Source organism: Curtobacterium sp. MCJR17_020 (genome assembly GCF_003234365.2).
In the GTDB taxonomy this organism is placed as follows: Bacteria; Actinomycetota; Actinomycetes; order Actinomycetales; family Microbacteriaceae; genus Curtobacterium.
This window is the reverse complement of record NZ_CP126260.1, coordinates 1-56,895: the sequence shown is the minus strand read 5'-3', so window position 1 is coordinate 56,895 and position 56,895 is coordinate 1. Positions and strand designations below refer to the sequence as shown.

The 56,895-nt window shown below is 69.7% G+C and carries 48 protein-coding genes and 3 tRNA genes (1 of these 51 only partly in view); 21 read left to right on the top strand and 30 right to left on the bottom strand.

What is annotated here, in order from left to right; all coding sequences use genetic code 11:
* The 8 genes from DEJ14_RS00255 to DEJ14_RS00220 form a co-directional block, all read right to left on the bottom strand.
* Window positions 1-269: the beginning of a S9 family peptidase gene (locus DEJ14_RS00255; protein ID WP_111083722.1), read on the bottom strand. The gene continues 1,666 nt to the left of window position 1, outside the view; 269 of the gene's 1,935 nt are visible here — the first part of the coding sequence; its start codon is at window positions 267-269; the stop codon falls past the left edge of the window.
* The gene (locus DEJ14_RS00250) at window positions 269-2,077 is read right to left on the bottom strand and encodes an N-acetylglutaminylglutamine amidotransferase (protein WP_111083721.1); all 1,809 of its coding nucleotides are present in this window, start codon (window positions 2,075-2,077) and stop codon (window positions 269-271) included. Before DEJ14_RS00250 ends, DEJ14_RS00255 begins: the two co-directional genes overlap by 1 nt.
* Window positions 2,077-4,644, bottom strand: coding sequence for a carboxylate--amine ligase/circularly permuted type 2 ATP-grasp protein (locus DEJ14_RS00245; RefSeq protein ID WP_111083720.1), 2,568 nt, complete (start codon window positions 4,642-4,644; stop codon window positions 2,077-2,079). The genes DEJ14_RS00250 and DEJ14_RS00245 overlap by 1 nt, the downstream gene beginning before the upstream one ends.
* Window positions 4,645-5,322: 678 nt before the next feature.
* Entirely contained in the window at window positions 5,323-6,192 is an 870-nt protein-coding gene (locus DEJ14_RS00240) for an ABC transporter permease (RefSeq protein WP_111083719.1), read from the bottom strand.
* Window positions 6,189-7,124, bottom strand: coding sequence for an ABC transporter permease (locus tag DEJ14_RS00235; RefSeq protein WP_111083718.1), 936 nt, complete (start codon window positions 7,122-7,124; stop codon window positions 6,189-6,191). Before DEJ14_RS00235 ends, DEJ14_RS00240 begins: the two co-directional genes overlap by 4 nt.
* Entirely contained in the window at window positions 7,121-8,341 is a 1,221-nt protein-coding gene (locus DEJ14_RS00230; protein WP_220036373.1) for an ABC transporter substrate-binding protein, read from the bottom strand. Before DEJ14_RS00230 ends, DEJ14_RS00235 begins: the two co-directional genes overlap by 4 nt.
* Window positions 8,338-9,525 carry an ABC transporter ATP-binding protein gene (locus DEJ14_RS00225; RefSeq protein ID WP_111083717.1) on the bottom strand — a complete coding sequence of 396 codons (1,188 nt, stop codon included), beginning with the start codon at window positions 9,523-9,525 and terminating at the stop codon, window positions 8,338-8,340. The genes DEJ14_RS00230 and DEJ14_RS00225 overlap by 4 nt, the downstream gene beginning before the upstream one ends.
* Window positions 9,526-9,556: 31 nt before the next feature.
* Window positions 9,557-11,011, bottom strand: coding sequence for a gamma-aminobutyraldehyde dehydrogenase (locus DEJ14_RS00220; RefSeq protein WP_111083716.1), 1,455 nt, complete (start codon window positions 11,009-11,011; stop codon window positions 9,557-9,559).
* A gap of 112 nt (window positions 11,012-11,123) precedes the next feature.
* Here DEJ14_RS00220 and DEJ14_RS00215 point away from each other — a divergent pair, with 112 nt between their 5' ends.
* The 4 genes from DEJ14_RS00215 (at window position 11,124) to DEJ14_RS00200 (ending at window position 15,761) form a co-directional block, all read left to right on the top strand.
* A complete protein-coding gene (locus DEJ14_RS00215; protein ID WP_035809531.1) occupies window positions 11,124-11,606 on the top strand; it encodes an Lrp/AsnC family transcriptional regulator in 483 nt (160 codons plus the stop codon).
* A 119-nt stretch (window positions 11,607-11,725) separates the two neighbouring features.
* Window positions 11,726-13,057 carry an aspartate aminotransferase family protein gene (locus DEJ14_RS00210; RefSeq protein WP_248704888.1) on the top strand — a complete coding sequence of 444 codons (1,332 nt, stop codon included), beginning with the start codon at window positions 11,726-11,728 and terminating at the stop codon, window positions 13,055-13,057.
* Window positions 13,058-13,059: 2 nt separating this feature from the next.
* The gene (locus tag DEJ14_RS00205) at window positions 13,060-14,424 is read left to right on the top strand and encodes an NAD(P)/FAD-dependent oxidoreductase (RefSeq protein ID WP_111083714.1); all 1,365 of its coding nucleotides are present in this window, start codon (window positions 13,060-13,062) and stop codon (window positions 14,422-14,424) included.
* Complete coding sequence (locus DEJ14_RS00200) at window positions 14,424-15,761, top strand: flavin monoamine oxidase family protein (protein WP_111083713.1); 1,338 nt, start codon at window positions 14,424-14,426, stop codon at window positions 15,759-15,761. The genes DEJ14_RS00205 and DEJ14_RS00200 overlap by 1 nt, the downstream gene beginning before the upstream one ends.
* Before the next feature lie 5 nt (window positions 15,762-15,766).
* Here the strand turns inward: DEJ14_RS00200 and DEJ14_RS00195 are convergent, their stop codons facing one another.
* Window positions 15,767-16,219 carry a hypothetical protein gene (locus tag DEJ14_RS00195; RefSeq protein ID WP_111083712.1) on the bottom strand — a complete coding sequence of 151 codons (453 nt, stop codon included), beginning with the start codon at window positions 16,217-16,219 and terminating at the stop codon, window positions 15,767-15,769.
* 703 nt (window positions 16,220-16,922) lie between these two features.
* Here DEJ14_RS00195 and DEJ14_RS00190 point away from each other — a divergent pair.
* A complete protein-coding gene (locus tag DEJ14_RS00190) occupies window positions 16,923-17,576 on the top strand; it encodes a DUF1345 domain-containing protein (RefSeq protein WP_111083711.1) in 654 nt (217 codons plus the stop codon).
* A 6-nt stretch (window positions 17,577-17,582) separates the two neighbouring features.
* Here the strand turns inward: DEJ14_RS00190 and DEJ14_RS00185 are convergent, their stop codons facing one another.
* Window positions 17,583-18,401 (bottom strand): SDR family oxidoreductase, encoded by an 819-nt coding sequence (locus DEJ14_RS00185; RefSeq protein WP_111083710.1) that lies wholly within the window; start codon window positions 18,399-18,401, stop codon window positions 17,583-17,585.
* Between the two features lie 105 nt (window positions 18,402-18,506).
* The gene (locus DEJ14_RS00180; protein WP_111083709.1) at window positions 18,507-18,947 is read right to left on the bottom strand and encodes a VOC family protein; all 441 of its coding nucleotides are present in this window, start codon (window positions 18,945-18,947) and stop codon (window positions 18,507-18,509) included.
* 60 nt (window positions 18,948-19,007) lie between these two features.
* On the opposite strand from DEJ14_RS00180, the gene DEJ14_RS00175 reads away from it, so the two are divergent.
* The 4 genes from DEJ14_RS00175 to DEJ14_RS00160 all read left to right on the top strand — a co-directional run bounded on the left by DEJ14_RS00175 (window position 19,008) and on the right by DEJ14_RS00160 (window position 24,054).
* Window positions 19,008-20,042, top strand: coding sequence for a nitrilase-related carbon-nitrogen hydrolase (locus DEJ14_RS00175; protein WP_111083708.1), 1,035 nt, complete (start codon window positions 19,008-19,010; stop codon window positions 20,040-20,042).
* Complete coding sequence (locus tag DEJ14_RS00170; RefSeq protein ID WP_111083707.1) at window positions 20,039-21,088, top strand: agmatine deiminase family protein; 1,050 nt, start codon at window positions 20,039-20,041, stop codon at window positions 21,086-21,088. Before DEJ14_RS00175 ends, DEJ14_RS00170 begins: the two co-directional genes overlap by 4 nt.
* 160 nt (window positions 21,089-21,248) lie before the next feature.
* Window positions 21,249-22,670 carry an APC family permease gene (locus DEJ14_RS00165; RefSeq protein ID WP_111083706.1) on the top strand — a complete coding sequence of 474 codons (1,422 nt, stop codon included), beginning with the start codon at window positions 21,249-21,251 and terminating at the stop codon, window positions 22,668-22,670.
* A gap of 19 nt (window positions 22,671-22,689) precedes the next feature.
* A complete protein-coding gene (locus DEJ14_RS00160) occupies window positions 22,690-24,054 on the top strand; it encodes an NAD-dependent succinate-semialdehyde dehydrogenase (protein ID WP_111083705.1) in 1,365 nt (454 codons plus the stop codon).
* Window positions 24,055-24,138: 84 nt separating this feature from the next.
* Here the strand turns inward: DEJ14_RS00160 and DEJ14_RS00155 are convergent, their stop codons facing one another.
* From DEJ14_RS00155 to gabT, 4 genes are read right to left on the bottom strand one after another with little or no spacing between them, the layout of a single operon-like run.
* Entirely contained in the window at window positions 24,139-24,300 is a 162-nt protein-coding gene (locus DEJ14_RS00155; protein WP_181437371.1) for a hypothetical protein, read from the bottom strand.
* Window positions 24,301-24,336: 36 nt separating this feature from the next.
* Window positions 24,337-25,725: a flavin monoamine oxidase family protein gene (locus tag DEJ14_RS00150; protein ID WP_111083704.1), complete on the bottom strand. Its 1,389-nt coding sequence runs from the start codon at window positions 25,723-25,725 to the stop codon at window positions 24,337-24,339.
* Entirely contained in the window at window positions 25,722-27,254 is a 1,533-nt protein-coding gene (locus DEJ14_RS00145; protein ID WP_111083703.1) for an NAD-dependent succinate-semialdehyde dehydrogenase, read from the bottom strand. Before DEJ14_RS00145 ends, DEJ14_RS00150 begins: the two co-directional genes overlap by 4 nt.
* Window positions 27,251-28,612: a 4-aminobutyrate--2-oxoglutarate transaminase gene (gabT, locus tag DEJ14_RS00140; protein WP_111083840.1), complete on the bottom strand. Its 1,362-nt coding sequence runs from the start codon at window positions 28,610-28,612 to the stop codon at window positions 27,251-27,253. The genes DEJ14_RS00145 and gabT overlap by 4 nt, the downstream gene beginning before the upstream one ends.
* Before the next feature lie 92 nt (window positions 28,613-28,704).
* Here gabT and DEJ14_RS00135 point away from each other — a divergent pair, with 92 nt between their 5' ends.
* Together DEJ14_RS00135 and DEJ14_RS00130 are read left to right on the top strand one after the other, a co-directional pair.
* Window positions 28,705-30,240 (top strand): PucR family transcriptional regulator, encoded by a 1,536-nt coding sequence (locus DEJ14_RS00135; RefSeq protein ID WP_111083702.1) that lies wholly within the window; start codon window positions 28,705-28,707, stop codon window positions 30,238-30,240.
* Window positions 30,241-30,260: 20 nt separating this feature from the next.
* Complete coding sequence (locus DEJ14_RS00130; RefSeq protein WP_111083701.1) at window positions 30,261-30,878, top strand: TetR family transcriptional regulator; 618 nt, start codon at window positions 30,261-30,263, stop codon at window positions 30,876-30,878.
* Here the strand turns inward: DEJ14_RS00130 and DEJ14_RS00125 are convergent.
* Window positions 30,861-31,562, bottom strand: coding sequence for an NUDIX domain-containing protein (locus DEJ14_RS00125; RefSeq protein WP_111083700.1), 702 nt, complete (start codon window positions 31,560-31,562; stop codon window positions 30,861-30,863). The genes DEJ14_RS00130 and DEJ14_RS00125 overlap by 18 nt on opposite strands.
* A 57-nt stretch (window positions 31,563-31,619) precedes the next feature.
* Between DEJ14_RS00125 and DEJ14_RS00120 the strand changes: the two genes are divergently transcribed.
* Window positions 31,620-32,099: a hypothetical protein gene (locus DEJ14_RS00120; protein WP_111083699.1), complete on the top strand. Its 480-nt coding sequence runs from the start codon at window positions 31,620-31,622 to the stop codon at window positions 32,097-32,099.
* Window positions 32,100-32,184: 85 nt separating this feature from the next.
* Here the strand turns inward: DEJ14_RS00120 and DEJ14_RS00115 are convergent.
* A tRNA-Leu gene (locus tag DEJ14_RS00115) sits at window positions 32,185-32,271 on the bottom strand.
* Window positions 32,272-32,357: 86 nt separating this feature from the next.
* Here DEJ14_RS00115 and DEJ14_RS00110 point away from each other — a divergent pair.
* From DEJ14_RS00110 to pknB, 7 genes are all read left to right on the top strand, one after another.
* On the top strand, window positions 32,358-33,038 hold the full coding sequence (locus DEJ14_RS00110; protein WP_111083698.1) for an FHA domain-containing protein: 681 nt from the start codon (window positions 32,358-32,360) through the stop codon (window positions 33,036-33,038).
* On the top strand, window positions 33,035-33,586 hold the full coding sequence (locus tag DEJ14_RS00105; protein ID WP_111083697.1) for an FHA domain-containing protein FhaB/FipA: 552 nt from the start codon (window positions 33,035-33,037) through the stop codon (window positions 33,584-33,586). The genes DEJ14_RS00110 and DEJ14_RS00105 overlap by 4 nt, the downstream gene beginning before the upstream one ends.
* Window positions 33,587-33,592: 6 nt before the next feature.
* Window positions 33,593-34,951: a Stp1/IreP family PP2C-type Ser/Thr phosphatase gene (locus tag DEJ14_RS00100; RefSeq protein WP_111083696.1), complete on the top strand. Its 1,359-nt coding sequence runs from the start codon at window positions 33,593-33,595 to the stop codon at window positions 34,949-34,951.
* The gene (locus DEJ14_RS00095; RefSeq protein ID WP_111083695.1) at window positions 34,948-36,390 is read left to right on the top strand and encodes an FtsW/RodA/SpoVE family cell cycle protein; all 1,443 of its coding nucleotides are present in this window, start codon (window positions 34,948-34,950) and stop codon (window positions 36,388-36,390) included. Before DEJ14_RS00100 ends, DEJ14_RS00095 begins: the two co-directional genes overlap by 4 nt.
* Window positions 36,387-37,841, top strand: coding sequence for a peptidoglycan D,D-transpeptidase FtsI family protein (locus tag DEJ14_RS00090; RefSeq protein ID WP_111083694.1), 1,455 nt, complete (start codon window positions 36,387-36,389; stop codon window positions 37,839-37,841). Before DEJ14_RS00095 ends, DEJ14_RS00090 begins: the two co-directional genes overlap by 4 nt.
* The gene (locus DEJ14_RS00085; RefSeq protein ID WP_111083693.1) at window positions 37,838-39,619 is read left to right on the top strand and encodes a serine/threonine-protein kinase; all 1,782 of its coding nucleotides are present in this window, start codon (window positions 37,838-37,840) and stop codon (window positions 39,617-39,619) included. Before DEJ14_RS00090 ends, DEJ14_RS00085 begins: the two co-directional genes overlap by 4 nt.
* Window positions 39,620-39,752: 133 nt before the next feature.
* Window positions 39,753-41,561, top strand: coding sequence for a Stk1 family PASTA domain-containing Ser/Thr kinase (gene pknB / locus DEJ14_RS00080; RefSeq protein WP_111083692.1), 1,809 nt, complete (start codon window positions 39,753-39,755; stop codon window positions 41,559-41,561).
* A gap of 212 nt (window positions 41,562-41,773) precedes the next feature.
* On the opposite strand, the gene DEJ14_RS00075 is transcribed toward pknB, so the two are convergent.
* Complete coding sequence (locus tag DEJ14_RS00075) at window positions 41,774-42,418, bottom strand: anthranilate synthase component II (protein ID WP_111083691.1); 645 nt, start codon at window positions 42,416-42,418, stop codon at window positions 41,774-41,776.
* Window positions 42,419-42,499: 81 nt separating this feature from the next.
* Between DEJ14_RS00075 and DEJ14_RS00070 the strand changes: the two genes are divergently transcribed.
* The gene (locus DEJ14_RS00070) at window positions 42,500-42,754 is read left to right on the top strand and encodes a cell division protein CrgA (RefSeq protein WP_111083690.1); all 255 of its coding nucleotides are present in this window, start codon (window positions 42,500-42,502) and stop codon (window positions 42,752-42,754) included.
* Window positions 42,755-43,199: 445 nt separating this feature from the next.
* On the opposite strand, the gene DEJ14_RS00065 is transcribed toward DEJ14_RS00070, so the two are convergent.
* Together DEJ14_RS00065 and DEJ14_RS00060 are read right to left on the bottom strand one after the other, a co-directional pair.
* Window positions 43,200-44,054, bottom strand: a complete 855-nt coding sequence (locus tag DEJ14_RS00065) for a rhomboid family intramembrane serine protease (protein WP_111083689.1) — start codon at window positions 44,052-44,054, stop codon at window positions 43,200-43,202.
* Window positions 44,055-44,061: 7 nt separating this feature from the next.
* The gene (locus DEJ14_RS00060) at window positions 44,062-44,601 is read right to left on the bottom strand and encodes a peptidylprolyl isomerase (protein ID WP_111083688.1); all 540 of its coding nucleotides are present in this window, start codon (window positions 44,599-44,601) and stop codon (window positions 44,062-44,064) included.
* Window positions 44,602-44,717: 116 nt separating this feature from the next.
* On the opposite strand from DEJ14_RS00060, the gene DEJ14_RS00055 reads away from it, so the two are divergent.
* On the top strand, window positions 44,718-45,293 hold the full coding sequence (locus DEJ14_RS00055; RefSeq protein WP_111083687.1) for a hypothetical protein: 576 nt from the start codon (window positions 44,718-44,720) through the stop codon (window positions 45,291-45,293).
* Between the two features lie 305 nt (window positions 45,294-45,598).
* Here DEJ14_RS00055 and DEJ14_RS00050 read toward each other — a convergent pair.
* From DEJ14_RS00050 to dnaA, 10 genes are all read right to left on the bottom strand, one after another.
* Window positions 45,599-45,671 (bottom strand) — tRNA-Ala (locus tag DEJ14_RS00050).
* A 55-nt stretch (window positions 45,672-45,726) separates the two neighbouring features.
* Window positions 45,727-45,803, bottom strand: a tRNA-Ile gene (locus tag DEJ14_RS00045).
* 75 nt (window positions 45,804-45,878) lie between these two features.
* Window positions 45,879-46,286 (bottom strand): DUF3566 domain-containing protein, encoded by a 408-nt coding sequence (locus DEJ14_RS00040; protein WP_027466922.1) that lies wholly within the window; start codon window positions 46,284-46,286, stop codon window positions 45,879-45,881.
* On the bottom strand, window positions 46,279-48,936 hold the full coding sequence (gene gyrA, locus DEJ14_RS00035; RefSeq protein ID WP_216834274.1) for a DNA gyrase subunit A: 2,658 nt from the start codon (window positions 48,934-48,936) through the stop codon (window positions 46,279-46,281). Before gyrA ends, DEJ14_RS00040 begins: the two co-directional genes overlap by 8 nt.
* Window positions 48,937-49,070: 134 nt before the next feature.
* A complete protein-coding gene (gene gyrB / locus DEJ14_RS00030; protein ID WP_181437370.1) occupies window positions 49,071-51,074 on the bottom strand; it encodes a DNA topoisomerase (ATP-hydrolyzing) subunit B in 2,004 nt (667 codons plus the stop codon).
* Between the two features lie 133 nt (window positions 51,075-51,207).
* The gene (locus DEJ14_RS00025) at window positions 51,208-51,708 is read right to left on the bottom strand and encodes a DciA family protein (RefSeq protein ID WP_111083686.1); all 501 of its coding nucleotides are present in this window, start codon (window positions 51,706-51,708) and stop codon (window positions 51,208-51,210) included.
* On the bottom strand, window positions 51,708-52,898 hold the full coding sequence (gene recF / locus DEJ14_RS00020) for a DNA replication/repair protein RecF (protein WP_111083685.1): 1,191 nt from the start codon (window positions 52,896-52,898) through the stop codon (window positions 51,708-51,710). Before recF ends, DEJ14_RS00025 begins: the two co-directional genes overlap by 1 nt.
* Before the next feature lie 31 nt (window positions 52,899-52,929).
* Complete coding sequence (gene gnd / locus DEJ14_RS00015) at window positions 52,930-53,817, bottom strand: phosphogluconate dehydrogenase (NAD(+)-dependent, decarboxylating) (protein ID WP_111083684.1); 888 nt, start codon at window positions 53,815-53,817, stop codon at window positions 52,930-52,932.
* Between the two features lie 70 nt (window positions 53,818-53,887).
* Window positions 53,888-55,033, bottom strand: a complete 1,146-nt coding sequence (gene dnaN / locus DEJ14_RS00010; protein WP_111083683.1) for a DNA polymerase III subunit beta — start codon at window positions 55,031-55,033, stop codon at window positions 53,888-53,890.
* A gap of 407 nt (window positions 55,034-55,440) precedes the next feature.
* On the bottom strand, window positions 55,441-56,895 hold the full coding sequence (gene dnaA, locus DEJ14_RS00005) for a chromosomal replication initiator protein DnaA (RefSeq protein ID WP_111083682.1): 1,455 nt from the start codon (window positions 56,893-56,895) through the stop codon (window positions 55,441-55,443).

Genomic DNA, 56,895 nt, shown 5'->3' with positions numbered 1-56,895 from the left:
CACGACACCCGGATCACGGGGTCGTCGGACAGCGCGATCCGCACCGGTTCGGGCAGTTCGCCGTCGACGACGACGTCCTGCACGAACACCTCGGGGGTGCCGTGCCGGTCGGAGACGAACGCCACGCGCCGGGCGTTCCGGGTCATGGTGGGGCCCCACGACCCCCAGGCGGCGGCGAGCCGCTCACCCAGGTCGGCCGCGGCCCTGGTCGTGACCGAGGGACGGACGTCGGCCGACGACGCGACGCTCGCCGCGCCTCCCGGCCGCATCACCGCACCCCCTGCTGCTGCAGCCACATCTCGATCAGGCCGAGCTGCCAGAGCGCGTTCGCGCCGATCTCGGTCCGCGTGCTGTTCGGGTCCTGGAGCATCCGCTCGACCGTACCCGGGTCGAACAGGCCACGTTCCCGCGCCTCGGGTGCGTGCAGTGCCGCGCGCACCCGCTCCAGGTACGGGCCCTCGAGCTGCCGGATCGCGGGTACTGGGAACGACCCCTTGCTGCGGTCGATGACGCTGTCGGGAACGATGCCGCGCGACGCTCGCTTCATCACGCCCTTGCCGCCGTCCGACAGCTTGAGCGCGGGCGGGATCGCGCCGGCGAGCTCGACGAACTCGTGGTCCAGGAACGGCACGCGGGCCTCGAGACCCCACGCCATCGTCATGTTGTCGACCCGCTTCACCGGGTCGTCGACGAGCATGATCGTGGTGTCGCTCCGGAGCGCGGCGTCGACGCTCGTCTCCGCTCCGGAACGCGCGAACTCGCGGTCGACGAACGCCGACGGGGTGTCGTCATCGCTCTTCCAGCGCTCCCCGAGCAGTCCCTGCAGCGCCGGCCACCTGCGGTCCATGAACACGGAGCGGTAGGCCTCGGCCGCCTGGTCGCGGGGGACGTCGGCGAGCGGCGGGTACCAGTCGTAGCCGGCGAGTACCTCGTCGGCACCCTGGCCGGACTGCACGACCTTGACGTGCTGGGAGACCTCCTGCGACAGCAGGTAGAAGGCGACGCAGTCGTGGCTGACCATCGGCTCGCTCATGGCGGCGACGGCACCGTCGATGCCGTCGAGCAGCCGCGTCGAGGGGATGTGGATGCGGTGGTGGTCGGTACCGAAGTGCTTCGCGACCTGGTCCGAGTACTCGAACTCGTCGCCGGACTCACCGCCCGCCGCCTCGAAGCCGATGCTGAACGTGGCGAGGTCCTGCTGCCCGGCCTCCGCGAGCAGCCCGACGACCAGGGACGAGTCGATGCCGCCGGACAGCAGCACGCCGACGGGGACGTCGGCCACCATGCGGCGTTCGACCGCGGTGCGGAGCGAGCCGATGAACGCCTGCTCCCAGTCCCGGTCGGTCCAGTCGGCCTTTGCGGGGTCGCGTTCGAACCGCGGCTCCCAGTAGACGGTGTCGCGGGATGTGCCGTCGCGCTCGATCACCCGGACGGTGGCGGGCGGGAGCTTGCCGACGCCGGACAGGATCGTGCGGGGTGCCGGCACGATCGAGTGGAAGCTCATGTAGGACGCGAAGGCGACGGGGTCGATGGACGTGTCGATGCCGCTGCCGGTCCTGCCCGCGCCGCCGTCCCCCGCCAGGATCGCGGGCAGGGAGCTCGCGAACCGGAGCCCGCCCGGTACCTGTGCCACGTACAACGGCTTGATGCCGAGCCGGTCCCGGGCCAGGACCAGCCGACCGCTGGCGTGCTCCCAGATCGCGATGGCGAACATGCCGATCAGGTGCTCGACGAATGCCGTGCCCCACTCGGCGTACGCCAGGGCGATGACCTCGGTGTCCGACGTCGAGAAGAACTCGTGGCCCTTGCCGCGCAGCTCGTCACGCAGCTGCTCGTAGTTGTAGACCATGCCGTTGTAGGCGATCGTCAGTCCGGCCCGGGGCAGCACCATCGGCTGCGCACCGGCGGTGGACAGGTCGACGATCGACAGCCGTCGGTGTCCGAGCGCGACCGGACCGCGCGCCCAGAGCCCGTCACCGTCGGGGCCGCGGTGCACCATGCACCCGGTCATCCGCGCCACTGCTCCGACGTCCGGGGCCGTGCCGTCGAACCGGATCTCGCCCGCGAGTCCACACATCAGCGCTCTCCCTCGGCCGCCGCCTTCGCGGCGGATCCCACGATCCAGGTGTCCTTGGCGCCGCCGCCGCGCGACGAGTTCACGACCATGCTGCCCTCGGGCGCCACCCGGGTCAGCGCGACGTCGGCCAGGTGCGCGTCGTCCGCTCCGGTCCCGGTCAGGTAGACGAACGCGCGCAGGTCGACGTGCCGTGGGTCGAGGCCCGCCGGTCCGATGGTCGGGTGCGACGACAGCTGCACCACTTCCTGTCCGACCCAACCGGCTGGGTCGGCAGCGATCTCGCGCCGTCGTTCGGCGACCTCCGGGGCACTCGCGCTCGGCCCGATCAGGACCCCGCGTCCGCCTTCGCCGTCGACCGGCTTCGTCACGAGTTCGCCGACCCGGTCGAGCACCGACAGGCGTTCGCCCTCGATGCTCGTGCGGTACGTCGGCACCGACTCGAGCAGCGGCTTCTCGTCCAGGTAGTACCAGATCAGGTCCGGCACGTTGACGTACATCGACTTGTCGTCGACCAGGGCGTTGCCCGGGGCGTTCGACAGGTGGACGTGTCCGGCCTCGGCCACGTCGAGGATGCGGGCGCCCAGCTCCGGCGCGTGGTCCGCGGTCAGGGCCCGCACGTCGCGGTCGATCCGCAGGTACAGCCCGTCGAGCACGTCGCCGGTCGTCGCGTCGACCACACGTCCGTCACGGACGTCCAGGTCGGACCCGGCCAGGAGGCGCAGCCCGGCTCCGTCGGCCAGCCTGCGGTGCTCGAACCACGCGCCGGCGGCGGGGCCGTCGCTGACGAGTGCGAGCACCGGGTCCGGGTTGCCGGTCACCGCGGTCGCGTTCGTGCGCAGGGTCTCGCGCAGGCGGTCGGTCACGCCGTGCGGGTCGCGCAACAGCGCCGGACGTGGAGCGTCCGGCACGACGTCGTCCATGAGCTCGCGGAGCGCGATGCCGTACGCGACCCCGGAGGGCGAACGCACGTTGTCCTCGAGCACCCGCCAACCGCCGAACTCGTTCCGCACCAGGTCGAAGCCGAGCACGGGTGCCCGCACCGCGTGACCGGGCAGGCGCGCAGCGTCGGGGTCCCAGCCGTTCGCCCCGACGAACTGGTGCTCGTCCATGACCCCGTCGGCCACGATCCGCCGCTCGCCGTACACGTCGCGCAGGAACAGCTCGATCGCCCGTGCGCGCTGCCCGAGGCCGCGCTCCAGCTGCGACCACTCGTACGCGCTGATCGTCCGCGGCACCAGGTCGCACCCGAACGCCTGCACGCCGCCGTCCACGACGAAGCCGACCTCGTGCTCGCGCGTCCAGGCGTCGCGCGCGGCACAGTGCTCGTTCGTGGTGTCGGCGTCCCAGGCGGTGAAGTACGTCGCCAGGTCGCGGAACGCCGGACGGGGGCGGGCACCGGGGCCGACCGCTTCGTCGCCGGCGCGCACCCGGTACCCGGGGACCGCGACCGCCGGGTCCTCGTCACGACCGGACGGGGTGCCGGCGGTGTCCTCGACCACCAGGGCCACGACGTCGTCGAGCTCCCCACGCTCGGCGTACGCGGTGCGCTGTCGATCGGTGGAGTTGCCGCGGGCCAGAGTGTCCTCGAGCAGGTCCGTGACGGTGCCCCAGTCGCCGAGCTCCTCGAGTTCCGGACGCAGGCGGGACACCAGTTGCCGGACGGCGACCTCCGCGGGCAGGCGCTCCGGGTGCTGCCCGAGGCCGAGCAGTTCGCCGCTCAGCCCCGTGCGCGCCGCCTGCCACATCGCTGCACGGTGCAGGGGTTCGCTGCGGGGGTGCCACTCGGCGCCGGACTCGACGGCGATCTCGGCCTTCCGCACCGCGGCCCGGAACAGGCCGGCGATGAGCACCGCGTCGTCGACGATCGGGGTGGCGTCGCACACCCGGAGTTCGAGCGTGGGAGCGTGCGACGACGGCCGCACGTCGAAGTACGCCATCTTCTTGTCGGCGATCACCCCCGACGCGATCAGGTCGTCGAGCACCTTGTCGTACTCCGCCGCGTTCGACACCCGTCCGAAGCTGCCGGCCGACGGCCACCGCTGCCAGATGATGCTGCGGAACGACGAGTACCCGGTGTCCTGCCCGTTCCAGAACGGACTCGACGCGCTGAGGGCCAGCAGCACCGGCAGGACCGGGGCGACCCGCTGCGCGATCTGCACCGCCAGGTCACGGTCGCTCACACCGACGTGCACCTGGAGGCCGCAGATGAGCTGCTCGTCGACGAGCATCCGGTACTGCTCCTGCATGCGGCCGTAGCGCCCGCCGCTGGTCAGCTCGAAGTCGGCGTACTCGGACCGCGGCGCCGTACCCACCGACGCGATGGTCACCCCGGCCGGTGCGATCGCGGCGCTGAGCTCACGGCGCAGGTCGACGATCACCCGCCGCAGGTCGTCGAGGGTGCGCACCACGGGGGTGTTCGTCTCGATGGTCGTGCGCTGCAGTTCCGCGCCGAAGCGGTCGGCGGGCAGCTTGGGCAGAAGGCGCGGGGCCTTCGCGGAAAGTCGGCCGGACTCGAGGTCGATGAGGTGCAGCTCTTCCTCGGCGCCGAGCGTCAGCTCTGCACTCATGGCTGGAACCTACGCGCGGCGGCTGTGGTGCGCGCCGCGGCACACCGCACGACTCGTGCCCGTAACACGCCCGTCAATCGAGCGTCACGAGTACTGGTGGAGCACGTCGTCACCCCGTGCGCGCTTCGTCACCTCGTCACCCCGTCACCCCGTCACCCCGTCACCCCGTGCGAGGTTCCGTGCTCGGTGCGAGGTGCGCGGGCTCGCACCGAGCACGGAACCTCGCACCAGTTCACGCACCTCGCACCGTGCGACCCGCGCCGATCGCGCACCGGGCCACGAAAGCCGCACCGTGCAGTGAACGCACCGCACATGCGGACGGGAGGCACGGCGCCAGCCCGCCACGCGCCTCCCGTCCGCACCCCGTCCGCACCGTGCGCCGCTACAAGCACGCACCATGCGCGCAACCGCGCACCAGCCCACGCCCCTCGCACCGTGCGACCCGCGCCAACCCCACACCAGCCCGCGCAACCCGCACCGTGCAGTGAACGCACCGCACATGCGGGCGGGAGGCACGGCGCCAGCCCGCCACGCGCCTCCCGTCCGCACCGTGCGCACGTCGTCACCCCGTGGGAGGTTCCGTGCTCGGTGCGAGGTGCGCGGGCTCGCACGGAGTACGGAACCTCGCACCAGCCGATGTACCGAGCACCGTGTAACTCGCACCGTGCGGGCCGGCGCCTACCCCCGCGTGCGCGCCAACCGCCGGTTGAGCGCACCGTTGAGCAGCGCCACGAGCAACCCCACCGCGAACACGAGCGTCCCGAAGCACAGCACCTGCGGCGGCATGCCGGCCTTCGCGGCGCCGTACACGAACAGGGGGAACGTGACCGCGGGCCCGGCGACGAACGAGGTGATGACGTAGTCGTCGATCGACATCGCGAGCGCCAGCAGCCCGGCCGCGAGCATGCCCGGCGCGAGCAACGGCAGGGTCACGAGCCGGAAGGCCTGGAACGGCGTCGCACCGAGGTCGCTCGCTGCCTCTTCGAGCACCCGCGACGTGCCGGAGATCCGGGCGCGGAGCACCACCACGACGTACGCGACGTCGAACGCCACGTGCGTGATGAGCACGGTCAGGAACCCGGTGCCGAGCCCCACCGACAGGAAGAACGACAGCGACGCCGAGCCGACCACGATCGAGGGCGCCGCGATGTCCGCGAACACCACGGCGTTCACGGCGCCGCGGCCGGGGAAGCGGTACCGCTCGAGCGCCAGGGCCAGCGGCAGTCCGATCGCGACCGAGATGATCGCGGCCAGGAACGCGACGACGACCGAGGTGACGAACGCGGCTCCGAGCCCGGACACGTTGACCAGGTTCGCGTACCAGTACGTCGTGAAGCCGTTCCAGGCGAACGACAGCCGGTTCGTCGGGGCGTCGTTGAACGAGTACACGATCATGTAGACGATCGGGACGAGCGTGATCGCGATGGTGACCCAGTAGACGATCGCGAGCCAGGGCCCGCGGCGGTTCACGCCGTGGCGGCTCGGGCCGCGGGCGATCCCACCGGTGGCCGGGGCGGCGGACGGACGGGTGGGTGCGACGGCGGTCATACGAGGTCCTCGAGGTCGTCGGTGCCGGAGACGCGGGCGTAGATGAACAGGATGATGCCGAGCACGACCATGAGCACGGTCGACAGTGCCGCGGCGACGTTGTACTGCTGGTTGCCGGAGTAGGCGTCCTGGATCGCCTGGCCGATCGTGTACGTGTTCGTGCCGCCGAGCAGCGCCGAGTTCACCGGGTCGCCGACGCTGTCGATGAACACGAGCAGGACGCCGGCGAAGATGCCCGAGCGGGACAGCGGCAGCGTGGTGTGCCAGAACGCCCGGAACTTGCCGGCGTACAGGTCGTTGGCGGCTTCGCCGAGTCGCGGGTCGATGCGTTCGAGCGCGGCGTAGATCGGCAGCACCATGAACGCCAGGTCGTTGTAGGCGTCACCGAAGATCACCGCGCCGCCGGTGCCGAGGATGTGGAAGTCCTTGCCGGCCAGGCCGATCGTCTGCAGGAACGTGACGACCGGGCCCTGCGACGCGAGCACGAACGCCCACATGTCGGTGCGGATGATGAACGACACCAGGAAGCTCACGAACACGAGCATGAGCAGCGGGTTCTTCCACCGCGGCGACACCCGGAACGCGATGAAGTACGCGACCGGGTAACCGACGATGATGGTCACGACCGTTGCGGCGGCGCCGTACCAGAGGGACCGGAGCAGGAACGTCAGGTAGGGCACCTGCGGGTCGATGAACAGCGAGCCGTAGATCCCCCAGTTCCACGTGAAGGTGTACCCGTCGTCCGGGTTGCCCGACATGAGCGAGACGATGAGGCCCGACACGAGCGGGATGACGAAGAACACGCAGAGGTACGCGGTCCCGACCAGCGCGAGCAGGAAGGGCGTGCTGCGTCGCCGACCCCGACGGACGGGGGCCGGACCGGCGCCCGGTGTCGGTGCCGCATCCGGCCCGGTGACCCCGACGGCCGTCACGACTGCACCACCGCGTTGAAGATGCCGTTCCACTCCGAGTACTCGTCGTAGTTCTCGAACACCCGGAACTCGTGCGAACGCTCCAGCACGTCGGAGTCCGGGAACACCAGTGGGCTGTCCGCCACCGTCGCGTCGTCGAGCTCGTCACGGACGTAGGCCTCGGCGCTGGGGACCGGGCAGACGTAGTTGACCCAGTCCTCGACGATGCCCGCGATCTTCGGCGTGTAGTAGAAGTCCATCCACTCGAGGGCGGCCACCGGGTTCGCTGCCTGCCGGGGGATCATGAGGTTGTCGTGCCACATCATCTGGCCCTCCTCCGGCGTGACGAACTGCAGGTCCTCGAACCCGGACTGCTGCGCCTGGAAGACGTCGCCGGACCAGGCCTGGGTGATCCAGGTGTCACCGTTCTCGAGTTTGTTGATGTAGCTCTGGTCGTAGAAGCCGGTCACGCTCGGGCGCAGTTTCCGCAACCAGGCCTGCGCTTTCCGCCAGTCCGCCGGGGTCGACGTCTCCGGGGCGATGCCGTTCGCGAGCAGTCCGAGGGAACCGAGCTCGGTGTTGTCGCTCATCAGCCCGACGCGGCCCGCGAACGCCGGGTCGAGCAGGTCCTGGAACGACGTGATCTCGCGGTCGATGTACTTCGGGTTGTAGGCGATCCCGGTGAAGCCGGTCTGCCAGACGACGGAGTGCTTGTTGCCGGGGTCGTACGTCGGGTCCTTCACCGAGTCACCCGCGTTCGCCGCGAAGTTCGGCAGCCGCGAGTGGTCGAGCTCGCACACGAAGCCGTTCTTGATCATCTGGGTCAGCTCGAACCCGTTGGTCATCACGACCAGGTCGTAGCCGGTGGCACCCTGCGCCCGCAGGATCGGCGAGACGGTCGCGTAGAACGTCGCGTTGTCCTGGATCACCGCCTGGTAGTCGACGCTGATGCCGGTGGCCTTCTGGAACAGCGCGAGCGACTCGGACTTGCCGTGGTCGGAGTCGATGTAGAGCGGCCAGTTCGCGAAGTTCAGCTGCTTCGTCGCCTTGGCGTCCTTCCAGAACGCGGTCCAGTCGACGGCGTTCTCGGCGCCGGAGGCGGCTGAGCCCTTGATGCTGCACCCGGTGAGCAGCGCCGCGAGCGCGGCGGCTCCTCCGCCGGCGAGCAGGCCGCGTCGGCTGACGCGCGCGGACGTCAGTCCGCGCAGCAGGTCCGGGCCGGGTTCCCCGCCGGTCACGCGAGCGATCCTGCCGTGGCGGGTGCGGACTGGAGGCCCGTGGCGGCGTGGGTGGTGACGGTCGCGTCGGACGCGGGGTGCGCCTCCAGGCCGAAACCGTGGTCGACGCCCCACGTGAGCCAGACCTCGGTGCCGGTCGCGATCCGCGGCCCGCCCTTCGAGTTCTGCGCGAAGACGGAGACGCGGCCGGCGCCGGGGACGTCCACCAGGTACTGCGTGCTGACGCCGGAGAACGAGACGTCGACCACGCGGCCGGGCCCGAGGATGTTGCGGCCGGCTTCGGGGGTGGGCTCCGAGGTGCGGATCTTGAGCTTCTCGGGACGGACGCCGACGACGACGCTGCCCGAGGTGGCGACGGCGCGGTCGGCCGGGACGGCGATGGTGCCCGCCGGGGTCGCGACCACGAGCAGCGGGCCGTCGGTGCCGCGGACCTCGCCCTCGAGCAGGTTCGACTGGCCGAGGAAGTTCGCGACGAACGCGGTCCGGGGCAGTTCGTACAGGTCCTGGGGGCTGCCCATCTGCTCGATCCGGCCGCCGTTCATGACCGCGACCGTGTCGGCCATCGTCATCGCTTCTTCCTGGTCGTGCGTGACGTGCAGGAAGGTGAGCCCGACCTCGGCCTGGATCGTCTTCAGTTCGAGCTGCATCTGGTGCCGGAGCTTCAGGTCCAGCGCGCCGAGGGGCTCGTCGAGCAGGAGCAGGGCCGGCCGGTTGACGATCGCGCGGGCCAGGGCGACGCGTTGCTGCATGCCGCCGGACAGGGAAGCGGGGCGCTTGTCGGCCGAGGCGTCGAGCTCGACCAGGTGCAGTGCCTCGCGCGCCTTCGTCATCGGGTCCGGGATCCGTCGCCGCTTCAGGCCGAACGCGACGTTGTCGAGCACGCTCATGTGCGGGAACAACGCGTAGTTCTGGAACACCGTGTTGACGGGCCGCTGGTACGGCTTCGTGTCGGTGACGTCCTCGCCACCGATCGTGATGGTGCCGCTCGTGGGCTCCTCGAGCCCGGCGACCAGTCGCAGTGTCGTGGTCTTGCCGCAGCCCGAGGGACCGAGCAGGGCGAAGAACGAGCCGGCCGGCACCGTCAGGTCCAGCGCGTCGACCGCGGTGTGCCCGGGGAACGACTTGGTGATCTGCTCGAGCCGGAGATCGGCTCCGGATTCGGCGAACGTGCCGGTCATTGCCATGGTGCCTCCTGCTGCTTCGGAAGGATCGGGGTCAGCCGATGTAGGACATGACGTGCTTGATGCGGGTGTAGTCGTCGAACCCGTACTGGGACAGGTCCTTGCCGTAGCCGGAGTGCTTGAAGCCGCCGTGCGGCATCTCGGCGACGATCGGGATGTGGGTGTTGATCCACACGCACCCGAAGTCCAGGTCGCGGGCGAAGCGCATCGCCCGGGAGTGGTCGGTCGTCCACACCGAGCTCGCGAGCCCGTACTCGACGTCGTTCGCCCACGTGAGCGCCTGCTGTTCGGTCGTGAAGCGCTGCACGGTCTGCACGGGGCCGAAGACCTCCTGCTGCACGATGCGGTCGGTCTGGCGCAGGCCGGACACGATCGTGGCCTGGTGGAAGTAGCCGACGTCGCCCTGCCGCCCGCCGCCGAGCTCGATCGTGGCGTGGTCGGGGAGCGTGTCGACGAAGGACCGGACCTGGGCGAGCTGGTTCGCGTTGTTCACCGGGCCGAAGTACGGGGTGGCCGTGTCGGCGCCGGTCCGCGCGTTCTCCCGGGCTTCCTCGGCGAGGGCCGCCACGAACTCGTCGTGGATGCCGTCCTGCACGAGCACCCGGGTGGCGGCGGTGCAGTCCTGCCCGGCGTTGAAGAACCCCGCGGCGACGATGCCGGCGACGGCGGACGGGATGTCGGCGTCGTCGAACACGATCACCGGGGCCTTGCCGCCGAGCTCGAGGTGGGTGCGCTTCAGGTCGCCGGCGGCGGCGCGGGCGACCTCCGTGCCGGCGCGGACGGACCCGGTGATGGACACGAGCTGCGGGGTGGGGTGGTCGATCATCGCGGCGCCGGTGGTGCGGTCGCCGACCACGACGTTGAGCACGCCGGGCGGCAGGAACTCGGCGGCGACCTCGGCGAGCAGCAGGGTGGACAGCGGGGTGGTGTCGCTCGGCTTGAGCACGGTGGTGTTCCCCGCGGCGAGCGCCGGGGCGAACTTCCACACCGCCATGTTGAGCGGGTAGTTCCACGGGGTGACCTGGGCGACGACGCCGATGGGCTCGCGCCGGACGAACGAGGTGTGGTCGGCCATGTACTCGCCGGCGCTGCGGCCCTCGAGGTTGCGGGCGGCGCCGGCGAAGAAGCGGATCTGGTCGACGGACAGCAGGATCTCGTCCTCGACCAGGGTGGCTCGGGGCTTGCCGGTGTCGAGGGACTCGAGGTCGGCGAACTCCGATGCCCGCTCTTCCATGGCGTCCGCGATCCGGAACAGCGCGAGCTGTCGTTCGCCGGGGGTCGTGCGCCGCCAGGTCGCGAAGGCCGTGCTCGCGCTCGTGAACGCGGCGTCGACGTCGGCAGCCGTGGACACGGGGGACGTGCCGTAGACCTGCTCGGTGGTGGGGTCGACCAGGTCGAACCGGGTGTCCGCGCCCGACTCGACGAACGACCCACCGACGAAGTTGCGCACCTCGTGCGTCGTGGTCACCGTTTCCGTCGTGTCCAGCATGGCGGTGATCCTGACACGGATTCCGGCGGTTCGGAAGACTTGTAACAACGGAAATCGTCGCGAAACACGGTGTTCACAACGGAATCCCTTGCGCGGTCCGAGCCTCGCTGCCATGCTGTCCGGCATGGCGGCAGCACCACGACGTCCGGGACCGATCGACGACACCTCGAAGCGGATCATCGAACAACTCCAGGCGGACGGCCGCCGTCCGTACGGCGAGATCGGCAAGGCCGTCGGTCTCAGCGAGGCGGCGGTCCGGCAGCGCGTCCAGAAGCTCACCGAGACCGGCGTCATGCAGATCGTCGCGGTCACCGACCCGATGCAGCTCGGCTTCCACCGGCAGGCGATGATCGGCATCCGGGTCAGCGGCGACACCCGAACCGTCGCCGATGCCCTCGAACAGCTGCCGGCGGTCGACTACCTCGTCATGACCGCCGGCAGCTTCGACCTGATGGTCGAGGTCGTCTGCGAGGACGACGACGACCTGATCGAACTGCTCAACGGCACGATCCGGGCCATCCCGGGCGTCGCCGGCACCGAGACGTTCGTCTACCTGCAACTCCGCAAACAGCTCTACGACTGGGGAACGCGATGACCATCTCCGAAACGACCAGCGGCCAGGCCACCGGCCAGTCCACCCGCCTCGGGTCCTACGACCCGTTCGCCCCGGTCGACGACGCCGACCTGCAGCGGAAGTCCCGGGACCACCTGTGGATGCACTTCGCCCGACACGGTGCGAACCAGGCCGGTGCCGACGTGCCGATCATGGTGCGCGGCGAGGGCCACCACGTCTACGACAGCCACGGCAAGGGCTACATCGACGGGCTCTCCGGCCTGTTCGTCGTCGCCGCCGGCCACGGTCGGAAGCGCCTGGCCGAGATGGCCGCGAAGCAGGCGGAGACGCTGAGCTTCTTCCCGATCTGGTCCTACGCACACCCGGCGGCCATCGAGCTCGCCGACCGCCTGGCCGAGCACGCCCCCGGTGACCTCAACAAGGTCTTCTACTCGACCGGTGGCGGCGAAGCGGTGGAGACCGCCTTCAAGCTCGCGAAGTACTACTGGAAGCTCCAGGGCAAGCCCATGAAGCACAAGGTCATCTCGCGCGCGGTCGCCTACCACGGCACCCCGCAGGGTGCCCTGGCGATCACCGGCATCCCGGCGATGAAGCAGATGTTCGAGCCCCTGACGCCCGGCGGCTTCCGGGTGCCGAACACGAACTACTACCGCGCCGAGGAGATGGGCTTCCCGGGTGGCACCGAGGAGCAGTTCGGCTTCTGGGCGGCCGAGCGCATCCGCGAGATGATCGAGTTCGAGGGCCCCGACACCGTCGCGGCGGTGTTCCTCGAGCCGGTGCAGAACTCCGGCGGCTGCTTCACGCCGCCGCCCGGGTACTTCCAGCGGGTGCGCGAGATCTGTGACGAGTACGACGTCCTGCTCGTCTCGGACGAGGTCATCTGCGCCTTCGGCCGGATCGGCACCATGTTCGCCTGCGACACCTACGACTTCGTGCCGGACATGATCACGTGCGCGAAGGCGATGACCTCGGGGTACTCCCCCATCGGCGCGACGATCATCAGCGACAAGCTCTTCGAGCCGTTCTCCAAGGGCGACACGACCTTCTACCACGGGTACACGTTCGGCGGGCACCCGGTGTCGGCCGCCGTCGCGATGGAGAACCTCGACATCTTCGAGGAAGAGGGCCTGCTCGCGAACGTGCGGCAGAACGCCCCGCTGTTCAAGGCCGAGCTCGACACCCTGAAGGACCTGCCGATCGTCGGGGACGTCCGCGGTGACGGCTACTTCTACGGCATCGAGCTCGTCAAGGACAAGGCCACCAAGACCACCTTCGACGACGACGAGTCCGAGCGGCTGCTGCGCGGGTTCCTGTCGAAGGCACTGTTCGACGCCGGGCTGTACTGCCGGGCCGACGACCGCGGCGACCCCGTCGTGCAGCTCGCTCCGCCGCTGACCATCGGGCAGCCGGAGTTCCGCGAGATCACGTCGATCCTGCGGAGCGTCCTGTCCGAGGCCTCGTCGAAGATCTGACCGTGAGCGGCTACCGGGGCGTCTCGTTCTGGCTCGACCAGCTCGCGTCCACCGGACGCGACGACCTGGCGCCCCGGCCGCCGCTCGACGGCGACACGACCGCGGACGTCGCGATCGTCGGCGGTGGACTGACGGGTCTCTGGACCGCCTGGTACCTGCACCAGGCCGACCCGGGCCTCCAGATCGTCGTCCTGGAACGCGAGATCGCCGGGTTCGGCGCCTCCGGTCGCAACGGGGGCTGGTGCTCGGCGCTGTTCCCGCGCTCAGCGGAGTCCGTCGCGCGCGAGCACGGCCGCGACGCCGCACTCGCGCTGCGCGCAGCGATGCGCGACACCGTCGACGAGGTCGGACGCGCAGCGGCCGAGGCCGGGGTCGACTGCGACTACGTGAAGGGCGGCACCGTCCTCTACGCGCGCTCCGCCGTGCAGGAACGCGCGGCGCACGACGAGGTCGCGTCGTCGGCCGAGTGGGGCGACGCCATGACGTGGCGCGCGGCCCGGCCCGGCGACGCCGCCGGATCGGCGGGGGTCGCGTGGACCCCGGACTGCGCGCGGGTGCAGCCCGCAGCACTGGTGCGTGGCCTGGCGGCCGCCCTGGAGGCCCGGGGCGTCCGGATCGCGGAGCACACGCCCGCCTCGTCGTGGGACCACGGGCGTGTGCTCACGTCGCGTGGGACCGTCACGGCCGGCGCGGTCGTCATCGCGGTCGAGGGGTACGGCGCACAGCTCGAACAGACGAAGCGGCGGATCCTGCCGCTCTACTCGCTCATGATCGCGACCGCTCCGCTGCCCGCGGCGGTGTGGGACCGCATCGGCCTGGAGCACGGGCAGACGTTCTCCGACTACCGGCACCTGCTCGTGTACGGGCAGCGCACGGCGGACGACCGACTGGCGTTCGGCGGACGCGGAGCCCGCTACCACTGGGGGTCCGCGATCACCCCCGGGTACGACCGGGTGCCGCGGGTCTTCGAGCACCTGCGGCGGTCCCTGGTGGAGCTGTTCCCCGTCGTCGCCGACGCACCGATCACCCACACGTGGGGCGGCCCGCTCGGGGTGCCGCGCGACTGGTGCGCGTCCGTGACCTGGGACGGGCACGTCGGGACCGCCGGCGGCTACGTCGGCGACGGACTGTCGACGACGAACCTGGCCGGGCGGACGCTCGCCGACCTCGTGCGCGGGGTCACGTCGCCACTCACCGCGCTGCCGTGGGTGAACCACCGCTCGCCCGACTGGGAGCCCGAGCCGCTCCGGTTCCTCGGGGCGAACGCCGGGCTCGTGGCGACCGACCTGGCCGACCGCGAAGAAGCCCTGACCGGACGGCCGAGCCTGGCGGCGCGGCTGATGGCACCGCTGACCGGAGGCCACTGATGGCTGTACTCGACGCTGACGTCGTCGTCGTGGGGGCGGGGGTCTCCGGGCTCGCCGCTGCCCGGGCGCTCGCACTCGACGGCCAGCGGGTCGTCGTGCTCGAGGCCCGCGACCGGATCGGCGGCCGCACCTGGACCGACACCGAGCTCGGCGTGCCCGTGGACCTCGGCGCCTCGTGGATCCACGGCGTCGACGGCAACCCGCTCTGGGCCCTGGCGCCCCGGTTCGGCATCGAGACCGTCGAGTTCACCGTCGGGAGCTTCCAGTTCGACGGCCGCCCGATCGCGTGGCACGACCCGTCCGGGGCGCCGCTGTCCGAGGCCTCGGCCTCGGCGTTCGTCGCGGACCTGCACACCGTCGACGCCGCCCTGGACACCGTCGTCGCACACGCTCCACCGCCCTCGACGTACGCGGCCGCCGTCGACACCGTGCTGCGGTCCCTGCAGTGGCAGGGTGACCGGGCCGCGCGGGTCCGCGAGTACATGGCACACCGCTCCGAGGACCTCTGCGGCGCACCCGTGACCGTCCTCGACGCCCGCGGCCTCGAAGAGGAACACGTCCCCGGCGACGAGGTGGTGTTCCCCGGCGGCTACGCCCAGTACGCCGCCGCCCTGGCCGAGGGGCTCGACGTCCGGCTGTCCGCGGTCGTGCGGTCGGTGACGCAGTCCGCGACGGGTGTCGTGGTCGGACTCGCGGACGGTTCGTCGGTGACGGCGAACGACGTCGTCGTGACCGTCCCGCTCGGGGTGCTGCAGGCCGGCGACGTGACGTTCGACCCGCCGCTCGCCGAGACGGTCACCGGTGCGATGCGCCGGCTCGGGATGGGCGTCTACGACAAGGTGTTCCTGCGGTTCCCGGAGCGGTTCTGGGGCGAGTCGTGGGTGGTCCGCCAGCAGGGGTCGGCCGGTGTCGACTGGCACTCCTGGTACGACATGTCCCGCGTGACCGGAGCGCCCGTGCTGGCCGCCCTGGTCGGTGGGACCGGGGCCCGGCGCCTCGAGACCCTGCCGGACGCGATGATCGTGGAAGAGGGCATCGGAGGCCTGCGGCGGATGTTCGGCCCGTCGGTCCCCGAACCCGAGGCGTTCCGGATCACCCGGTGGGCCGACGACCCGTTCGCACGCGGCTCGTACTCGTACCTGCACGTCGGGGCGTCACCGGACGACCACGACCTGCTCGGCGCGCCGTCCGGCCGGGTGCAGCTCGCCGGCGAGGCCACGTGGGGCGACGACCCGGCGACCGTGCACGGTGCGCTGCTGTCCGGGCTGCGGGCGGCCGGGCGGTTGCTCGGCTCCGAGGTCGACCCGCTCGTGCTCGCGACGCCCGTCGGCGGCTGATCGGCTCAGTCGAACGCCGGGGTGTCGACCGAGCACGTCACGGGTTGCCCCGCGGCCGCGGTCTCCGTGGCGATCTCGCGCTTGCCGTCGAGCAGGATCCGGCAGGTCGCCGTCGCACCCCGCGCCGGGGTCGCCCGGACCGAGGCGCGTTGCTCGGCGAGGACGATCGACTCGTGCTCCCAGGTGCCCGTCTTCTGCGTGCCCGTCTTCTGCGTCCCCGTCTTCTGCGTCCCGAGTCGGTGCACCTCCGGGGCGTCGCCGCGCTTCTCGGCGCCCTCGACGCGCACGTCGGTGAGCGCGGCCCCGCTCGGCTGGTCGACGCTGACCTCGTAGGTCACGGACCAGGCATCGCCCGTCTGCTGCTGGACGAAGCTGCACCCGGTCGCGAGCACCGCGACGGAGCCGGCGACCACGACGGCGGCGAGGAGACGGACGGTGGGACGGTTGCGTTCGGACATGCCATGAGCCTGCGCACCGAGCGCCCGCGGATCGTCCCCCGGGCGACGCGACCCCGTGCGACGACGGATCGATCCCGGGTCCTCCGAGCGGTTGACATCGGCTCCGTCCGCCCTGGCGGTCAGTACCGTCGACCCGGCGTCCGCGCAGCTCCTGCTCAACGTGCTGCTCTTCGTGCCCCTCGGTGCTCTCGCCCGGCACGCGTCGACTGAGCGGCTCCCGACGGGTGCCCCGCGCCGGCAAGAGCGCGGGACACCCTGGGCTCAACCCTTGCGCCACACGTCGTGCAGGAACCGGGCCAGGGTCACGAGCAACGTCGCGATCCCCAACCACGGCACCTGACGGCGTCGACGCGGTTCGTCGTCGGAGGACATTCGAACCACCTTCCGTGTCAGCGCCGGCGGACACGAAGAGCAGGGGCCGAGGGACGTGCGACCCGACGGTGATCGAGTTACACTGGTTCCGAGTTCAAGCTCGGGACGCGTTCTGTCCCTCGTTCTCCACTCGGAGAGCAAATCGAAGCCCATCGCTGTTGTCCCAGCGGTGGGCTTCATCCTTGCTCGGGCCACGCTCCGGCGGTGACGCGGCCCGCCACCAGCCTACTGATGTTCCAGGTTCCGGTGAGAGTGACACGGGTGCCCTACTGACCAGACCCTCACGGGTCGCACGGGCCCGGAACGATGTTCGAGTGCCACACTCGGAGCCGTGACGACGACGCGGACCACACCCCGGCACGAGCACCGCGCGCCGGTGGCGATCGCCGTCCTGGTGAACCTCGGGCTCAGCCTGTTCCTGCCGAGCGAGGTGCTGTTCTTCCCGTCATGGGTGGTCCCGCTGCTCGGCGTCCTGCTGCTGATCCCGCTCGTCGTCTTCAACCCGCGACGGCTGACCCGCGAGACGACCTGGTCGCGGTGGGTGTCCTTCTCGTTGGCGATCCTGATCACCGTCGCGAACCAGCTGACCGTGGTCCGGACGATCGAGGTGCTCCTCGGTGGCCAGGCCGACGGCGGTGCCGTGCTGCTCACCGCCCTGCAGGTGTGGGTGAGCACGATCATCGCGTTCGGGCTCGTCTACTGGGAGCTCGACCGGGGCGGGCCGGTGGCTCGTCGTCGTCCCGAGCTGTGGACGAGCGACGAGGCCGACTTCCAGTTCCCGCAGGAGACGGGCCCGAAGACCGCTGCGTGGCGACCGGTCTACCTCGACTACCTCTACGTCGCGATGACGAACATGGTCGCGTTCAGCCCGACGGACACGATGCCGATGACCGTGCGCGCGAAGATGATCATGGCCTACCAGGCACTCGGCGGGTTCATCCTGCTGGCGCTCGTGATCTCTCGCGCGGTGAACATCATCAGCTGAGGTCGCTCAGGAGCCGTGTGCCTCCTCCGACACCGGCTGCCACTCGCGCCAGGTCGCCAGGCGGGACTCGTAGTCCCGCTCCGCGATGCCGAGCGGCGCCTTGCCGAAGAAGACGCGCAGGGGCGGCTGCTCGGCGTCGACGACCTTCAGGATCGCCGAGCGGGTCGCCTCGGGCTTGCCGGGGTCGGCGGCCGACGGGCGCTTCGACGCGGCCTCACGGACGTCGGCGTACGCGGCGATCTCGTCGCTCTTCTTCGACGACGGCCCGGACCAGTCCGTCGAGAACCCGCCGGGCTCGACGAGGGTGACGTGGATGCCGAAGCCCGCGACCTCCTGGGACAGCGACTGCGAGATCCCCTCGAGTGCCCACTTCGACGCGTGGTAGGCCCCGACCGTCGGGAACGCGCTGATCCCGCCGATGCTCGACACCTGGATGACGTGCCCGGAGCCCTGCTCGCGCATGATCGGCAGCGCGGCCTGGGTCACCCAGAGCGCCCCGAACAGGTTCGTCTCGAGCTGGGCGCGGACCTCGTCCTCGGTGAGCTCCTCGACCATGCCGAAGTGGCCGTATCCGGCGTTGTTCACGACGACGTCGAGCGAGCCGAAGTGCTCCGCCGCACGCTGCACGGCCGCGAAGTCCGCGGCACGGTCGGTCACGTCGAGCTGCAGTCCGAGGAACGTGTCCGGGTACTGGTCGACGAGTGCCTGCACGTCGTCGGTGTTGCGGGCCGTACCGGCGACGGAGTCTCCACGTTCGAGGGCGGCTTCCGCCCACTCGCGGCCGAAGCCCTTCGACGCTCCGGTGATGAACCAGGTCTTGCTCATGCTGTCTCCTCCTGAGATCTGACGCGATCAGGCAACCCTCCCCGCTTCCGTGGCACCTGGAGGTCCGGGTGACGGACGCGGCAAGCGGACACCGGCGCACCGTGCTCAGGGCCGCGGCGCCGCGAACTCCAGGTTGACGTCGTCGGGGTCCTGCACGGACAGGATCACCAGGCCGAACGGCGGCAGGTCGGTGACGTCGCCGTGCTCGATGCCGGCGGCGTCCAGCCGCTCGACGGCGGCGTGCAGGTCGTCGACGGACCCGACGCGGAACGACACGTGGTCGAGGCCCACGCGGTCCGGGTCGAACCGGTCACCGGCGGGCGCGACCGGACGCAGGCCGAGCGTCTGCCCGCCGAACGTGAACGAACAGCCGCCGTAGGTCCGCCACGGGTCGTCGTGGATCGTCGGGTCGTCGATCTGGTCGCTGAAGTCACTGCCGGGTGGCATGCCAAACAGCTGCTCGTAGAAGGCCTTGCTGCGGCGGATGTCGGTGACCGTGAGGCGCACGTGCGAGAAGCCGAGCGGCGTGACGATGGGTTCGCTCATCACCCCACCCAACTCCCCCTGGGCCTTGCGCTCGTTGACCACGCGATCAACAATGGCGGGATGGACGTCGTCATCGCTCCCCCGCACCCGTCTCCGCTGCACCAGGACACCGGCACCCCCCGCCGCACGACCCGCGTCGCCCTCGTGCAGATGCGTTGGCTCGAGGACCCGGCTGCCCATCGCGCACAACTCGCCGACGGCATCGCCACCGCCGCGGCCAACGGCGCCGCGGCGGTGTTCCTGCCCGAGCTCACCCTGCGCCGCTACCCCGGCGACACCCCGGCCAGTGGTGTCCCGAAGGACCTCGCCGAGTCGCTCGAGGACGGCCCGACGGTCACCTTCGCCCGCGCACAGGCGATCGAGCACGGGGTGTTCGTCCACGCCTCGCTGTACGAGCGGCCTGCCGACGACGACCAGCCCGACGACCCCCGCGGCTACAACACCGCCGTCCTCGTCGCCCCCGACGGCACCCTGGTCGGCCGGACCCGCAAGACCCACATCCCGATCAGCGCCGGCTACCACGAGGACACGTACTTCCGCCCGGGGACGGACGACGACGCCTTCCCGGTGTACGAGCCGGCGGGACTCGGCGCACGCCTCGGTTTACCGACCTGCTGGGACGAGTGGTTCCCCGAGGTGGCCCGGTCCTACGGCCTCGCCGGGTCCGAGGTCCTGGTCTACCCGACGGCGATCGGCTCCGAGCCGACGTTCCCGGACTTCGACACCGCCCCGATCTGGCGGCAGGTCATCGTCGCGAACGGCATCACCGCCGGCCAGTTCATGGTCGTCCCGAACCGGTGGGGCGACGAGGGCGACATCACCTTCTACGGGTCGTCGTTCATCTCGGACCCGTTCGGCCGCATCCTCGCCGAGGCACCGCGTGACGCTGACGCGGTGCTGGTCGCGGACCTCGACCTCGCGGCCCGGACCGAGTGGCTCCGGCTGTTCCCCTTCTACGTGACCCGTCGCCCAGACCTCTACGCGGGGCTCGTCGCCCCGGTCGACGAGGATCGCCACGCGTACGGCGCACGCGACGCGATCGACGCGTCCATCGGGGTGGCGGCGACCGACGCCGGACCGGAGGTGCGCGCATGACGTGGGTGATGCCTCCCGAGACGGCTCCGCAGGAACGCACCTGGATGGCGTTCCCGCGCCCCGGCCTGACACTCGGTGACGACGCGGCGAGTGCCGAGGCGGCGCGACGGACGTGGGCGACCACCGCCAACACGATCAGCGAGCACCAGCCCGTCTCGATCGTCGTGGACCCGGTCGCGCGAGCCGACGCTCGTCGCCTGCTGTCGACCGCGGTCGAGGTGCTCGAAGCGCCCCTCGACGACTTCTGGATGCGCGACATCGGGCCGACGTTCGTCGTCGACGACGTGACCGGCGAGCTCGGCGCCGTGGACTGGGTCTTCAACGGCTGGGGCGCGAACTCCTGGTCGACCTGGACCCGAGACGCCGAGGTCGCCGCCACGGTCGCCGCCGCCACCGGTGCACGGCGGATCCCGTCACTGCTCGTGAACGAGGGCGGGGCGATCCACGTCGACGGCACGGGCACGGTCCTGGTGACGGAGACCGTGCAGCTCGATCCGCGACGGAACCCGTACGCCGACCGCGAGCGCGTCGAACTCGAGCTGGCCCGGACGATCGGCGCGACGGACGTGGTCTGGCTGCCCCGCGGCCTGACCCGTGACTACGACGGGTTCGGGACCCGGGGCCACGTCGACATGGTCGCGACGTTCGCCGGCGCGCCGAGCGGCGCCAGCGCCACCAGCGCCACCACGACCTCCCGCACGGTCCTGCTGCACGCGCAGCCCGACGCCGGCCACCCGGACCACCTGGTGATGCCGCAGATCCGTCGGGCGCTCGAGCAGGCCACGGACGCGACCATCGTCGAACTGCCGGCCCCGTCGACCCTGACCGACGACGACGGCCCGGTCGACTGGAACTACGTCAACCACGTGGTGGTGAACGGCGCCGTGATCGCCTGCGCCTTCGGTGACGCCGTTGCCGACGACCGCGCCCGCGGCATCCTCGCCGACGTGTACCCGGGTCGTCAGGTGCGTTCGATCGACGCTCGTCCGGTCTTCGCGCGCGGCGGCGGCCTGCACTGCATCACGCAGCAACAGCCGGCGGTCTGAGCCATCGCCGCGGTGTACAGCGGCTGCCCGACGTCTGTACACCGCGGCCGGTCCACCGAGCACTCGCACATCGGTATGTTGCTCCGAACCAGTCCGGGCGACGCTGCCCAGCCCAGCTCCGGCGCTGCCCACCCCCGACCCAGCAGGGAAGTCAACGCACATGGCATCACCGACCGCGGTCCCCGCACCGACAGCTCCGGCAACCCCTGCGCGCGGCGGTTCCCTGAAGCGGAGCCTCGGACTCTGGGCGATCGTCGGCCTCGGCCTCGGCTACATGACCCCGACGGTGGTGTTCGACACCTTCGGCATCGTCTCCGGGCAGACCGACGGCGCCGTGCCGAGCGCGTACCTGATCGCGCTGGTCATCATGGCCTTGACGGCGATCAGCTACGGGAAGATGGTCCGGGTCTACCCGGCGGCCGGTTCGGCCTACACGTACGTGCGGGAGTCGATGCACCCGAACCTCGGGTTCATGGTCGGTTGGGCGTCCCTGCTCGACTACCTGCTGCTGCCGATGGTGAACGCCCTGATCATCCGGCTCTACCTGGAGCAGGTGTTCCCGGCGCTGCCGTCGTGGGTGACGGTCGTCGTCTACACGGTGTTCGTGACGACGGTGATCTGCCTGTCGATGCGTGGCACGTCGAACCTGAACATGGTGCTGCTCATCGGCGCGATCCTGGCGATGATCGCGTTCGTGGTCTTCACCGTCATCGAACTCGTCCACGGTGCCGGCGCCGGCACGATCGCGAGCACCGAGCCGTTCGTGCACGACGGCGTGACGATGTCCGCCCTGCTCACCGGTGCGACGGTGGTCTGCTTCTCGTTCATCGGCTTCGACGCCGTGACGATGTACACGGAAGAGGCGAAGTCGATCCGGATCATGCCGAAGGCGATCATGCTGACGGTGCTGCTCGGTGGCGCGATCTTCCTGGTGTCCGCGTACTTCGCGCAGCTGCGGTTCCCGACGAACACCCCGTTCGGCGAGTTCACCGACGACCCGCTGCCCCAGATCGGCCTGCTCGTCGGTGGCCCGGTGTTCCAGGCGGTCCTGGTGTCGGCCGGGTTCGTCGCCGCGCTGGCGTCGGGGCTCGCGTCGCACGCGAGCGTCGCCCGCATGCTCATGGTGATGGGCCGGAACAACGTCCTGCCGAAGCGGGTGTTCGGCTACGTCAACCCGCGCACGCACACCCCGGTGTTCAACGTCGTGTTCGTCGGCGCGGTCACGCTGCTCGCGATGAGCTTCTCGCTCGACACCATCTCGTCGTACATCAACTTCGGCGCCCTCGTCGCCTTCACCTTCGTCAACGCGAGCGTCATCGTGCACTTCGCCGTCCGGCAGGGCCGTCGCCACACCGCGGGTGACCGGTGGAAGTACATCGTCCTGCCCGGCCTCGCGATGGTCCTGACGGGCGTGCTCTGGTCGCAGCTCCACGCCGACGCACTGATCGCAGGAGGAGTGTGGGCGGCGATCGGCTTCGCCTACCTGCTCGTCATCACGAAGGGCTTCCGGGTGCTGCCGAAGAGCTTCGACGAGAACCAGCCGGTCACCGGCGTGAACAAGCAGCTGACCGACCAGGCCTGACCCACCACGAGAGGACGCCATGTACGCCGTCACCGACCCCACCACGGGCACGACCCTCGAGACGTTCCCGACCATCACCGACGACGAGCTCCGTGCCGCCGTCACCACCGCGGACCACACGCACAGCACGTGGTCCAGCAGCAGCACCGTCGCCGACCGCGCGGCCCTGCTCCACCGCGTCGCGGACCTGTACCGGGAGCGTCACGCCGACCTCGCCGCCACGATCGTGCGCGAGATGGCGAAGCCGATCGACCAGGCCGAGGGCGAGGTGGACTTCTGCGCCGACATCTACGACTACTACGCCGACCACGCCGAGGAGTTCCTCGCCGACCAGCCGATCACCCTGGCCGACGGCTCCGCGGGCAGCGCCTTCATCCGGAAGTCGTCGATCGGCGTGCTGCTCGGCATCATGCCGTGGAACTTCCCCGCCTACCAGATCGCCCGGTTCGCCGGTCCGAACCTGCTCATCGGCAACACGGTCCTGCTCAAGCACGCACCGCAGTGCCCCGAGTCGGCCCTGGCGATCGAGCGGATCTTCCACGACGCCGGGTTCCCCGAGGGCGCCTACACGAACGTCTTCGCGACGAACGACCAGGCCGCCGACGTCATCGCCGATCCGCGCGTGCAGGGCGTCTCGCTGACCGGGTCCGCCCGCGCCGGTGCCGCCGTCGCCGAGATCGCCGGCCGGAACCTCACGAAGGTCGTGCTCGAGCTCGGTGGGTCGGACCCCTTCATCGTGCTGTCCACCGACGACCTGGACTCCGTCGTCGAGTCCGCCGTCACCACCCGCCTCGAGGGCAACGGGCAGGTCTGCAACGCCCCGAAGCGGTTCCTGGTGGTGGACGACCTGTACGACGACTTCCTGGCGAAGTTCACGACGGCCATGTCGGCGGTCTCGCCGACCGACCCGTCCGTGCCCGGTGCCGAGCTCGGCCCCCTGTCGTCCCCGACCGCCGCGGACCGGCTGCAGGAGCAGCTCGCGTCCGCCGTCGCGCAGGGTGCGACCGTCGTCACCGGCGGCGACCGCCAGGGCAACGCCTTCGTGCCGACGATCCTGACCGACGTCACGCCGGACAACGACGCGTACCGCGAGGAGTTCTTCGGCCCCGTCGCCGCCGTGTACCGGGTAACCGACGAGGACGCCGCCGTCGCACTCGCCAACGACACCCCGTACGGCCTCGGCTCGTACCTGTTCACGACCGACGCCGACCAGGCACTCCGCGTCGCGGACCGGCTCGAGGCCGGCATGGTCTACGTCAACATCGTCGGCGCGGACAGCCCCGAACTGCCGTTCGGCGGCGTCAAGGCGAGCGGCTTCGGCCGCGAGCTCGGCCCCCTGGGGGCCGACGAGTTCGTCAACAAGAAGCTGATCCGCATCGGCTGACGGACGCTCTGGACCCGGCTCCACGACGGACGGGAGGCGCGGTGCCAGCCGGCACCGCGCCTCCCGTCCGCTCGTCGGTCGCCGCTACTGCTGCGGCTCGGCGGGCTCGCCGCCGGAGTCCGTGTCGCTGTCCTGCGCGGGGTCCTTCGTCGCGTCGCCCGTGGGCGACCCGTCCGGCAGGTCCTCGGTGTACTGCTCTTCGGCCTCGCTGGGGTCGCTGGATCCGTTCGCCGTCGTGTCGCTCATGGTCCGGACGCTACGCGCGGTCGGCGCTGCACCCGTTCAGACGGACGAGGCGGCAGCGCCCGAGCCGGCGGCGACCGGGGTCACGGCCAGGATCTCGTCGGCGACCTCACGTCCGATCCGCACCGCACCGTCGACGTGCTGGTAGCCCTGCCCGGCCAGGTCGCTCGACGCGAACCGGATCGGACCGACGGCTGCACGCTGGTCGGCGCCGTAGCGGACGAGCCCGCCCAGGTCGAAGCTCGCCGCGTAGGCGCCGCGGGTCCACTCCTCGGTGCCCCAGTCGCTCTCGTAGTACACGACCGGGCGCAGGGCCTCGTCGCCGTAGTAGTGGGCGAGCGAACCGAGCACTCGGGCCTTCCGCTCCTCGGCCGACAGCGCGAAGAGGTCGTCGGCGTGCTGGTCGGAGACGAACCCGACCAACGTGCCCTGCTCCGATCCGTGCTCGGTGTTGTCGTACGCCTCGTGCACGACCTCGTACGGGCTGAACGCCGTGCCGGAGAGCCCGGCGCCGCGCCAGAACGGCCGGTCGTAGACGGCGTGCACCTTGATGACGAAGCCCATCGACAGGTGCTGGTGCAGCTGGTGCTGGCGACGGGGCAGCGGGGGTTCGTACGAGATCCGCGAGTACAGGGGCGGCGGCACGGCGACGAGCGCCTGCCGGGCGTGGACCTCGAGACCGCCGTCGGCGAGCGCGACGACCCCGTCGTCGGTCCAGCGGAGGGTGCGCACCGGCGCGTCGAGGTGCACGGCGTCACCGAGGCGGTCCGCGAGTCGCTCCGACACCTGCTGCATGCCGCCGACGACCCGCTTGTCCAGGATGAAGTCGGCGTCGACCAGGTTCGTGAAGCTGCCGGCCGAGGCGGCCATCAGCAGGGCCTGCAGTGCCGAGAACGCGTGTGCCGGCTTCGTGAGCATGGCCCCGGCGATGAACAGTTCGACGTTGTCGGTGGCGACGCGGTCGTCGCTCAGCGTGTGGAGCCAGGCGCGGAAGGAGACCTCGTCGAGTGCCGCCGCGTGCGGGGACTCCCACGGGCGCGCCGGGTCGACCGCCGCGACGTACTCGTCGACGACCGTCACGAGTCGCTCGATCTCGTTCGCCGTCGCCTCGGGCAACGGGAAGATGTCGCCGGTGTACTCGGTGCGGGTGCCCTCGGCGTCGACGTAGACGCTCGAGCCCTCGCGGTACCGGTCGTAGGTGTCGAGTCCGAGCTCGTCGAGGGTCTCGAGCAGTGCGGTCTGGTCGGGCGAGACCCACTGGCCACCGATCTCGAGGGTGACCCCGTCGATGTCGTTCGTCCAGGTGCGGCCGCCCACGCGGTCGCGCGCCTCGAGCACCGTGACGGTCAGTCCCGCGGCGCGCAGGCGGTTCGCGGCGGTCAGGCCGGTGACACCGGCTCCGATGACGACGACGTCGCTCTCGATCATCGTGCTGCTCCTTCGGTGGTGGTGCTCCGGAACGGGTCCGGGGTCAGCGTGTACATGGTCTCGAGGTACTCGGCGATGCCCTCGCCGCCGCCCTCGCGGCCGAGGCCGGACTGCTTCACCCCGCCGAACGGGGCCGACGCGTTCGAGACGACCCCGGTGTTGAGTCCGAGCATGCCGGTCTCGAGCCGCTCCATCAGGCGCTGGCCACGGGCCGGATCCTCGGTGAACGCGTAGCCGACCAGACCGTACTCGGTGTCGTTGGCGGCGGCCACGGCCTCGTCCTCGGTCCGGAAGGTCCGGATCGCCAGGACGGGTCCGAAGATCTCGTCGCGGAGCAGGTCGCTGCCGGGCTGCACGTCGGTCAGGACCGTGGGCGCGTAGAAGGTGCCGGGGCCGTCGACCGGGTGTCCGCCGGTGCGGAGCGTCGCCCCGCGGTCGAGCGCGTCGGTGACCAGGCGGTGCGCCTTGTCGACGGCGCGGTCGTCGATGAGCGGTCCGATGGCGACGCCGTCCTCGGTGCCGCGTCCGACCCGCATGGCCTCGACGCGTGCGGTCACCCGGCGCGTGAACTCGTCGACGACGTCCTCGTGCACCAGGAACCGGTTCGCGGCGGTGCAGGCCTGCCCGGTGTTGCGGAACTTGGCGGCGAGCGCGCCCTCCACGGCCAGGTCGAGGTCGGCGTCGGCGAACACCAGGAACGGGGCGTTGCCACCGAGCTCCATGCTCGTCCGGAGCACGTTCTGCGCCGCCTGGGCGAGCAGTGTGCGTCCGACCGGCGTCGAGCCCGTGAAGGACAGCTTCCGGAGCCGGGGGTCGGCGATCACCGGCCCGGAGACGTCGGCGGCGCGCGTGGTCTGCACCACGTTGACCACGCCGGCGGGCAGACCGACCTCGCGCAGCAGGTCGACGAACAGCAGGGTCGTGAGCGGCGTGAGCTCGGCCGGCTTCACGACGACCGTGCATCCGGCGGCGAGCGCCGGTGCGATCTTCCGGGTCGCCATCGCCAGCGGGAAGTTCCACGGCGTGATGAGGAACGCGGGGCCGACGGGCTTGTGCGAGACGGTGGCACGGCCGGTGCCCTCCGGGTTGGTGCCGTACGAGCCGCCGATCCGGACCGCTTCCTCCGAGAACCAGCGCAGGAACTCCCCGCCGTACGCGACCTCGCCGCGGGCCTCGGCGAGCGGCTTGCCCATCTCGAGCGTCATGAGCAGCGCGAACTCCTCGCGCCGTTCCTGCAGCAGGTCGAACGCGCGACGGAGCAGCTCGGCGCGGTGCCGCGGCGGTGTGCTCGCCCAGCCCGACTTCGCTGCTTCCGCGGCGTCGAGCGCTCGGACACCGTCCTCGGGGGTTGCGTCGGCGATGTCGAGCAGCGTCTCGCCGGTGGCGGGGTCGACGACGGCGAAGGTCCGGCCGTCGGCCGACGGCTGCCAGGCGCCGTCGACCAGGAGGCCCGTGGGGACGCGGGCGAGCAGCTCGCGTTCGGCGTCGGTGCGGTCGGCCGCAGGGGCGGTGGTGGTGCCGGTGGTCATGCTGTTGCGAGTCCTTCCAGGACGACGTCGAGTCCCTCGTGGAGCAGGGCGTCGTCGATCGACAGTGGGGGCAGGAACCGGACGACGTTGCCGTACGTGCCGGCGGTCAGCGCGATGACGCCGTGCTCGAACGCGGACCGCACCACCTTCCCGGTCAGTGCTGCGTCCGGTTCGCCGGTCGCGGGGTCCACGAGTTCCATCGCGACCATCGCGCCGCGTCCGCGGACGTCACCGATCCGCGGGTCGGTCGTCTGCGCGGCACGGAGTCGTCCGAGCAGCACGTCCCCGATCTCGCGGGCTCGGTCGATCAGCCCGTCGTGCTCGAACGCGTCGATCGCGGCGAGGGCGGCGGCGCAGGCGATCGGGTTGCCGCCGTAGGTGCCGCCGAGCCCGCCGACGTGCGCGGAGTCCATGATCTCGGCGCGCCCCGTCACGGCGGACAGTGGCAGACCACCGGCCATGCCCTTCGCGGTCGTGACGACGTCCGGCACGATCCCCTCGTGCTCGCTCGCGAACATCGACCCGGTGCGCGCGAAGCCGGTCTGCACCTCGTCGGCGATGAGCACGACGCCGTTCGCCGTGGTCCACTCGGACAGGGCGGCGAGGAACCCGGGCGCGGGGACGACGAAGCCGCCCTCCCCCTGGATCGGCTCGATGAGCAGCGCCGCGGTGTTCGCCGCGCCGACCTGCTTCTCGATCTGGCTGATCGCGCGCTTCGCCGCCTCGGATCCGGAGAGGCCGTCGTGGAACGGGTAGGACATCGGCACCCGGTAGACCTCGGGCGCGAACGGGCCGAAGCCGTCCTTGTAGGGCTGGTTCTTCGCGGTGAGCGCCATCGTGAGGTTCGTGCGGCCGTGGTACGCGTGGTCGAACACCACGACGGCCTGCCGGCCGGTGTGCTTGCGCGCGATCTTCACGGCGTTCTCGACGGCCTCTGCGCCGGAGTTGAACAGCGCCGTGCGCTTGTCGTGGTCACCGGGGGTCAGCCGGTTGAGTGCCTCGGCGACCGCGACGTACCCGTCGTAGGCGGCGATCGTGAAGCACGTGTGGGTGAAGGCAGCGACCTGCTCGGTGACCGCGGCGACGACGCCGGGGTGCGCGTTGCCGACGCTGGTCACGGCGATCCCGGACCCCAGGTCGACGAACGAGTTGTCGTCCGCGTCCACGACGACCCCGCCACCGGCTGCGACGACGGCGATCGGCACGGCGACCCCGACCCCGGCCGCGACGGCTCCGGCCTTCCGCGCCATGAGCTCGCGTGATCGCGGGCCTGGGACGGCCGTGACGAGCCGTCGTTCCTGGGGCAGCGAGGGGCCGCCGGTGGGCGCACTGATCGAGGGTGCTGCGGTGGAGGGCATGCGGCGATGGTAGAAGCCTGCGGCGACCACGGCGGCTGTCCACCGTGTACATCGAGCACCGGTCCGCTCGCCCCGGTGGATAAGGTGCTCCCATGCCCGCGACGCTGCGTTCCCTGTTGCACCGTGCCGACCTCCGCCTCCGCCCGCTGACCGACGCGGCCTCGGGCGCCCTCGACGCCCCGCTGTCGTGGCTGCACAGCTCCGACCTCGAGGACCCGACGCCGTTCCTGGCCGACGGGCAGGGACTGCTGACCACGGGCACCCAGTTCGGCGCCGAAGCCGAGGTCCCGCAGGAGGTCGCCGGCCCCTACGTCCGCCGACTCGTCGAGCGAGGCGTCGTCGCACTCGGGTTCGGCACCGAGGTCGTCCGCGCCGGCACCCCGGACGCCCTCGTCGCCGCCTGTTCGCAGTACGGACTCCCCTTGTTCGAGGTGCCCTACGAGACCTCGTTCATCGCGGTCGCGCAGGCGAACGCCGAAGCGGTCGCCCGCGACGCGAACGCCCGGAACGCCTGGGCCCTCGCCGCGCAGCGGGCGATCTCGCTCGCGGCGATGCGGCCGGACGGGCTCGGGGCCACGATCGCCGAGCTCTCCGGGCAGCTCGACGGCTGGGTCGGGCTCTTCGACGTGTCGGGACGGCTCGACCGCGGGCACCCGGCGGACGGCGTGCCCGCCCAGGACCTCGAGCTGCTCCGGACCGAGGCACTGCGCCTGCTGCGCGCGGGACAGCGGGCGAGCCTGCCGGTGACCACCGAGCACCACACCGGGTTCACCCTGCAGACCCTCGGCAGCGGGGGCCACCTGAGCGGCGTGCTCGCGATCGCCAACGGCGGCGCACTCGACCGCGCCGGTCGCGAGGTGGTGACGTCCGTCATCGCCCTCGCCGGACTCGCGCTGCAGCAGAACCGTGAGCTGGCCCGGGCACGCGGGCTCCTGCGCACCGGCCTGCTCACCATGCTCTCGGTCGGCGATCCGGAGGTGGTCCAGTCGACGTCGCGCGAGGTCTGGGGTCCCCTGCCCGCCGAACCCGTCCGGATCGCGGCCCTCGACGTCGACGACCACGACCTCGACACCGTCGTCGACCTGCTCGAACTGTGGGTGCAGGACCGGCCCGGACAGCTCTTCTTCGCCGTCGACGACGCCCTCTTCCTGTGCGTGAGCGCCGACGACACCGCGATCGTCGAGGAACTGGTCGGGCGCTTCGACCTGCGGGCCGGCCTGTCGGACGGTGCCGCGTACCGGTCGTTCGGCCGCGCGCGCACCGAGGCCGTGCAGGCCCTGGACCGTCGGCGCGAAGGACGACCGGGCACCACCGAGTTCGGCGACCTCGCCCGGGAAGGCGTCCTCGCACACCTGGCCCACGTGGACGTCGACGCCGGAGCCGTCGCCCGCGCGTTCCTCGCTCCCCTGCTCGAACACGACCGGTCGGCGGGCACCGAGCTCACCCGCACCGTCCGCGCCTGGCTCGAGCAGAACTGCGAGTACGACCGCGCCGCCCAGGTGCTCGGCATCCACCGCCACACCGCACGCTCCCGGGTCGAGCACGCCGGCCGGCTCCTGGACCGCGACCTCACCGTCTTCGCGACCCGTGCCGACCTGTGGGCGGCCTTCGTCGTCGAGGGCGCGTGACGCGCGGATACGGTGGGACGATGCCGACGACACCGGCCCGCCGGCGCCTGAACCCGGCCGAACGCGGATCCCAGATCGCGGCGGCTGCCGTCGACCTGGCGCGCGCCGAGGGCCTCGCGGCGGTGACGCTCCGCGGGGTCGCCGCCGTGATCGGGGTCGCGCCGTCGCTCGTCGCCCACTACCGCCCGAGCATGGAGGACCTGGTCGGCGAGACGTTCCGCACCGTCGCGGCAGCCGAGGTCGCCGAGGTCCGCGCGATCGTCGCCGCTGCGCCCGACCCCGTCTCCGGCCTCCGCACCCTGCTCGGCTGCATCGCCGATCCCGCGCGCGACGACGTCGCCACCCTGTGGGCCGACGCGTGGAGCATCGGCCGCACGAACGCGGCGCTCGCGACCGCAGCGCGGGACGTCATGGACGACTGGCAGCTCCTCGCGACCACGGTCGTCGTCGACGGGGTGCGCGCGGGCGTGCTGCGGACCGACGACCCGGACGGCGTGGGACGCCTGCTCTTCGCGCTCGTCGACGCCACCAACGGGTACGCCCTGGTCGACTACCTCGACCGACCGACCCGCGAAGGCCTGGTCCGCACGACGATCGCCCGAGCGGTGGGCCTGGACGAGTCAGCCCTGTCGGGGTGACACCCGCCGCGGTGCCACTGACCGCAGTGCCACCCACTGCAGCAGCATGATCGTCTTGCCGTCGGCGATCCGGCCGTCCTCGACCATCGCGAGCGCCTCGTCGAGTGCCAGCTCGAGCACCTCGATGTCCTCGCCCTCGTCCTCGACCCCGCCGCCCGCCTCGACCCGGTCCGCCGGTGTGTAGGCACCGACGTAGAAGTGGACACGCTCGGTGACCGAACCGGGGCTCATGAAGACGTCGCCGACGCGCACCAGGTCGCCCAGCCGGATGCCCAGCTCCTCGGCGGCCTCGCGGCGGACGGCGGTCTCGGGGTCGTCCTCGTCGAGCAGCCCCGCCGCTGCCTCGATGAGCATGCCGTCCGGGTGCCCGTTCACGTACGCCGGCCACCGGAACTGCCGGGTGAGCAGGACGGTACCGCGCTCGGCGTCGTACGGCAGCACGGTGGCGCCGTTCCCGCGGTCGTAGGTCTCCCGCTGCTGCCGGTCCCACCGGCCGTCCCGGCGCCGGACGTCGAGCGTGGTGCGACGGAGCACGTGCCAGCCGTCCGACACGACCTCGACGTCCCGCACGACGACGTCGGGGTTGCGGTCGAGGTCACGGCCGACGGCGTCGAGTCCGGTCCGCCCACGGGCATCGGGGACGTCGACGCCGGGACGAGGGGCTGCTGCACGATCATCGGTCACCTGGTCACGCTAGCGGGGCGGCTGCTCGCACGACTGCCCGCCCGGTACCGTGCAGCCATGACCAGGACACTGTTCACCCGTCGCCCGGACCGACCGCAGGTCGTCACCGTGTCGTTCGTGCTCTGGCTCGTCTGGGTCGCGGTCTGCCTGGTGGCGACCGTCCTGCAGTTCGTGGCGGGAACGGGCAGCAACGCCATCGGCACGGTCCTGACGGTGCTCGTCGCCATCGTGGTCTGGGGACTCGTCGGGTGGGCGGTCGTCCGCATGGCCGCCGGGTCGCGGGTTGCTCGCATCGTGCTGGTCGTCGTCGCCGTGACCCGTGCGGTGCTCAGCCTCACGAGCGGCGAACTCGGACTCCTGACGATCGCGCTGTCGGTCGTCGCCGCGGTCCTCCTCTTCCTGCCCAGCGCGCGCCCGTTCTTCGCCCGCAGCGATGCGGGAAGAACCGACCACGGGTTCTCCGGACCCGGCGTGTCGGGGTCGAGCCGCGCCTCCTGGCCGGATCCCGACCACGCGACGGACGCTGATCGGACCTGATCCGCCCAGCGGCGACGGCCGCCCCGGCGGACCTGGGGGAACACGAAAGGCCCCGGATTCCTCCGGGGCCTTTCGCTGTTTCGCCTGGTGCGCGAGGGGGGACTTGAACCCCCACGCCGTTTCCAGCACACGGACCTGAACCGTGCGCGTCTACCAATTCCGCCACTCGCGCCAGCCCCAAAACACTACCACGCACAGACTGCCCCCTGCGCCAACCACTACCATGCAGTGGTTGACGACCGACGACTCTGGAGACACATGGGCCTGCTGGACAACTTCGAGCGAGGGCTGGAGCGCGCCGTGAACGGCGCGTTCGCGAAGACCTTCCGCTCCGGTGTGCAGCCGGTCGAGATCTCCAGCGCCCTGCGCCGTGAGCTCGACACGAAGGCCGCCGTGGTGTCGCGAGAGCGCATCCTGGTGCCGAACGAGTTCACCGTGCGCCTCGCGCCGCCGGACTTCACGCGCATGAACGACGTCGGTCGTCCGCTCATCGACGAACTCGCGCAGATGGCCCACCAGCACGCCGTCGCGCAGAACTACTCGTTCTCCGGACCGGTCACCATCCGGCTGCAGCAGGACGGCACGTTGTCGACGGGCATCCTGCAGATCGACTCCACCACGGTGCAGCGCGACGTCGCCTGGATCGCCGTGCTCGACATCGGCTCGCAGCGCCACCGCCTGCAGCGCGGACGCACCGTGATCGGCCGTGGCAGCGACGCCGACATCACCATCGCGGACACCGGGACGAGCCGGAAGCACGTCGAGGTCCTGTGGGACGGCAAGCACGCCCAGGCCACGGATCTGGGCTCGACGAACGGCTCGAAGCTGAACGGACAGCACTTCCAACAGGCGATCGTGGAGCCGGACTCCACCATCGAGATCGGTCGTACCCGTATGGTGTTCCGGGTGATCCCGGAGAACGACGGAGGTGCTCGATGACCACAGGCCTGACCCTGCTCGTCCTGCGCTTCGCGTTCCTCGCGGTGCTCTGGCTGTTCGTCTTCGTGATCGTCTTCGCCCTGCGCAGTGATCTCTTCGGCCAGCGCGTGCGCACGATCCCCACGGATTCCAAGTCGGCTCCCTCCGGCCCGACGACCCCGACGATCCCCGCAGCGGCGGCGCCGGCAGCGGCCTCGGGTGGTGCGTTCACCGACCTCATCGGGCAACCCACGGCGGCGACGCAGTCGCCCTCGCCGGCAGCGGTGCGCCTCGTGATCACCGAAGGCGCGCGTGAGGGCATGGAGATGCCACTCGGCGGCGGGCCGATCACGATCGGCCGCTCCAGCGAGTCCAACGTCGTGATCCGCGACGACTACACCTCGACCAACCACGCCCGGCTCGACCTGCGCGCCGACGGCTGGCTCCTCACCGACCTCGAGTCCACGAACGGCACCTTCGTCAACGGTCAGAAGGTGAGCGCTCCCCTGATCGTCGCGGAGCGCACGCCGATCACGATCGGGACGACGACGTTCGAGCTGCGGCGGTAACCCGGCATGACCGCTCGCACGTTGAGCGCCGCTGTGTCCCACGTGGGCCGCATCCGCGCGAACAACCAGGACTCCGGCTACGCCGGGGCGCACCTGTTCGCGGTCGCGGACGGCATGGGTGGGCACGCCGGCGGCGACGTCGCCTCGGCGATCGCGATCCGGCGCATCAGGGAGGTGGACCGCGAGTTCCCCTCCGCACACGACGCCGAGTTCGCGTTGCAGTCGGCCCTGATCGCCGCGAACCAGCTCATCACCGAGACGGTCTTCGAGCACCAGGAACTGACCGGCATGGGCACCACGGTGTCCGCGATGATCCGGGTCGGCGAGCAGATCGCGATCGCGCACATCGGTGACTCGCGCATCTACCGCCACCGTGACGGTGAGCTGCAGCAGATCACGTCGGACCACACCTTCGTGCAGCGCCTGGTCGACAGCGGCCGGATCACCCCGGAGGAAGCCGCGGTCCACCCTCGTCGCTCGGTGCTCATGCGGGTGCTCGGCGACGTCGACGCCGCGCCAGAGGTCGACACCGCGATCATGGACATCCAGCCGGGCGACCGCTGGCTGCTGTGCTCCGACGGCCTGTCGTCGTACCTGGCCGAAGAGCGCATCCGGCACGCCCTGGCGTCGAACATGGACGCCAACCAGGTCACGCAGCGCCTGGTCAAGGAGACCCTCGACCACGGCGCCCCCGACAACGTCACCGTCGTCGTCATGGACGTCACCGCAGACGAGGTCGACGACGACGACGACGCGGCCACCACCGTCGGGTCCGCGGCCGCTCCCCTGACCTTCGAGGCGTCGACCGGTCGCAAGCCGATCCGCCTCCCCACGATCCTGCTGCACCCGCTCAAGGTCACCACCGCCCCGGAGGACTCGCACTTCGAGCCCGAGTCCGACCAGTTCTTCGCGGAGCTCATCGCCGAGGACCGCCGACGCCGCATCCGACGTCGGGTCTCGTGGACGGTCGCGCTCGTGGTGGCGGTCGCTGCCCTGGTCGGGGCCGTGTTCCTCGGCTGGCGGATCACCCAGGACCACTACTACGTCGGCACCGACCGCGGCACGGTCGCGATCTACAAGGGCGTCCAGCAGTCGATCGGACCACTGGCGCTGTCGGACGTCTACGAGGACACCGACATCACCGTGTCGATGCTGCCGGACTACACCCGCGAGAACGTCCGCTCGACGATCAACGCGCAGTCGCTCGACGACGCACGGGACATCGTCGACCGACTGCGCAAGGCCGCCGAGACCGGGCAGGACCAGGCCGGCACCGGCGGTGACGGCGGATCCACCTCGTCACCCTCGCCGTCACCGACCCGGTCGTCGACGCCCTCCCCGTCCCCGACCCGGGGCTCGCGATGAGCAGCGCCACCGCCCAGTCGTTCACGCAGGCGATCACGATCAAGCTCCGCGAACCCGCACGTGCTCGGAACCTCGAGCTCGTGCTGCTCGTCATCGCCTGCGGCATCTGCGCCGGCGCGATGGTGCTCGTGCAACTCGGCACCAAGGGGCGACTGTTCGACACCTCGGTGCTGTGGGTCGGCGGGGGCATCCTCGGGCTCGGGCTCGTGATGCACGTCGTGCTGCGGGTCGTCGCCAAGAACGCCGACCCGTTCATCCTGCCGATCGCACTCGTCCTGAACGGCATCGGCATCGCGGAGATCTACCGCATCGACGTCCACAACGGCCTGACCGGCTGGGACGCCATCGGTGTGAAGCAGATCGTCTGGACGATGCTCGCGATGGTCCTGGCGATCATCACGCTGCTGCTGGTCCGGAACCACCGGTTCCTGCAGCGCTACCGCTACATCTTCATGTTCCTGACGATCGCGCTGCTGCTGCTGCCGATCCTGCCCGGCATCGGTCAGAACATCGGTGGTGCACGGGTCTGGATCAAGATCGGACCGTTCTCGTTCCAGCCGGGCGAGCTCGCGAAGATCACCATGGCGCTGTTCTTCGCCGGGTACCTCGTCACCGCGCGCGACTCGCTGTCGATCGTCGGCAAGAAGTTCCTCGGCATGACGTTCCCGCGTGCCCGCGACCTCGGCCCGATCCTGGTGATGTGGGGAGCCGCGATGGCGGTCCTCGTCTTCCAGCGCGACCTCGGCACGGCGCTGCTGTACTTCGGCCTGTTCCTCGTGATGATCTACGTCGCGACCGCGCGGATCAGCTGGGTCGTCATCGGTCTGGCGCTGTTCGTCGGTGGTGCCCTCGTCGCGCAGAGCGCCCTCGAGTACGTGCACGGCCGCTTCGAGCAGTGGCTCGACCCGTTCAACCAAGAGGTCTTCAGCCGCGACACCCAGGCGAGCTACCAGCTGGTGCAGGGACTGTTCGGCTTCGCGAACGGCGGCATCACCGGTACCGGCCTCGGCCAGGGGCGCCCGTACATCACGCCCGTCGCCAACGCGGACTACATCATCGCCTCGCTCGGCGAGGAGCTCGGCCTGATCGGTGTCTTCGCGATCCTCGCGCTCTTCATCGTGCTGGCCTCGCGCGGCATCCGCGTCGGGTTCATGGCGCAGGACGACTTCGGCAAGCTGCTCGGCGTCGGCTTCGGCTTCGTGATCGCCCTGCAGGTGTTCGTCGTCGTCGGTGGCATCACCCGCGTGATCCCGGTGACCGGCCTGACCACGCCGTTCATGGCCGCGGGTGGTTCCTCGCTCATCGCCAACTGGATCATCGCCGCGATGCTGCTGCGACTCACCGATTCCATCCCAGCCGAACAACGCGTCCAGCAGGGCGCGATCCCCGCCGCGAGCGGGCGGTCCGCGCGCGCGACCAGGAAGGAGCGTCGTCGATGAACCGACAGCTCCGCGGTGTCTCGACCGTCATCGTGCTCATGTTCGTCGCACTCTTCGTGTCGACGACCTCGATCCAGTTCTTCTCGGCGGACACGCTCCGCGCCGACTCCCGCAACTCACGCACCATCTTGGACAGTTACTCGACCAAGCGCGGTGCGATCCTCGTCGACGGCAGCCCGATCGCCGAGTCGACCCCCGTGGACGACCAGTACGAGTACCAGCGCAAGTACACGAACGGCGACCTGTACTCGGCGGTCACCGGCTACTTCACCATCGGCCAGGGCAACACCGGCATCGAGAGCGCGGAGAACACCGTGCTGTCCGGCAACTCGGACGCCTCGTTCTTCCAGAACCTCAACTCGATCCTCACCGGCCAGGACGTCCAGGGCGACAACGTCAACCTGACGATCGACCCCGCCGTGCAGCAGGCCGCGTACGACGCCCTCGGCACGAACAGCGGCGCCGTCGTGGCCATCCAGCCGAAGACCGGCAAGATCCTCGCGATGGTCTCGAAGCCGAGCTACGACCCGAACACCCTCACCTCGCACGACACCGCGAAGGTCAAGGAGCAGTACGACGCCCTGCTCGGCGCCTCGTCGTCCCCGTTGCAGAACCGCGCGATCGGCGGCGACCTGTACACGCCCGGATCCGTCTTCAAGCTCGTCGTCGCATCGGCGGCGCTCGAGGGCGGCAAGTACAACCTCGACTCGACGTTCCCGAACCCGTCGCGCCTGCAGCTCCCCGGCACGAGCTCGTACATCAACAACGCCGAAGGCGGCACGTGCGGCGGCGGCGACAAGGTCAAGCTCCGCACGGCCATCCAGTACTCGTGCAACATCCCGTTCGCCGAGCTCGGACAGAAGCTCGGGTACGACGCGATCAAGAGCATGGCCGACAAGTACGGCTTCGGTGACGCCATCGAGGTCCCGATGTCCGCGACCGCCAGCCAGTACCCCGAGGTCGACTCCACCGCGCAGCTCATGCTCAGCGCGTTCGGCCAGGCGAGCGTCCGGGTGTCCCCGCTGCAGATGGCCATGGTGTCGGCCGGCATCGCGAACGGCGGCAAGGTCATGCAGCCCTCGCTCGTCGACTCGATCACCACGAGCGACCTGAAGACGGTCGAGTCCTTCTCCCCGAGGCAGTACAGTGATCCGCTGTCCTCCTCCGAGTCCGCTGACCTCACCGAGGCCATGCAGAGCGTCGTGAACGCCGGGACCGGAACGAATGCCAAGATCGACGGTGTCGACGTCGCAGGGAAGACGGGCACGGCCGAGGGCGGAACAGGCGATCCCTACACCCTCTGGTTCACCGGGTTCGCGCCCGCGAAGGACCCGGAGGTCGCCGTGGCGGTCGTCGTCGGAGACGGCGGCGGGCTCGGCCAGTCGGGAGTCGGCAACACAGTCGCGGCCCCGGTCGCGAAGAAAGTCATGGAGGCGGTGCTGAACAAATGAGACCCACCAGCGGACTCACCTTCGGTGGGCGGTACCAGCTCTCGTCCCGGGTCGCCATCGGCGGCATGGGAGAGGTGTGGCAGGCCACCGACCTCGTCATCGGCCGAACCGTCGCACTCAAGATCCTCAAGGACGAGTACCTCGGCGATCCCGGGTTCCTCGAGCGCTTCCGCGCCGAGGCCCGCCACGCTGCGCTCGTCAACCACGAGGGCATCGCCAACGTCTTCGACTACGGCGAAGAGGACGGCAGCGCCTACCTCGTGATGGAGCTCGTTCCCGGCGAAGCGCTCTCGACCATGATCGAGCGCGAGCACACGCTGCCGGTCGACAAGGTCCTCGACATCGTCGCGCAGACCGCGAACGCCCTGCAGGCCGCCCACGCGGTCGGTCTGGTGCACCGCGACATCAAGCCCGGCAACCTGCTCATCACGCCCGACGGCCGCGTCAAGATCACCGACTTCGGCATCGCGCGCATCGCGGACCAGGTCCCGCTCACCGCGACCGGCCAGGTCATGGGCACCGTGCAGTACCTCTCGCCCGAGCAGGCGAGCGGACACCCGGCGTCGCCGTCGACCGACATCTACTCGCTCGGCATCGTCGCGTACGAGGCCCTGGCGGGTCGTCGTCCCTTCACGGGCGAGTCGCAGGTCGCGATCGCGATGGCGCACATCAACGAGCAGCCGCCGGCGCTGCCCGGGGACATCCCCGAGCCCGTCGCCGCCCTCGTGATCTCGTGCATCGCGAAGAAGCCCGCCGATCGTCCCGCCACCGCCGCCAACCTGGCGCGCGCCGCACAGGCACTCCGTCGCGGTGACGTCGCCGCGGCCACCGTCGCCGTCCCCGCCATCGCGCAGGGCGGCACCGTCGCGTTCAACCCGCCGCAGGGGCAGGGCAACGACGCTGCCACGGCACTGCTCGGCACCCAGTCCGGTGCGGCCGCCGGCGGTGCCGGTGGACCCGTCGGACCGCGCTCCCCGGCGACGGACGAGCCCGAGGAACCGAAGAAGAAGCGCGCCTGGATCTGGTGGGTCGTCGGCATCGTCGTCGTGCTCGCGATCGCCGGTGTCGTCGGAACCTTCGCCCTGAACGGTGCTGCCGAGCCGGACCCGACCCCGTCGAAGTCCGCGTCGAAGACCCCGCGTCCGTCGCAGACCCCGTCGGAGACGCCGTCCCAGACGCCGGTCGACACCCGCGTGACCGTGTCGGCAGCCGACTACACGGGCCAGAACGCCGAGCAGGTCGCGAACCAGCTCCGCGGTCAGGGCCTGGTCGCCGAGGTCGTCGCCGGTTCGAACGCGACGTCCTCCGACCAGGTCGGCACCGTCGAGTCGCTCAGCCCCGAGGGCAGCCTCGAGCAGGGCACGACGGTGACGATCAAGGCGTTCGGCGACGTCCTGACCGCCGAGGCACCCGAGCGTGCGACCGGTGGATCCGTGAGCGACTCCGGCCGCGTCACGTTCAGCTGGCCGTCCTACGACAAGTGCCCCGCCGGCTACTCCGACGTGAGCTACACGTACACGATCGACAACGGCACGGTCCCGTCGAACGGCAGCAGCTCGGGCTCGACCTCCGGCACGGCGGTCACCGTCGCGGCCGCGCAGTCCGGCACGGTGACGCTGTCGTACAAGGTGACGTGCAAGTCGCCGCAGTCCGGCACCGCGGTCGTCTCCGACTCGTCGCCCGGGGCGCAGGTCACCTGGACCGAGCCCACCGAGGAGCCCACGACCGACCCGAACGACGGCATCGACCCGACCGACGCCCCGATGGACGGCAACTGAACGACCCCCGGACGGGGACTGTCGACACCGTTCGGTAACGGTTCGGTCGACCCCTCCCTGACCAGCGTCTCACCAGGTGGTGCTGCCGTACACTAGCCCGGACGGACAGACGGAGGAGTACGTGCCAGAAGGTGTGACCGCGGGGATCACCCTCCTCGCCAACCGTTACGAGATCGGTGATGTCATCGGCCGAGGCGGCATGGCAACCGTGCACCTCGGCAACGACACCCGTCTCGGTCGCAAGGTCGCGGTGAAGCTCCTGAAGCCGAGCCTGGCCAACGACCCGGCGTTCCGCACCCGGTTCCGGCAGGAAGCCCAGGCCGCCGCACGCATGGCGCACCCGACGGTCGTCCGCGTGTACGACGCCGGCGAAGAGACCGTGACCGAGACCTCGGGCGCCGAGGTGCAGGTCCCCTTCATCGTGATGGAGTACGTCGAGGGCCGCCCGCTCTCCGACATCATCGCCGAGGGTGCCGTCGCTCCGGCCGAGGCCGTCCGCATCACCGAGGGCATCCTCACCGCGCTCGAGTACTCCCACCGCGCCGGCGTCGTGCACCGCGACATCAAGCCCGCCAACGTCATGGTCACGCACAACGGCCAGGTCAAGGTCATGGACTTCGGCATCGCCCGAGCCATCACCGACACCTCCGCCACGGTCGCGCAGACCACGTCGATCCTCGGCACTGCGTCGTACTTCTCGCCGGAGCAGGCCCGCGGCGAGACCGTCGACGCCCGCACGGACATCTACTCCACGGGTGTCGTGCTGTTCGAACTGCTCACCGGCCGTGCGCCCTTCCTCGGCGACACCCCGGTGGCGGTGGCCTACCAGCACGTCAGCGAGCAGCCCGTCGCCCCGTCGTCGATCACACCAGAGGTGTCCCCGGCACTCGACGCCGTGACCCTGCACGCCCTGGTCAAGGACCGCACACGCCGCTTCCAGAACGCCGCCGAGTTCCGCTCGGACCTGCAGCAGGCCGCTGCGGGCCGGGTTCCGGCATCCACCAAGAAGATCCAGCAGAACGCGGCGAACGACGCCTCGACGGTGCTGTTCGGGGTCGACCCGCGCACCACGTCGAACCCCGCCGCGGCGTTCCGCGAGCTCGACGACGACACCGCTGAGCACCGCCCGCAGCGCACGCAGAACCGTCCGCCGGTGGCGTGGATCTGGGTCGGCATCCTGCTGACGGTCGCGGTCATCGTCGGGGTCGTGTTCTTCGTCGCGAACCTGCAGCCGGGCAAGCCGCCGGTGTCGTCGTCCGTGAGCGTGCCGAACGTCACCGGGTCGACCTTCAGCGCCGCGTCCACCGCCCTCGAGAAGAAGGACCTGACGGCCGTCAAGGTCGAGGAGAACTCCGACTCGGTCGACAAGGGCACGGTCATCCGCACCGACCCGGGCTCCGGCATCAACGTGGGCCGCAAGTCCAGCGTCAACGTGGTCGTCTCCCTCGGCCCCGAGCGGGTCCCGGTCCCCGAGCTGAACGGGCAGTCCCAGGCAGCGGCACAGCAGGCACTGGACGATGCCGGCTTCCGCGTCGGCGCGATCAGTTCCGACTACTCGTCCGACGTGCCAGAGGGCACCGTGATGAGTTCCGACCCCGAGTCCGGTTCGCTCCACACCAAGGGCATCGTGATCAACCTCACGGTGTCCAACGGCAAGGTGCAGCTGCCGAACGTCACGAACCAGCAGTTCTCCGAGGCGAAGGCGTCGCTCGAGCAGCTCGGCCTCACCGTGACGCCGTCGCCGTCGTACTCGTGCACGGGTGGCCTCGTGACGCAGCAGGACACCCCGCAGGGCGATGTCGCCCAGGGCAGTGCCGTCGCCCTGACCTACTGCGCCGCGTCGAGCCAGCCGACCCACGCCCCGTCGTCGGACAACGGGAACGACAAGGGCGACAACGGGGACAACGGTGGAGACAACGGGGACAACGGCGACGGTCGCTGATCGTTCCGATCAGGAACGACGCCACCGCGGCCGTCGAGCCGACCACTCGCACACGCGTGCGGTCTGACGGACCGGTGACGGGCCTCCCGTCGGCACGCTGACGGCCAGGAGGCCCGGCGCATCCCCGCCACGCGTCCGCAGGCCCGTCAGGTCGTCGCGTCCACTGCTCCATGCGCGTCGACACGCGACGCCGTCGAGTTCGCTCTGACGAGTCAGCCGCGGTGCGTCGCGATGAGCGGGCCGAGCCCGTCGGCGCGTTCGGCAGCTCCGGAGAGACCGGTGGTCTCGAGCCAGTTGCCGACCATGCGGTAGCCGCCCTCGGTCAGGACCGATTCTGGGTGGAACTGCACACCGTACAACGGGTGGTCGCGGTGCTGGACGCCCATGATGACGCCGCCACCGGTCCGGGCCGTGACGGTGAGTTCGTCGGGCACCGTGCCGTCGACGATCGCGAGGGAGTGGTAGCGCGTCGCCGTGAAGGGGTGCGGCACTCCGGCGAAGAGCGTGCTGTCGTCGTGGTCGACCTGCGAGGTCTTGCCGTGCATGAGTTCGTCGGCGTGCGTGACCGTGGCGCCGAGGGCTTCTGCGATCGCCTGGTGGCCGAGGCAGACCCCGAGCAGCGGGGTGCCGGACGCGACCGCCGCGTGCACCGTGGGGATCGAGACGCCGGCGTCGGCCGGGGTTCCCGGGCCGGGCGACAGCAGAACACCGTCGTAGTCGGCGATGCGGTCCGCGATCTCCGACTCGGGGAAGGCGTCGTTGCGCACCACGTCCGTCTCGGCTCCGAGCTGCTGGACGTACCCGTTCAGCGTGTAGACGAAGCTGTCGTAGTTGTCGACGACGAGGATCCTGGTCATGGCGGTTCACCGTACTCGTGGGGGATGTGTGCAGCGGTCTGCGGGCCGATCCACACACGTGGTCACGGTAGGATACCGGCCATGGCCAGTGACAAGGACCGCACCAAGCCCGCCCGGAGGACCCGAGCCGACTCGGTCGACACCGCGGGGGACGCCCCGAACCCGGTGTGGTTCAAGCCGGTCATGTTCGGCTTCATGATCATCGGCCTCGTCTGGGTGATCGTCTTCTACATCTCGAACGCGACCCTGCCGGTGCCGAGCCTCGGCTCGTGGAACATCCTGGTCGGCTTCGGCATCATGTTCATCGGCTTCCTCATGACCACCCGCTGGCGCTGACCCTCAGCCCCGAGACACTCCGACGCCCGTCGCACCACTTGGTGCGGCGGGCGTTGTCGTTCTCCACAGGACTTGCTGCCGCTGATCCCCAGGTCATCGAGGATTCGGGCGGTTCTCCACACTTCTCCACACTCTCCACATCGCCATCCACACCCCGACCCCGGAGTTATCCACAGCTGAGTCCACAATGGGGATAATCACACGCGTGTAACTCACCGGTTTTTCCACACCTGTGGATAACTCTGCTGGCGCCTTGTGGACGAGCGTCTGTCGTGCCCGAGGCCGGGGCCGGGGCCGGTGCCGATGCCCGGTACCTGGTGTCTGGTGTCTGGTGTCTGGTGTCTGGTGCCTGGTACCTGGTGCCTGGTGCCGACGTCACAGTGGAACGGCGAACGCCCCGCCGCTGGTGCGACGGGGCGTTCGGTGGACGTGTGTCCGGATCGGCTCAGCCGATGGTGACCGCGTACCCGACAGCGGTGAGGACGATGCCCACCACCGCGGAGGCGACGAGCAGGCCGATCTGCAGCGGCCGCTGCCGGATGTTCCGGGTCTTGGCGAAGACGAAGCCCACGAGGAAGCCGCCGATGATCCCGCCGACGTGCGCCTGCCACGAGATGTTGATCCCCGGCAGGAACCCGACGACCAGGTTGAGCCCCATGATCACGAGGAGTTGCACTGCGTTCTGCCCGAGGCTCCGCTGCAGCACGAAGAACGCCGCGAAGAGCCCGAAGATCGCTCCGGAGGCGCCTACGACGGTCGTTCCGGGAGCGAGGAACGTCACGAGCATCGAGCCGAAGATCCCCGTGATGAAGTACAGCGCGACGAATCGCCAAGTGCCGAGCATGTTCTCGAGCATCCGACCGAAGATCCACAGCGCCCACATGTTGAACAGGATGTGGAAGATCCCCGAGTGCACGAACAGGGAGGTGACGACCCGCCACGGCTCCGTGGGCAGCAAGAACGAGTTGTAGGCCAGCAGGCCGGTGAAGAACCGACCACTCACCTGGTCCAGCAGCCAGATGGCGACCGTGATCGCCACGATGACGACCGTCGCCTTCTGGTCGAGCATCGCGAAGCGCCGTCGCGCGACCGTCAGCCCACTGGGGGCTCCGGACGCGCGACGGTTCGCTGCGAACTGTGCGCGCTGTTCACGCACGCACTCCGGGCAGTGCACCCCGACTGCCGCCGGCGTCTGGCACTCCGGGCAGATCGTCCGCCCACAGCGCTGGCAGAGCACGAAGCTCTGCCGGTCCGGATGCCGGTAGCAGGTGTTGTTCGGGTTGTACGCCTGGTCGGTCACGTGAGGATCAGACGCCTTCGACGTCGATGCTCTGGATGACCACGTCCTCGACGGGCTTGTCACGGCCGTCGGTGGGGACACCCTCGATGGCGTCGACCACGGCACGCGACTCGTCGTCGGCGACCTCACCGAAGATGGTGTGCTTGCCCTGCAGCCACGGCGTCGCCACCGTGGTGATGAAGAACTGCGAGCCGTTGGTGCCACGGCCACCCTGGATGCCGGCGTTGGCCATGGCGAAGATGTAGGGGTTCTGGAACGTGAGCTCGGGGGAGATCTCGTCGTCGAAGCGGTACCCCGGGCCACCGATGCCCTGGCCGAGCGGGTCACCGCCCTGGATCATGAAGTCCTTGATGATGCGGTGGAAGACGACGCCGTCGTAGAGCTTGTCGGTGGAGACCTTGCCCGTACCCGGGTGGGTCCACTCCTGCTTGCCCGTGGCGAGGTCGACGAAGTTCTTGACGGTCTTCGGTGCGTGGTTGCCGAACAGGTTGACGCGGATGTCGCCCTTGTTGGTGTGGATCGTTGCGACAGCGGTGTGCAGAGACATGTTCCGATTCTCGCATGTACCGGCTGCGTACGGACCGGACCCACAGGTGAGGCTCCGTGACCTGTCAGGGACTCTGGTGGCAGGATGGGGTCACGCCGATCCGATGGAGGTACCAGATGACGACGATCGAGATCCCGCGCAAGCGTCGGAAGCAGATCAAGAAGCTCAAGGGCCAGACCGCCTCGCTCCTCGGAGAGCAGCGCAAGGTCCTCGAGCACGCGAACGCGATCCTGGCGGAAGCCCGGTCAAACGCAGCCGATGCAGCCCGCAAGGACATCGCCCCTCGTGTGCAGAACGCGATCGACAACGGGATCCGTCCCGCTGTCGCGACCGGGGTCCACGCTGCGACGTCCGCAGCACAGAACGCTTCGCACAAGTTCCAGTCCGAGGTCATCCCCGGACTGGTGTCGACCGCTGGCTCCGTGCTGAGCGTGACCGACCTCGCGAAGGACCCCCGGGTCAAGAAGATCGTGAAGAACGCCCAGAAGAAGGGCAAGAAGGCCAAGAAGGCTGCTGTGAAGTACGTGCCGTCGCAGCAGAAGAAGGGCATCGGCTTCGGTGGTGTCGCACTCATCATCGTCGGCGTCGTCGCCGTTGCTGGTGCTGCGTACGCCGCGTACCAGACGCTCCGCGCCGACGACGACCTGTGGGTCGCCGACGACGCTGACACGGCGGAGAAGCCTGCCGCCTGACCTCCACGGTTCGTACGAAGGGCCCCGGCACGCCGCCGGGGCCCTTCGTCGTTCCCGGGTGCTGTGCTGCGAGGACACGCCCGTCCGACGGCGCCGAGGTTCCACGACATGCCGTCCGCTGCCCGCCGAGGTTCCACAAGCGGCCCGAGGCGCGCTCGAGATGCCGAGATCTCGGAACCTCGGCGCAGCGGCACACGCACGACCCGAGCACGCACGACGACGCGCCGCAGGGGCGGCGGCGCGGATGAGCACAGAACGAAGCCCCTGGGCAGACGACGAAGTCGTCAACCAGGGGCTTCCGCGAGTGGAGCCTGGGAGAATCGAACTCCCGACATCCTGCTTGCAAAGCAGGCGCTCTACCAACTGAGCTAAGGCCCCGGGTGCCGCCGAGGGTATCGGCGACGGGATGGAATTGTCGTGTGTTCCGAAGAACTGGTGGGGCTACAAGGACTTGAACCTTGGACCTCTTCGTTATCAGCGAAGCGCTCTAACCGCCTGAGCTATAGCCCCTCAGACCGGATGAAAGCCTACCCCACGGATCTCGCAGAACGAAATCGAGCGGTCGGCTCACCCGGCCCGGGTGTGTCAGTTGTTCGTGAAGCCGACGAGCAAGCCGCCGGTGATGCGGACACTGAGGTTGTAGAGGACGCTCACGATGGCGCCGAGCACGGTGCCGACGACCACGTTGAGGATGCCCACGACGATGGAGAACCCGAGTACCTGACCCAGTGAGAACTGGTCCATGATCGAGTAACTGTTCTGACCGGTGACGTCCTTCAACAAGGCGTCCACCTGCGTGAACACGCCCGTCTGGTTGAGGATGACCCACACCAGCGCCGTGGCGACCACGATCACGATGCTGCCGGCCAGGGCGATGAGGAAGCTGAGCTTCACCATCGACCAGAAGTCGACGTAGACCAGCCGCAGCCGCACTTGGCGGGTGCCGACGGGTCGCTTCGCCTTCTTCTGGAGCTTCTCGGCGACACTACTCATTGCTTGACTGGTCCTCTCCGGCCTCGTCCGCGACGGGCTCGGTGTCGATGGGATCAGTGGAGTCCGGGGCCGCTTCGGAAGGGCTGACCGTCTCCACCGGGCCCGCTGGCTCGATCTCGGCGTCGTCCTGGTCGACCAGGTTCCGCTCGGTGTTCTGGGCCACTGCGATGATCTTGTCGTTCGCCGCGAACCTGGCGAAGACGACACCCATGGTGTCGCGACCCTTGGCAGGGACCTCGGCCACGGCAGACCTTACCACCTTGCCCGATTGCAGCACGACGAGCACTTCGTCGTCCTCACCGACGATGAGAGCACCCACAAGGTCGCCTCGGTCGGTCGCCAACTTCGCCACCTTGATGCCGAGACCTCCGCGTCCCTGGATGCGGTACTGGTCGACGGCGGTGCGCTTGGCGTACCCGCCCTCGGTCATCACCCAGACGAAGCCGTCGTCCGCCACCACGCGTGCGGCCAGGAGCGAGTCGCCGTCGCGGAAGGACATGCCCTTCACACCGGAGGTCGAGCGACCCATCGGCCGCAGGGTGTCGTTCGTCGCGGTGAAGCGGAGCGACATGCCCTGACGTGAGACGAGCAGCAGGTCGTCGTGCTCGTCGACGAGCAGCGCCTGGCGGAGCTTGTCGCCGTCGCGCAGGTTGATCGCGATGATGCCACCGGTGCGGTTGGTGTCGTACTCGGTGAGCGCGGTCTTCTTCACCAGCCCGTGCTCGGTCGCGAGGACGAGGTACTGCGCGACCTCGTAGTCACGGATGTCGAGCACCTGCTGGATCTGCTCGTCCGGCTGCATCGCGAGCAGGTTCGCCACGTGCTGGCCCTTGGCGTCGCGGCCGGCTTCCTGCAGCTCGTACGCCTTGGCGCGGTAGACCCGGCCCTGGTCGGTGAGGAACAGCAGCCAGTGGTGCGTCGTCGTGACGAAGAAGTGCTCGACGATGTCGTCCGCGCGGAGCTGGGCGCCACGGACACCACGGCCACCGCGGTGCTGCGAGCGGTACTGGTCGCTGCGCGTGCGCTTGACGTACCCGCCACGCGTGATGGTGACGACCATCTCCTCTTCGGGGATGAGGTCTTCCATCGACATGTCGCCGTCGTAGCCGAGCATGATCTCGGTGCGGCGGTCGTCGCCGAAGCGGTCGACGATCTCCTCGAGCTCGTCGCGGATGATCGTGCGCTGCCGGGTCTCCGACGCCAGGATGTCCTGGAAGTCGGCGATCTTGCGCTCGAGTTCTTCGGCCTCGTCGTGGATCTTCTGGCGCTCGAGGGCGGCCAGTCGACGGAGCTGGAGCTCGAGGATCGCGCGCGCCTGGATCTCGTCGACGGACAGCAGGTCCATCAGGCCGGAGCGGGCCTCTTCGACGTCGGGCGACCGACGGATCAGCGCGATGACCTCGTCGAGGGCGTCGAGCGCTGCGAGGTAGCCGCGCAGGATGTGCGCGCGCTTCTCGGCCTCGCGCAGGCGGAACTGGGTGCGGCGGACGATGACGTCGACCTGGTGCGCGACCCACGCCGAGATGAACCCGTCGAGCGGTAGGGTCCGCGGGACACCGTCGACGATCGCGAGCATGTTCGCGCCGAAGTTCTCCTGCAGCTGGGTGTGCTTGTACAGGTTGTTCAGCACGACCTTGGCCACTGCGTCACGCTTGAGCACGATCACCAGGCGCTGGCCGGTGCGACCCGAGGTCTCGTCGCGGATGTCCGCGACGCCGGCCAGCTTGCCGTCCTTGACCAGGTCGGCGATCTTGATCGCGAGGTTGTCCGGGTTGACCTGGTACGGCAGCTCGGTGACGACGAGGCAGGTGCGACCCTGGATCTCCTCGACGTTGACGACGGCGCGCATCGTGATCGAACCACGACCGGTGAGGTAGGCGTCCTGGATGCCCTTGGTGCCCAGGATCTGCGCACCGGTCGGGAAGTCCGGCCCCTTGATGCGCTGCATGAGCGCGGCGAGGAGTTCTTCGCGCGTCGCCTCGGGGTTGTCGAGGGCCCACTTCGCACCCTCGGCGACCTCGCGCAGGTTGTGCGGCGGGATGTTCGTCGCCATGCCGACCGCGATGCCGACGGAGCCGTTGACCAGCAGGTTCGGGAACCGTGCCGGCAGGATCGCGGGCTCCTGGGTCCGACCGTCGTAGTTGTCCTGGAAGTCGACGGTGTCCTCGTCGATGTCCCGGACCATCTCCATGGCGAGCGGCGCCATCTTGGTCTCGGTGTACCGCGGTGCGGCGGCGCCGTCGTTGCCCGGCGAACCGAAGTTGCCCTGGCCGAGCGCGAGCGGGTACCGGAGCGACCACGGCTGCACCAGTCGGACGAGCGCGTCGTAGATCGCGGAGTCGCCGTGCGGGTGGAACTGCCCCATGACGTCGCCGACGACGCGGGAGCACTTCGAGAACGCGCGGTCCGGGCGGTAGCCGCCGTCGAACATCGCGTAGATCACGCGGCGGTGCACCGGCTTCAGGCCGTCGCGGACCTCGGGCAGCGCACGGCCGACGATGACCGACATCGCGTAGTCGAGGTAGGAACGCTGCATCTCGAGCTGCAGGTCGACCTGCGAGATGCGGTCACCGGAGACGACGATGTCCCCGCTGTCGCCGTGGACGATCTCGGGCTGCTCGTCGGGGGCGTTCTCGTTGTCGTCAGCCATTGGCTTGCGTTACCTTTCTGACGGCCGGGAGGCCGTGGTGACGTTCGTCGCGGTGGACGCGACCACAGGTGGTCCGGACCAGAGCGCGCGGCTGGCACCGCGCCTCCAGGCCGGGGTCGAGATGTCGAGACTGCTCAGATGTCCAAGAAGCGGACGTCCTTGGCGTTCTGCTGGATGAACTGGCGACGTGCGTCGACGTCTTCACCCATCAGCGTCGAGAATGTGCTGTCCACCGCGGCGGCGTCCTCGAGCGTGACCTGCAGGAGCGTGCGGGTGTCCGGGTTCATCGTGGTGTCCCAGAGCTCCTTGTAGTCCATCTCGCCGAGGCCCTTGTAGCGCTGGATGCCGTTGTCCTTCGGGATCCGCTTGCCGGCGGCGATGCCCGACTGCATCAGGGCGTCGCGCTCCCGGTCGCTGAACACGTACTCGTGCGCGGCGTTCGACCACTTCAGGCGGTACAGCGGCGGCTGCGCGAGGTACACGTAGCCGCGCTCGATGAGCGGCCGCATGTAGCGGAACAGCAGGGTCAGCAGCAACGTGGTGATGTGCTGGCCGTCGACGTCGGCATCGGCCATCAGCACGATCTTGTGGTACCGGGCCTTGTCCGGGTCGAAGTCCTCACCGATGCCGGCGCCGAACGCCGTGATCATCGACTGGATCTCCTGGTTGGCGAGCGCGCGGTCGAGCCGCGCCTTCTCGACGTTCAGGATCTTGCCGCGCAGGGGCAGGATCGCCTGGGTCATCGGGTTGCGACCCTGCACGGCGGAACCGCCGGCGGAGTCGCCCTCGACCATGAAGATCTCCGACAGGGTCGGGTCCTTGGACTGGCAGTCCTTCAGCTTGCCGGGCATGCCACCCGACTCGAGCAGCCCCTTGCGACGCGTGGTCTCGCGGGCCTTGCGGGCGGCGAGTCGAGCCTGGGACGCCTGGATCGCCTTGCGGACGACGTCGCGGGCCTGGGTCGGGTTGCTCTCGAACCAGTGCGTGAGCTCGGCACCGACGACGCGCTGCACGAAGCCCTTCGCCTCGGTGTTGCCGAGCTTCGTCTTCGTCTGGCCCTCGAACTGCGGCTCGCCGAGCTTCACGGAGATGACGGCCGTCAACCCTTCACGGATGTCGTCACCCGTCAGGTTGTCGTCCTTCTCCTTGATGATCTTCGTCTCGCGCGCGTACTTGTTCACCAGGTACGTCAGCGCCGCTCGGAAGCCCTCTTCGTGGGTGCCGCCCTCGTGCGTGTTGATCGTGTTCGCGAAGGTGTGGACGCTCTCCTGGTACGAGGTGTTCCACTGCATCGCGACCTCGAGCGCGATCTTGCGCTCGGTGTCCTCGGACTCGAAGCCGATGACGTCCGGGTGGACGAGGTCGGCCTTCTTCTGCGCGTTGATGTACTCGACGTAGTCGGCGAGACCGCGCTCGTACATGAAGGAGTCGTTGCGTGCCTCTTCCCCGTCTTCCGGGGTGCGCTCGTCGCGCAGGTTGATCCGCAGGCCCTTGTTGAGGAAGGCCATCTGCTGGAACCGGGTGCGCAGGGTCTCGTAGTCGAACACGACGGTCTCGAAGATCTCGGCGTTCGGCCAGAAGGTGATCGTGGTGCCGTGCTCGTCGGACGGTTCGTCCTTGGTCAGCGGTGCGACCGGGACGCCGTCGGTGTAGCTCTGGCGCCAGACGTGGCCCTGCTGTCGGACCTCGACGTCGAGCTCGGAGCTCAGCGCGTTCACGACGGAGGAACCGACACCGTGCAGACCACCGGACACCGCGTACGCGCCGCCGCCGAACTTGCCGCCGGCGTGCAGGACGGTCAGGACGACCTGGACGGTCGAGACGCCCTCGGCCGCGTGGATGCCGACCGGGATGCCACGGCCGTTGTCGACCACGCGGACACCGCCGTCTTCACGGATGGTGACGTCGATGGTGTCGCAGTACCCGGCGAGGGCTTCGTCGACGGAGTTGTCGACGATCTCCTGGACCAGGTGGTGCAGACCGCGGGGCCCCGTCGAACCGATGTACATACCGGGACGCTTGCGGACCGCCTCGAGCCCCTCGAGCACCTGAATCTGGTCTGCTCCGTAGGACGGTTCGCTCTGCGGGATCTCCGCGTCGAGCGGGTTCTGCGGGTCGTCTTCAGATTCTGATGCCATGTCGAGCGTGCTCCTGCCTGCGCGCGGAACGCCCGCGCACTGCACCTCCCAGTCTACCGCAGAGGCCCCTCTTTCGAGGGCTCATCCGGCCCACAGGCGGGCTTTTTTGGCACCCCAGGATGATTTCGTCGGCTCAACCGTAGGTGTCGCGAGGACCGCGCCCCTGGACCGTCCTGGGGCCGCGTTTCCAGGTGGGGACGTCCGGCCCCGAAACCCGGATCGACTCGACCCCGGCTTCCGGGTGCCGCTCGGCGATGGTCGTCGTGACGCTGGCACGCATGAGACGGAGCTGCGTCGCCCAGGCCGTCGAGTCGCACCGGATGACCAGCGCACCGTCGTCGATGGTGACCGGGGTGGAGTGCTTGGCGAGTTCCTCACCGACGACGCTCGGCCAGTCCACGAACAGCTCCGAGCGGGCCAGGGGTTCGGTCCACCCGAGCTCGTTGGCCAGGGATCCGACCACGTCGCCGAGCCCTCGGGGTTCACGGCCGCGGCCGTAGGGGACGGTGTCGGCGTCGAACTCGCGGGAGCGACGGCGGCGGGCGTCGACCCCGCGCTTCGAGGGGTCGCCGAAGACGGCGCGGAGGTGTCGGTACAGCCGCGACGGCTCGGTCGGCTTCCACGGGCGGGGCATCAGGCGTCGGCTTCCGGCGGGGTCGCGTCGGTCACGATCGTGCCCGCCTCGATCCGCACCGTGTGCGCGGCGAGCTGCGCGGGCACGTCGCCGAACACCGCTGCCGTGATGAGCACCTGCTCGTAGTCGGCCACGGCGTTCCCGAGGCGTTCGCGCCGGGACTCGTCGAGTTCGGCGAACACGTCGTCGAGGATGATGATCGGGTCACCGAGGTTCGACTCGGCCCGCAGGATCGACGCACTCGCCAGCTGGATCGCGAGCGCGAAGGACCATGATTCGCCGTGACTGGCGTACCCGCGGGCAGGTAACCCGTTGAGCTGGAACAGGACGTCGTCGCGGTGCGGCCCGACGAGGGTCAGCCCGCGGTCGAGCTCGTCACGACGACGACGCTCGAGGGCGGCCGCGAACGCCTCGGCTGCGGCGGTCACGCTCACCGGCTCGTCGGGGGTGCCGAGGACCGGGTCCGTCGCGGCGGCGGCCTCCGGGTCACCGCCACGGATCGAGAGCACACCGGCGATCGAGGCATCGTGGTCCTCGCCGGCGACGGTGGCGTACGCCTCGGCGACGAACGGTGCGAGCCGGCGGGTCAGGTGGTCGCGCGCGGCGACGATCTCGGCACCGAGTCCGACCAGGCGGTCGTCCCAGACGTCGAGCGTCGACAGGGCGTTCGCCTTGGCGCCGGTGGCACGGGCCGACTTGAGCAGGGTGTTCCGCTGGCGGAGCGTGCGGTCGTAGTCGGCCAGGACACCCTGCATCCGCGGTGCGATCTGGCCGAGCAGTTCGTCGAGCATGCGTCGGCGACCGGCCGGTTCGCCACGGACCAGGGCGAGGTCCTCGGGAGCGAAGAGGACGGAGGTGCAGTAGCGCGGGAGTTCACGGGGTTTGATCGCCGACCGGTTCACCTGCGCACGGTTCGCCCCCGTGCGGTTGATCTGCACCTCGGCGAGGATGCTGCGGTCCTCGTGCGCCAGGCGGGCCCGGACGATCGCGGCGTCGCAACCCTGGCGGACGAGCGCGGCATCCGTCGGGACCCGGTGGGACCCGAGCGTCGACAGGTAGCCGATCGCCTCGACCAGGTTGGTCTTGCCCTGCCCGTTCCGCCCGACGAACAGGTTCGGCCCGCGTGCGAGGTCGACGTCCGCCTCCCGGTAGTTCCGGAAGTCGGTGAGTTGGAGATGGTCGACGTGCACGCGGGCCGAGTCCGGGTTTCCCCGGGTGGTCCTAGGACTTCTTGACGGCGTGACCGCCGAACTGGTTGCGGAGCGCCGCGACGGCCTTCATCGTCGGGGACGCGCTGCCCTGACGCGAGACGAAGCGCGCGAAGATCGACGCCGACAGCGCCGGCATCGGAACGGCGAGCTCGATGCCCTCTTCCAGCGTCCAGCGACCCTCGCCCGAGTCCTCGACGTAGCCCTCGAGCTCGTCGAGCTTCGGGTCTTCGTTCAGGGCCAGGACCATGAGGTCGAGCAGCCAGGAACGGACGACCGTCCCGCGCTGCCACCCGGCGAACACGGCGGGGACGTCGGTGATCAGGTCCTTGGCCTCGAGGAGCTCGTAGCCCTCGCCGTAGGCCTGCATGATCGCGTACTCGATGCCGTTGTGGACCATCTTGGCGTAGTGACCCGCGCCGATCGGACCGGCGTGCGAGAAGCCCTCTTCGCGCGGGCCCTCGGGGCGCAGTGCGTCGAAGACCGGCATGGCGAACTCGACGTCCTTGACGTCACCGCCGACCATGAGGCCGTAGCCGTTGTCCTTGCCCCACACGCCGCCGGAGACCCCGACGTCCATGTAGCGGATGCCGCGCGCACCGAGCTGCTCGGCGTGCGTGGTGTCGTCGAGCCACTTCGAGTTGCCACCGTCGATGACGAGGTCGCCCTCGTTCAGGACGCCGGCGAGCTCGGTGATGACGTCGTCGGTGATCTTGCCGTGCGGCACCATCACCCAGACGAGTCGCTGGCCCTCGGGCAGGGCGCCCGCCAGGTCTGCGAGGCTCGCGACGTCGGAGACGGCGGGGTTCGCGTCGTAACCGGTGACCTCGATCCCTGCGTTGCGGAGACGGGCACGCATGTTGTTGCCCATGCGACCAAGGCCGACAAGACCGATGTGCATGATTTCCTCTTCTGTTTCGTCGTCGCGCTGAGGCCGCAGCTGGTGCGTCAGCGCAGTGTTCCTGTTGCGCCTATCGCAGCAGCAGGTTGGGCTGCAGCAGGTACCGGTATCCATCGGTCGCGGCAGCCTCTTGCGAAGTCTGGCCGGTGATCAGCACCGGGCCCGGCTTGTTGGGGTTCTCCGTCTTGGTGAAGGAGATGCGGACGAACTCGGAGTGCACCGCGTTCAGTCCGTCGAGGAGGAAGGCGGGCTTCAGCGAGACCACCGTTTCCTCTCCGGTCAGCAACGCACTGATCGACTCTGACGCCTGCGCTTGTTCGGATCCGATCGCCTCGAGCGTGAGCCCGTCGACCGTGAAGGAGAACCGGAGCGCTGCTTCGCGCTCCAGGACGAGTGAGACCCGTCGGACGGCTTCGACCAGCTCAGCGGTGTTGATCACCGCGTGGTCGTTGACGTTCTCGGGGAAGAGCCGGCGGACCGGCGGGTAGTTGCCCTTGATCAGCAGGGACGTGACCGTCTTGTCGTCGGCGTGGAACGCGATGAGCTCACGGTCCGAGTTGCCGCTGATCGAGACCGAGACGGTGGACGCCGACCCGAAGGTGCGACCGACCTCCTGCAGGGTGCGGGCGGGCACGAGGGCGTGCAGCGGGTCCGAGCCGACGCGGCCGGAGTCCCACGCGATGGTGCGGACGGCCACGCGGTACCGGTCCGTGGCGATGAGCGACAGGTCGTTGTCACCGACCTCGAGCTGGACACCGGTGATGACCGGGGTGACGTCATCGCGGCTCGCGGCGACGGCGACCTGCGACACGGCTTCGGAGAACGCATCGCCGGGGATGACACCGGTCTGCGGACCGATCTCGGGCAGCGTCGGGTACTCCTCGACCGGCATGGACAGCAGCGTGAAGTGCGCCGATCCGCAGGAGACCGAGATCTTGGAGTCCTCGGTCGTGAAGGTGACCGGAGCGTTCGGCAGTCGGCTCGCGATGTCGTTCAGCAGGCGACCGCTGACCAGGACCGTGCCCGGGTCGTCGATCTGCGCCGAGATGGACGTCTGCGCCGAGACCTCGTAGTCGAACGACGAGAGCGTCAGACGGTCGCCGTCGGCGTGGATCAGGACGCCCGACAGGATCGGGAGGGTCGTGCGCTGTGGGAGGAGCTTCACTGCGAAGGAGACGGCTTCGGAGAAGACGTCCCGGTTGACCTCGAACTTCACAGCTGGAACCCCTGTCGATCGGCTTGGACTGTCCGGCCGCCCCATTCTGGCACAGGCGGACGTGGGCCGGATTTCTTGTCATCCCGCCGTCCACAAGGTTGTCCCGCGGAGATGGATCGTTAACCAGGAGTAATGGTGTTAACGCCTGTGCACACTGTGGATAACCCTGTGCATGCCGCTCGGCCGTAGGGAACTACACGGTTGTGACTTGTGGGCGGTCTGTGGGCGACGTCGGGATGAATGAATCTCATCTATCCACTTCCATCCCCAGTTTCCACAGGAGGCCCCCTCGCTGTGAACAACCGGGCGGCGTGTCCTCCACAGTTATCCACAGGCTATCCACACTGTGAGAACTCCGGCCCATGGAACCGTCTCAGATGGTGGATGCGCCCGGAGACGTGCCGATCTCAGCGGTAGCGGCGATCCTGCTTGATGCGGCTCGTGAGCTCGGTGACCTGGTTGTAGATCGACCGTCGTTCCTTCATGAGCTCGGTGATCTTCTTGTTCGCGTACATGACCGTGGTGTGGTCGCGGTTGCCGAACAGCTGCCCGATCTTCGGGAGCGACAGGCTCGTGAGCTCGCGGCACAGGTACATCGCGATCTGTCGCGCGGTGGCGATCGCCTGCGAGCGGGACGAGCCGTACAGGTCGTCGACGGAGAGCTTGAAGTACTCCGCGGTGTGGTTGATGATGTCCGTCGGCGCGACGACGTTGTCCTCGTCGAGGGTGATCAGGTCCTTGAGGACGGTCTGCACCAGGGCCATGTCGACCGCCGTCCGGTTCAGGCTCGCGAACGCCGTGACGCGGATGAGCGTCCCCTCGAGCTCCCGGATGTTGCTCGACACCTTCGAGGCCATGAACTCGAGGATGTCGTCCGGCACCTGCAGGTGGTCGGACTGCGCCTTCTTGCGGAGGATCGCGATGCGCGTCTCGAGCTCGGGCGCCTGCACGTCGGTGATCAGGCCCCACTCGAAGCGCGACCGCATGCGGTCCTCGAAGCCGGTCAGGTGCTTCGGTGCGACGTCCGACGTGATGACGACCTGCTTGTTGTGGTCGTGCAGCGTGTTGAACGTGTGGAAGAAGGCCTCCTGCGTGGAGTCCTTCCCCTGCAGGAACTGGATGTCGTCGATCAGCAGGATGTCGATGTCGCGGTACCGCTGCTGGAACTGGTTCGAGCGGTTGTTCGCGATCGAGTTGATGAAGTCGTTGGTGAACTCCTCGCTCGACACGTACCGGACGCGGATCCCCGGGTAGAGGCTCTCGGCGTAGTGCCCGATGGCGTGGAGCAGGTGGGTCTTGCCCAGCCCGGAGTCGCCGTAGATGAAGAGCGGGTTGTAGGCCTTCGCCGGAGCCTCGGCCACCGCGACCGCTGCGGCGTGGGCGAAGCGGTTCGACGAGCCGATGACGAAGTTGTCGAAGTTGTACTTCGGGTTCAGCCGCGACTCCGGCCGGCCGCTCGTGCCCGGGGAGTCGATCTGGCTCGGCACGAACGGTGCCTCGATGTACTGGCGGGGTGCAGCGCTCTGCTCCACCGCTTCCTGGACGGGCTCGGCGTACTCCGGGACGTTCGGGTCGACACGCGGCTCGGACGCCATGTCCGGGTTCACCGTGATGGCGAAGTTCGCGACCGAGTCGTCACCGATGCGGGCGACGGCCTCGGTGATCGGGATGCGGATCCGCTGCTCGAGCATGCCGCGGGTCAGGTCGTTGGGGACCTCGAGGTACAGGGTGCCGGCGAGGACGCCCTTCGGTTCGACCAGGTTGAGGAACCCGTGGAGCTGCGGTGTGATGCGGGGGTCTTCGCTGAGGATTCCGAGTACGGATGACCAGAGGTCCTCGACGGGGTCGGCCGGCATCGTCAT

What these genes read in the sequence shown, in the direction of transcription:
- DEJ14_RS00250 (WP_111083721.1), bottom strand. Translation starts at nt 2,077, where the DNA reads ATGTGTGGACTCGCGGGCGAGATCCGGTTCGACGGCACGGCCCCGGAC.
- DEJ14_RS00245 (WP_111083720.1), bottom strand. Translation starts at nt 4,644, where the DNA reads ATGAGTGCAGAGCTGACGCTCGGCGCCGAGGAAGAGCTGCACCTCATC.
- DEJ14_RS00240 (WP_111083719.1), bottom strand. Translation starts at nt 6,192, where the DNA reads ATGACCGCCGTCGCACCCACCCGTCCGTCCGCCGCCCCGGCCACCGGT.
- DEJ14_RS00225 (WP_111083717.1), bottom strand. Translation starts at nt 9,525, where the DNA reads ATGGCAATGACCGGCACGTTCGCCGAATCCGGAGCCGATCTCCGGCTC.
- DEJ14_RS00220 (WP_111083716.1), bottom strand. Translation starts at nt 11,011, where the DNA reads ATGCTGGACACGACGGAAACGGTGACCACGACGCACGAGGTGCGCAAC.
- DEJ14_RS00215 (WP_035809531.1), top strand. Translation starts at nt 11,124, where the DNA reads ATGCTGTCCGGCATGGCGGCAGCACCACGACGTCCGGGACCGATCGAC.
- DEJ14_RS00210 (WP_248704888.1), top strand. Translation starts at nt 11,726, where the DNA reads ATGCACTTCGCCCGACACGGTGCGAACCAGGCCGGTGCCGACGTGCCG.
- DEJ14_RS00200 (WP_111083713.1), top strand. Translation starts at nt 14,424, where the DNA reads ATGGCTGTACTCGACGCTGACGTCGTCGTCGTGGGGGCGGGGGTCTCC.
- DEJ14_RS00195 (WP_111083712.1), bottom strand. Translation starts at nt 16,219, where the DNA reads ATGTCCGAACGCAACCGTCCCACCGTCCGTCTCCTCGCCGCCGTCGTG.
- DEJ14_RS00185 (WP_111083710.1), bottom strand. Translation starts at nt 18,401, where the DNA reads ATGAGCAAGACCTGGTTCATCACCGGAGCGTCGAAGGGCTTCGGCCGC.
- DEJ14_RS00180 (WP_111083709.1), bottom strand. Translation starts at nt 18,947, where the DNA reads ATGAGCGAACCCATCGTCACGCCGCTCGGCTTCTCGCACGTGCGCCTC.
- DEJ14_RS00175 (WP_111083708.1), top strand. Translation starts at nt 19,008, where the DNA reads ATGGACGTCGTCATCGCTCCCCCGCACCCGTCTCCGCTGCACCAGGAC.
- DEJ14_RS00170 (WP_111083707.1), top strand. Translation starts at nt 20,039, where the DNA reads ATGACGTGGGTGATGCCTCCCGAGACGGCTCCGCAGGAACGCACCTGG.
- DEJ14_RS00165 (WP_111083706.1), top strand. Translation starts at nt 21,249, where the DNA reads ATGGCATCACCGACCGCGGTCCCCGCACCGACAGCTCCGGCAACCCCT.
- DEJ14_RS00160 (WP_111083705.1), top strand. Translation starts at nt 22,690, where the DNA reads ATGTACGCCGTCACCGACCCCACCACGGGCACGACCCTCGAGACGTTC.
- DEJ14_RS00155 (WP_181437371.1), bottom strand. Translation starts at nt 24,300, where the DNA reads ATGAGCGACACGACGGCGAACGGATCCAGCGACCCCAGCGAGGCCGAA.
- DEJ14_RS00150 (WP_111083704.1), bottom strand. Translation starts at nt 25,725, where the DNA reads ATGATCGAGAGCGACGTCGTCGTCATCGGAGCCGGTGTCACCGGCCTG.
- DEJ14_RS00145 (WP_111083703.1), bottom strand. Translation starts at nt 27,254, where the DNA reads ATGACCACCGGCACCACCACCGCCCCTGCGGCCGACCGCACCGACGCC.
- gabT (WP_111083840.1), bottom strand. Translation starts at nt 28,612, where the DNA reads ATGCCCTCCACCGCAGCACCCTCGATCAGTGCGCCCACCGGCGGCCCC.
- DEJ14_RS00135 (WP_111083702.1), top strand. Translation starts at nt 28,705, where the DNA reads ATGCCCGCGACGCTGCGTTCCCTGTTGCACCGTGCCGACCTCCGCCTC.
- DEJ14_RS00130 (WP_111083701.1), top strand. Translation starts at nt 30,261, where the DNA reads ATGCCGACGACACCGGCCCGCCGGCGCCTGAACCCGGCCGAACGCGGA.
- DEJ14_RS00120 (WP_111083699.1), top strand. Translation starts at nt 31,620, where the DNA reads ATGACCAGGACACTGTTCACCCGTCGCCCGGACCGACCGCAGGTCGTC.
- DEJ14_RS00110 (WP_111083698.1), top strand. Translation starts at nt 32,358, where the DNA reads ATGGGCCTGCTGGACAACTTCGAGCGAGGGCTGGAGCGCGCCGTGAAC.
- DEJ14_RS00105 (WP_111083697.1), top strand. Translation starts at nt 33,035, where the DNA reads ATGACCACAGGCCTGACCCTGCTCGTCCTGCGCTTCGCGTTCCTCGCG.
- DEJ14_RS00100 (WP_111083696.1), top strand. Translation starts at nt 33,593, where the DNA reads ATGACCGCTCGCACGTTGAGCGCCGCTGTGTCCCACGTGGGCCGCATC.
- DEJ14_RS00095 (WP_111083695.1), top strand. Translation starts at nt 34,948, where the DNA reads ATGAGCAGCGCCACCGCCCAGTCGTTCACGCAGGCGATCACGATCAAG.
- DEJ14_RS00090 (WP_111083694.1), top strand. Translation starts at nt 36,387, where the DNA reads ATGAACCGACAGCTCCGCGGTGTCTCGACCGTCATCGTGCTCATGTTC.
- DEJ14_RS00085 (WP_111083693.1), top strand. Translation starts at nt 37,838, where the DNA reads ATGAGACCCACCAGCGGACTCACCTTCGGTGGGCGGTACCAGCTCTCG.
- DEJ14_RS00075 (WP_111083691.1), bottom strand. Translation starts at nt 42,418, where the DNA reads ATGACCAGGATCCTCGTCGTCGACAACTACGACAGCTTCGTCTACACG.
- DEJ14_RS00070 (WP_111083690.1), top strand. Translation starts at nt 42,500, where the DNA reads ATGGCCAGTGACAAGGACCGCACCAAGCCCGCCCGGAGGACCCGAGCC.
- DEJ14_RS00060 (WP_111083688.1), bottom strand. Translation starts at nt 44,601, where the DNA reads ATGTCTCTGCACACCGCTGTCGCAACGATCCACACCAACAAGGGCGAC.
- DEJ14_RS00055 (WP_111083687.1), top strand. Translation starts at nt 44,718, where the DNA reads ATGACGACGATCGAGATCCCGCGCAAGCGTCGGAAGCAGATCAAGAAG.
- DEJ14_RS00040 (WP_027466922.1), bottom strand. Translation starts at nt 46,286, where the DNA reads ATGAGTAGTGTCGCCGAGAAGCTCCAGAAGAAGGCGAAGCGACCCGTC.
- gyrA (WP_216834274.1), bottom strand. Translation starts at nt 48,936, where the DNA reads ATGGCTGACGACAACGAGAACGCCCCCGACGAGCAGCCCGAGATCGTC.
- gyrB (WP_181437370.1), bottom strand. Translation starts at nt 51,074, where the DNA reads ATGGCATCAGAATCTGAAGACGACCCGCAGAACCCGCTCGACGCGGAG.
- DEJ14_RS00025 (WP_111083686.1), bottom strand. Translation starts at nt 51,708, where the DNA reads ATGCCCCGCCCGTGGAAGCCGACCGAGCCGTCGCGGCTGTACCGACAC.
- gnd (WP_111083684.1), bottom strand. Translation starts at nt 53,817, where the DNA reads ATGCACATCGGTCTTGTCGGCCTTGGTCGCATGGGCAACAACATGCGT.
- dnaA (WP_111083682.1), bottom strand. Translation starts at nt 56,895, where the DNA reads ATGACGATGCCGGCCGACCCCGTCGAGGACCTCTGGTCATCCGTACTC.